The organism is Cedecea davisae DSM 4568 (assembly GCF_000412335.2).
In the GTDB taxonomy this organism is placed as follows: domain Bacteria; phylum Pseudomonadota; class Gammaproteobacteria; order Enterobacterales; family Enterobacteriaceae; genus Cedecea; species Cedecea davisae.
The window spans coordinates 4,546,403-4,604,073 of sequence record NZ_KE161030.1; the positions used below are offsets into that span (position 1 = coordinate 4,546,403).

Genomic DNA, 57,671 nt, shown 5'->3' on the forward strand with positions numbered 1-57,671 from the left:
ATGGACCAGGGCGGGCTGCCGAGCGGGCTGCTCGCCTTCGATGGCTCACAAATTTATGACGACACGGCGGTGCTACATCGTTGGTTGCAGGGCGAACAGAACGACGGCGCTAACCCGCGTACCGCCACCTTCTATAATCTGGTGCCGCTGCACGATGGCAACCATTATCCGGGCAATAGCAAAACCGCCGACTATAAAGCCAGGGCGCAAAAGCTGTTTGACGAGCTGGACTCGTTCCTGACCGAGCTTGAAAAGTCGGACCGCAAAGTGATGGTAGTGATTGTGCCAGAGCACGGCGCGGCGCTGAAAGGCGATAAAATGCAGGTCTCCGGCCTGCGTGACATCCCGAGCCCGGACATCACCCACGTTCCGGCAGGCGTAAAATTTGTTGGGATGAAGGCTCCGCATCAGGGAGAGGCTATCGAAATCAGCCAGCCGAGCAGTTATCTGGCCATTTCGGAGCTGGTTTCCCGTTCGGTTGACGGCAAAAATTTCGTGGCAGACCAGGTGGACTGGAATGCGTTAACCGGCAACCTGCCGCAAACCGCGCCGGTCTCTGAAAACGCCACGGCGGTGGTGCTGAAATACCAGGATAAGCCGTATGTTCGGCTCAGCGGCGGCGACTGGGTGCCTTATCCGCAGTAATTTTTACGCGACGTTATCATCAACAAAACCGGCACTCTGTTGCCGGTTTTTTTATCAGCTTATATCTGCATCTCCAGAAAATAAATGCGATTTAGCACAATAGTTTGCGAGCCTGGTTCCTGAATTAAAAACAAAGACTGTGATCGGAAGTCGAGAAGGAATAGAGTGTTTACGGCGGCGCATTGTACTCAAAGCTGTACAATATCTGTATAGATTATATACTGGTGGAAATATTGTACATCCCGGGGGTTTCCGTGCGCACAATCACCTACAGTAAAGCTCGGCAGGAGCTGGCAGATACCATGCAAAATGCAATAGACGATCGGGCACCAGTCCTGATCACCCGACAGAATGGAGGCAACTGCGTGCTACTTAGTGAAGAGCAATATAACTCTCTGGAGGAGACGGCTTATCTGATGCGTTCTCCGGCCAACGCCGCGCGTCTGAATCAGGCCATAGAAGATATCAATAACGATCGGTATACAGAACGAGACCTTATCGAATGATCCTCTGCTGGCACCGTCAGGCCTGGGAGGACTATCTCTGGTTTCAGGCCAGCGATAAAAGAAGGGTGAAGCGCATTAACGATCTCATTAAAGATATCAAACGAACGCCGTTTCAGGGCCTGGGCAAACCTGAGCCGCTGAAATTTAACTGGGCAGGTTTCTGGTCACGCCGCGTAGATGAAGAGCATCGGCTGGTTTATACCGTTAAAGAAGATCGCCTGATTATCGTAGCCTGCCGCTACCACTACTAAAAATACCAGCAGGGTAGCGGCTCCCGGCGGCGGGTTTGCTGTTGCCAGGCCCACCGCCGGATTCAATTTAACCCAAAGGGCTAAGAGTGATTTCTACCCGGCGGTTCTGCGCTTTGCCTTCGGCAGTGCTGTTGCTGGCGATAGGGTTCGCCGGGCCAGCGCCGGAAGTGCGAACGCGGCTGGCGTCCACGCCCTGGGTAATCAACGCGCTGCCTACGCCGTCAGCACGCTGCTGAGAAAGACGCATGTTCAGCTCGTTGCTGCCGGTGCTGTCGGTATAGCCCACGACGTTTACCGCCGTTTTCGGATATTCTTTCAGCACCATCGCAACGCCGGTCAGGGTATTCGCGCCTGCGGGCTTCAGCGTCGCGCTGCTGCTGTCGAAGGTAACGTTGTTCGGCATATTCAGCACGATATTGTCGCCGTTACGGGTCACGCTGACGCCGGTTCCGCGCATTTTGTCGCGCAGTTTCGCCTCCTGCACATCCATGTAATAACCCACGCCGCCGCCCAGTGCCGCACCGGCCGCCGCGCCAATAAGAGCGCCTTTGCCGCGATCTTTTTTCGACGAAGAGAGCACGCCGACTCCCGCACCCACCAGCGAACCAATCCCTGCTCCGATGCCGGATTTGCCCGCCTGGCTTTCGCCGGTGTAAGGGTTAGTGGTGCAGCCTGAAACCGCTAAGGTGCCGCAAACCACGGCAGCCATAATCATGACGCGTTTTTTCATCTTCTTTCCTTCAATCCTTATGAATCCTTGGCCGTATACGATATCGGCGATTGATTATGACGGCGGATCGTGTAGAAAATTCCGGGAAGTATTCTGATAGTTGTAAATAATATGCGTGGGCGCAGCCCACCACCTGCAAACGCGGAGCCCAAATTGGCAAACTCATCTTCTTCACGCAAACAGATTCTCACCGCCGCGCACTGGGGGCCGATGCTGGTTGAAACCGACGGCAAGCGGGTTTATAGCTCGCGCGGAGCGCTGGAAACCGGCCACCTCAACTCGTTACAAACGGCTGTTCCGGACCAGGTACACAGCAAAGCGCGAGTGGCGTTTCCGATGGCGCGAAAAGGATTTTTGGTCTCCCCGGATAGCCCACAGGGCATTCGAGGAAAGGACGAGTATGTGCGCATCAGCTGGGATGAGGCCCTTGAACTTATCCACCGGCAGCATAAACGCATCAGGGAGAGCTACGGCCCGGCGGCGATTTTTGCCGGTTCCTATGGCTGGCGCTCTAACGGCGTGTTGCATAAAGCCTCCACCCTGCTTCAGCGCTACATGAGCCTGGCGGGCGGCTACACCGGGCACTCAGGCGACTACTCTACCGGCGCCGCGCAGGTGATCATGCCCTATGTCGTCGGCTCCAGTGAGGTTTATCAGCAGCAGACCAGCTGGCCGCTGCTGCTTGAGAACAGCGAAGTTGTGGTGCTGTGGAGCGCTAATCCGCTAAATACATTAAAAATTGCATGGAACGCCAGCGACGAGCAGGGCGTGAAGTTTTTTGAGCAGCTCAAAAACAGCGGAAAAACCATTATTGCCATCGACCCGATGCGCTCCGAAACCGTGGATTTTTTTGGCGAGCATGCAGACTGGATTGCGCCGCATATGGGCACCGACGTGGCGCTGATGCTTGGCATCGCCCATACGCTCGTCGCGCTTAATAAGCACGATACTGAGTTCCTGCAACGCTGCACCACCGGCTACGACAAGTTTGAAGCCTATCTGCTTGGCACCCGCGACGGCACGCCGAAAAGCGCGGCCTGGGCGGCAGAAATATGCGGCATTCCGGCAGAGAAAATCGAGAAGCTGGCGACGCTGTTCAGCGGCCAGCGCACCATGCTGATGGCGGGCTGGGGCATGCAGCGCCAGCAGTACGGCGAGCAGAAACACTGGATGCTGGTGACGCTGGCGGCAATGCTGGGCCAGATAGGCACGCCGGGCGGCGGGTTCGGCCTCTCCTACCACTTTGCTAACGGCGGCAACCCAACCCGCAGCGCGGCGGTTCTCGGTTCGCTGCAAGGCTCTCTGCCCGGGGGAACCGACGCGGTAGATAAAATACCGGTGGCGCGCATTGTCGAGGCGCTGGAGAATCCGGGTGGCGTTTATCAGCACAACGGTCGGCAGTACACCTTCCCGGATATTCGCATGCTGTGGTGGGCGGGCGGCAGCAACTTTACCCATCATCAGGACACTAATCGCCTGGCTGCCTCATGGCAAAAGCCTGAGTTTATCGTCATCTCCGAATGCTTCTGGACGGCGGCAGCTAAGCACGCCGACATCGTGCTGCCGGTAACCACCTCGTTTGAACGCAACGACATGACGATGACCGGAGATTACAGCAACCAGCATCTGGTGCCGATGAAGCAGGTTGTTGCGGCCCAGGGCGAAGCACGTAACGATTTCGATATTTTCGCCGAACTGAGCGAAATATGGGAAGCGGGCGGAAAACTGCGCTTTAACGAAGGTAAAAGTGAACTTGAATGGCTGGAAAGCTTTTATGAGATAGCTCGCCAGCGGGGAGCCGCACAGCACATTACGCTGCCAGCGTTCAGTGAATTCTGGGAAGCTAACCAGCTGATAGAAATGCCGGAAAATGCGAAAAATGCAGAATTTATTCGCTTCGCCGCCTTCCGGGAAGATCCTCAGGCGAACCCGCTGAAAACGCCGAGCGGTAAAATTGAGATCTATTCCGAGCGCATAGCAAGCTTTGGCTATGAGGATTGTCCTCCGCATCCGAGCTGGCTGGCCCCTGATGAGTGGCAGGGCAACGCCGAGTCCGGCCAGCTTCAGCTGCTCTCCTCGCATCCGGCTCACCGCCTGCACAGCCAGCTCAACTATGCCGCGCTGCGCGACCAATACACTGTTGCCGGGCGAGAACCCATCACGCTACACCCGGATGACGCAAAAGCGCGCGGCATCGCAGATGGTGATTTAGTTCGCGTCTGGAACGCTCGTGGGCAGGTATTGGTTGGTGCTCAGGTTACGGACGGCATCAGGCCAGGCGTGGTTTGCATTCATCAGGGCGCGTGGCCCGATCTCGACGAAAATCAGCTGTGTAAAAACGGGGCCGTTAACGTGCTGACGATGGATATCCCGTCTTCGCGCCTCGCAAACGGCTGTGCGGCAAATAATTCGCTGGTCTGGGCAGAGAAGTTTACCGGCCAGCCGCCGGTTGTTACGGCTTTTGATGGATATCCTGGATAAAACCGAATAATACAAGTACAACACTTAAAAAATAGTAATTTAAAATCAGTAGCCATTGTTGCCCGACGAACTGCCGGGCAACAATGATTAAGCCGCCTATGAATATATAATATTTTATTTATCATGGTTTTTTATCAGAAAAATCATCCACGCTTTTAACATCAAAATAAAATCAAAAAACCTTTTTTTAATAGCAACATCAATTACATTCATAATAAAAATGTTTCTTCACAAAACGAAAGGAAAGAAACATGCCACATATCAACTCAGCAACCCTCCCTTCCCCTATCTATAAGGCAGCATCGTTATTTGATAAACCCCTGCCAAAAGAACAACCAGAAAAAGATATTTGGTTTGATGCTCAAGACCAGATTGAAATAGACGAAACATGGTTTGATACCAGTGATATATATTACGAAGAAACTGCAAATCTTCGTGTTCCATTCACTGAAGACTGTAGGCGAAGTATTCAGCGACTTCTCCATACCATGGGTGAATATAGCGAAAGTAGAATAATTTCGGAGTGCCTTTCAAAAATTCTTCCAGAAGCCCCTACAAATATTATTATGGCGGCTAAAAGTATTTATACCGCTGTTACTCAGAGAACGAATATTGATACCGCCTCCTTGCAAACGCTGCTTGTTGCTTCATCGCATCTTCCTGACAATATCAACGTCTTTTCTCATCTGGCCGCGGTTGTGCGGGACACCATTAAAGACTGGGCTGAGGATACTTGCCTGCGCCCATATCTGGAAGGTGAAGCAGATAATACCTATGCCAACCTGTGGACAGCCCTGGCGGTTACTGCCATTGCTGCAAGATACTGGATGGCAGACAGAGGCGGGCCAGAACGTGCAATTCTGAAGGTTCCGACTTTTATCGCGAATCTTTTCATTCGCGCCAACTATTACTGGAATGCTCTCGGGAGAATGGCAGGCAATCACTCCTCGCCCCCCCTGGAACCACAAAGAAATACTGAACAACGGCAACAGGAATCAGCTTTTGAAGTGGATACTCAAGTGGAGATGACTCAAAACACAAGCGACAAACGTGGTTTTCTCAGCACGCTGTCTAAACCACAAATGACCGCTTTTATGTCGAACTCAACCATTACCCCAGAACTTTTGACACGGGCAACGGTACAAAATAGAGCAACACCATACTCAGGAGACAACCAACTCTTTTCCGTACCTGAAAAAGCACATACGCTGGTGGTAGAACAACTCAGGCACAAAAATGGACTATCAGACCTGCAATACTGTGCGACTCGCCATACTGAAAGCCGCCAGCAGGGAAATGAGAAAATCATTACCAACACCCATCTCAATACACAATGCGATGCTACACCCTATCCTGCCCACTTTGAGCAGGGTAAAAACTCTTTGCCGCCCCCCCGTCCCGCCGACGGCCAGCTTTCAACATACGGCCACTCATTTGCAACAGAGAAAACATTAATTTCTTCCTCCTCTGAAAAGACAGGTCTCTCTGATGAGATTAATCATAGCGCCAGCACCTCACTATTAACGTCACTTGCAAATGCACTACATGAAACCGGTAATTTTTTATCTCATTATGATCCGTTGATATTCCCAGGAGCAACCGCCCTACCCATGGAAAGTATGAGCGGATCCAGAACTGATGATGAAATAAAGATAAAAAACAGACATCATCCTCTTTCTCCTGACACAAAAAATGCAAATAGAAAAATTATTCATTTACTGAAAGCAGAGGGATTTCTTGCCCCAAAAAAATTAACAAAAGAAAAACTTCTTACTGCTGCTACTGAATATTTATTTTCTCAACACGAAGCTACATATGACTACAATAAAAAGATTGAGTTATTTGCTAAAAAAATCCTGACGGCTGGTGGGATGTGGGGCGGGGATAAAGAAGAGAAAATCTCCACGGCACAGGCCGAAAAAGTCATTCGCCACTGGGTATTCAATAATGTTCTGGGTATGTCACCGGAGGAATATATTGAGGGCAAGATGAAAACGGCAGATTATCATTACTCCGTTAGAGATGTTAATCATTTATTATCCATGGACTACCTGGTTGAGAAAAAATATTTTCATTTCAAACATCCGCTTTCACATAGACGATATTTATTGGATATTATGTGGAAGCATTTTCTGGCACAAGAAATACCATTTCTTAGCTTTCGAAAAAAATCGGTGCTTGATTTAAACCTACGAGATAAAAATTTCGCCAATCTCTATACGGGGTCATCTTTTTTGCAATCTGTGGGTGTTGAAAAATACTCATCAGAAGAGGCAATGACTATAGGAGAAAACATATGGAACTCTGCTATTAATGAGGAAATTACAGAAAACTTTCCGCTCTATAAAACACCCGCCAGATTTTTTGCATTATCAAATGCAGTTGAACATTCAAAAGAAGAAGAGAGTGATATTGCTACAGATATAAGCAACTATATTCAATACAGAAAAGGGACCGATGAATTACTACAGGATATAAATAAAAAATACAACACTTATATGTCAGAAACCCACGCATGGCTCAGTAAAGGGAAACTAGCAGATAAGATAATAGACCAATGCGCTCCTTTTATTGCCCCCATACCTGACCAGTTTATGCCTATCAACGTCCCCGGTTATAACAATATACGCGTATCATACGACGCGAAAAAAATTGCTAAAGAACGCTATTTAGATGACCGAGGAAAACCCTGTGACATCGCACCAGAAAACCTGAGTGATGAATATAAAAGACAAACTGCCAGAGTAGCTGATAGTTTTCGTGAATTAGATAAATACATTATCCTTTCTGCAATTAGTTCATTATCTAATGATGAAGTTGAATTTATAAACTCACCCGATTCAATAATACGACCAGCAGATTCTTATGTGCAACTTATGCAACCCGGATCATTCATTGCCACAAAAAAAATATTTATAGAAAACACAGATCTTTTTTCCGTAAAGCTCGCCAATCAGGAGCGAATTTATGCCTTAAAAGCAGAAGTTAATGATGGAAATGGCTATACAATTTCCAGGGTTGATCGCGATCTTAGACTGTATTTCACTAGCAAAATTCTGGGTGATGGTTTGAATGACTACAACCCCACCTGGCAAAAAATAGAAGATAGTAAAGATATTTATAATTTTGATGTATATACAACTGGCCCTGCATTAAAAGGGAGTGGCAGCAATTTAGATATACTTGTAAATTTACTGAGCCAAAAACATAGAGAACATTTATATAATTCACTCTATGAAATTGGACATACATTATCTAACAAACAGACATTATGGAATACTATTAAGCATTTAATCCCTTTTTATGACTGCATTGAAGGGATTATAAATAATGACCCGGAAAAAGCCGTTCCTGCCTGCCTCCTTGATGCGGTTGCATTTATCCCTTCCCTGGGAGCAGCAGCGAGCCTGAGCGGAAGATTCGGCACCGGGCTGGCGCGGGGCCTGCTCGGTAGAAAAACGCTGTCCCGTCTTCCCTGGGGGGCTTATCTGCCTTCACAAGGTGAAATACGTCATATTGCGGTCAGTGCTCTCTATGCTCTTGACCCGGGTTTTGGGGTGATAACATCTATTAGTAATAAATTTGCCAGTAAGATTGTCAGCAGGCTGGCTGCTAATAAAAAAACGGCTAACCTGGCAGAAAACATCCTTTCATCGAATGCACTCGATAGGCTTCCACAGGGATCATCTGCCGAATCATTAGTGGCAACATTACCGGAGAGAAAAGTATCTGTACCTGTAACTGCTGTAGGAATACAAGACAGTAACACGGTATATGTACGCCACAACCCGGCAACCGGAGAGCTTTTCGGGAAGAGGTATATAATTAATAGTGCTGGTGAACTTATCCCCGCGGTAATCAATGCAGATCATATTAGATACTTTAAAAAAGAAATCACAGGCATTACAAACTGGCATGTTTTTGATTCCAAAAATATATTAAAAGAGAAAATAATTCCCCATGAATCTGGTTTCCATACCAGTCTTGATGCACAAGGAAAAAAAACAGGCAAACTATTTTTAATTCAAGAGCAGGGCTGGGTTCCTGTCACTGAGATTAGCAAGGGAAGGTACTATATTGCAGGCGAAGGTAATAGCCGTGTCATTATTGAGAAAAAAAATAATACATTTGAGGTAGCTGAACACTTACCGGTGAACAAGCCGATAGCGAATGAGTATTTGGACAGTACATGGTGCCCGTTACCATCAGCAGGCAGAAGAAGGCTCATGATGAATGATTGGCTGGAATGTGTTCAACCTCCGGAACTGGCAGAAAATACTGTATCTTATAGATACAACGTATTATTACCAACTGACACCAAAAACAGAGATTTTGACGTTATATTCCGTGGTGTTTACAATACGGACATGTTGACAAGATTAAATGCAATAAATACCATCACGGATACTTTATTTTTTGAAAATCGCAATATTTATTTGATTCAAGATCCGGTTGACGCAACGAAATATGAAAAAGCATTTTCAGATAAAAATATAGAAATGAATCCTGATGAAACACATTTCACCGATACATCTGACGCTAATTTAGCCAATACACCCATTCTGACTAAGAACGAAAAACTCGCGGTAAGGCGCTGGACAGCTGTAGATGAGGAGTTACCTGATTTATTTAGTGATGGTATGGCAGACACAACAAAACTCGGCCTGAAACCGTTGAATTACGATCTCAATCACAAACTAGCTTATTATCAAAAGCTTACAGATGACGAACGGAATATGGTCAGGCTCTTTGATTCCGCCCTAAACAAAATCCCATCTCAGAAGGGGGAGTTTATCAGGATAGCAGAATATCCCAACCGGAATACTCCCTGGGATAGTCAAATAAAGCCAGGCGATACAGTCACTAACTATCCTTGTTATATGAGCACATCGGCTGACCAAAACTATATCCTGGGATCGGTCCCTGATGAAAATACCAATGCGATAATAATATATAGGTTCGAAAACACATTCTCTTCAAAACCTTTACTCAGGGGTGCGGCATCGTTGGTTGATGAGCAAGAATCATTATTCAGGAGAAACTCATTTTTTAAAGTAAAGCAAATTGCAATTTCTGAGGAAGTCCCAGGGGGGGGCGACACAGCAGGCGTTACTAAAAGAATAGTTGTAACCCTTGATGAAATCGCCGCTCCACAATCCGGGTTAGCTAAAAATATACACACCGGAGAAACAGTAAATACTCATCAGTAATCACCGCTTTTGACCCGCCTGCCAGCCCATAATCCAGGTCGGGTGCTGCGTTTCTTCCTGCCACGCGCTTTCCTCGATGTGAAAGCCGTGGCGGTGGTAGAAATGCACCGCCTTCCGGTTTTTCTGGTACACCTCAAGGCTTAAAGCCGGATATTCGGCTTTAGCCTGCTCAAGCAGCGCGCCGCCAATCCCTTGCCCGCAGCAGGACGGGGCCACAAACAGCGCGCCGATAAACTGCTTCTCCATAACGCTGATAAACCCCACCAGCCTTTCCTGTTGTAGGTAAACCCAGGTTTTTGACTGCGGAATATAAACATTGCGTACCAGGCTTTCGCTCTCACGCCAGTAACTTTCGGCGATAAAGGGGTGCCCGGCGATTGTGCTCTCGAGCCACAGCGCCATCAGAACATCCATTTCCGATAACTCAAAACGGCGGATCATCAGCCGTGGTCCGGATGACAGAAGCAGCCGGTAACGTGATCGTTTACCAGCCCACAGGCCTGCATAAAGGAGTAGCAGATAGTCGAGCCTACGAATTTAAAGCCGCGTTTTTTTAGCGCTTTAGATAAAGCATCCGACGCTGGGGTAAAGGCCGGGATTTCGCTCAGCGTGGCGGCATGCCTCACCTGAGGAGTATTGTCGACAAACGACCAGACGAATTCGGGGAATTTTTCGCCGTTTGCTTCCATCGCCAGAAACGCTTTGGCGTTATTAATGATGGCTTCAATTTTCCCCCGATGCCGGATAATGCCCGCATCCTGCATCAGCTCTTCAATCTCTTCCGGCTGAATAAGCGCAACGGCATAGGGATCAAAGTCTCTAAAACGGCGGCGATAATTCTCGCGTTTTTTCAGCACGGTAATCCAGGAAAGCCCGGCCTGCTGGCCTTCGAGACAGATCATCTCGAACAGCTTTTGCCCGTCGGTTACCGGCACGCCCCACTCTTTGTCGTGATACTCAAGATACAGCGGATCCTGAGTCACCCAGCCACAACGTTCCATATTCTGCTCCCTGATTATTATTCCGCATCGGCGAACAAATCTAGTACCAGGACAATAGCGAATCCCGCAAGATTCACAACCTTGATCGAATCAAAGTAAGGCTCTTTCCCGGCGACATTTTTGCAAACTGTTAACCACATCTCATTTATGATTTAACATTTAATATACAGCAAATACGCACCATACAACGATAGTAGGCACTAACAAACGAAAAGTAAAAACCGCTTTCAAGGTCATTCATACCCTCAGGGATGCATTTCATTCCGTTCTCCACGCATTTCATGCCGTTTTCTCCTGGAATAAACTGCACTTCGCTATCGTAGGCGGCAGATAACTTCCCTTAGATTCGCAGGACATCTGCTATGAATACTGCCACCTACAACCGTACACGCTGGTTAACTCTTATCGGCACCATCATTACCCAGTTCGCTCTGGGTTCCGTTTATACCTGGAGCCTGTTCAACAGCGCGCTGTCCGACAAGCTCAACGCCCCTATCAGCCAGGTCGCTTTCTCCTTCGGCCTGCTGAGCCTTGGTCTTGCCATCTCTTCCTCCGTAGCGGGCAAGCTGCAGGACCGCTTCGGGGTTCGCAAAGTGACGATGGCGGCGGGCGTGCTGCTTGGCGCGGGGCTGTTCTTCACCGCTCACGCAAACAACCTGATGATGCTGTGGCTAACCGCTGGCGTGCTGGTCGGTCTGGCGGACGGCGCGGGTTACCTGTTAACGCTTTCCAACTGCGTGAAGTGGTTCCCCGAGCGTAAAGGCCTGATTTCTGCCTTCTCCATCGGCGCTTACGGCCTCGGTAGCCTGGGCTTCAAATATATTGATACTCACCTGATGGCGGCCTACGGCCTGGAAAACACCTTCATGATTTGGGGTGGCCTGGCAATGGTGATGGTGCTGTTCGGCGCCACCATGATGAAAGATGCTCCGCTCCAGGAAACCAAAACCGCTGGCGGCGTGGCAAAAGCAGACTTCACCCTCGCCGAATCTATGCGTCAACCACAATACTGGATGCTGGCGCTGATGTTCCTGACCGCCTGCATGAGCGGCCTGTACGTTATCGGCGTAGCAAAAGATATCGCTCAGGGAATGGTACACCTGGATGCCCTGTCCGCTGCCAACGCGGTAACGGTTATCTCTATCGCGAACCTCAGCGGTCGCCTGGTGCTCGGTATCCTGTCAGACAAAATCGCCCGCATTCGCGTTATTACTATCGGCCAGGTAATTTCTCTGGTGGGTATGGCAGCCCTGCTGTTCGCCCCGCTCAACGAAGCAACCTTCTTCGCGGCCATCGCCTGCGTTGCCTTTAACTTCGGCGGCACCATCACCGTATACCCTTCTCTGGTGAGCGAATTCTTCGGTCTGAACAACCTGACTAAAAACTACGGTGTGATTTACCTGGGCTTCGGTATCGGCAGCATCTGCGGCTCTATTATCGCTTCGCTGTTCGGCGGCTTCTATGTGACCTTCTGCGTCATCTTCGCCCTGCTGATTTTGTCCCTGGCTATCTCCACCACAATTCGCCAGCCGGTTCGCGCCATGATGAAACATCGCCATGCACATGCCTGATACCCTCTAAGTATTCAGACTGCCCAAAACCGCCGCCAGGCGGTTTTTTTATTGCGGCTTTCCCGGTCACATGCATACGGCACAAAGTAGTCCTTTCACAAACAGAAGCACAACCAGCCTCATTCAATAGCAGTATTCAATACGATTTTTCTGGTTGAAGTTGTAGTATGCCGGACTGCGTTTGTTACCCAGAAAAATAATACATCCCACAGGATAATATGAGCATGATGAAACCAGGCTCCGGCCGAAAAGCTCGTTGGACATACCTTTATGTCGCGCTGCTGCTCATTGCGGCCCTTATCATTGTCGCAGGTAATTCACCGCGTGATGTCTACCCGCTGGTTATTGCGGCATGTGCCTTTATTTTCTGCGGCGGGCTGCTTTATTTAGTCTCTGCCAGAGCCGCATTCGCCATCGCCACCAGCAGCCTGCTGGTCATCCTGCTGCAATTTTTAAACCAGCTTAAGGTTCACTATTACAAAGATCAGCTGCTGTTCCCTGACATCTTTATGATGGCCGACCCTTCCAACGCCGGCACGCTGCTGCACTATCCGTCCGCCGGTGTAGCCGTGGTGGCCATGCTAGCGCTGCTTATATTAACGCTCGTCGTCAGCTGGCGCGTTACGCCGCGCCGCGCCGGTTTGGCCGCACCGCTGGTCGCCGTTGGCATCATGCTGGGCAGCGCTGCGCTTTTAAGCCACAGCGTGCTGCGCAATCAGCATGACTGGTCAACCAAGCTACCGGGCGGCACCGGCGTACTGTCCAACCTGGCGATGTCGGGAATACAGACGATTTATGACTCCCCAACCTTCCCTGAAGAACCAGCTCAGGAATTTATCACCCGTGCCGCAGCGCTCAATAAAGCTCAGCCAACGCCAAACGGCGTGCGCCCCGACATCGTTCTGCTATTGCAGGAGTCCACGGTTGACCCACGTCTTTATAAGGTGCCGACCCCGGGTGTGCTGCCGCATCTCGCTATGTTCGACCAGGACAGCAAGGTAAAAGCCCATTCTCTGATGCGCGTACAAACTTTCGGCGGCGGTACCTGGCTGTCTGAATTTGCGGCGCTCACCGGCCTACGTAGCGATGATTTTGGCGCGATGAAAAACGCGGTGTTTTATTCCGTCATCGACCACGTCAACGACAGTCTGTTTAAACAGATGAAAGATAACGGTTATTACACCGTAGTCCTGACTCCATTCAATAAATCGGCCTACAACGCTGGCCACGCCTATAGCATGATGGGCGTGGATAAAATTATTCAGCCTCAGGAGCTGGGCTACCCTGGTGATATTTCGGAAAACCTTTGGCACATCAGCACTGGCGATGTTCTGAGCTACGTCAAAAAGCTCCTCGGCAGCCAGACCGACAAACCAATTTTTGTCTACGCCCTGACTATGTATGAGCACGGCCCTTACGATGCCTCTCATCACGATGATTACCAGCTGGCATCGGTGGTGAAAAATGAAGGTTCGGCGGGTAAATTCAGCCACTACGTGGAAAAAATCAAAAACTCCGATATCGCGCTCAAGGACTTCTTCCAGTTCGTTGACCAGCGTAAGCGGCCTACGATGTTCATGTATTTTGGTGACCACCAGCCCGCTATCGACTGGGCTAACGGCTATACCTCACCGCTGCCGGACGCCATGCACCTGTCGCAGTTCAGCCTGCGGGACAACTTCAATCTTCCGCCGGTTTCGGACCTGGGCCAGGTCACCGACATCGCATTCCTGGGTGGGATATTGCTCGAGCAGGCGCAGCTGAAAGTGTCTCCGTTCTACCAGGCCAATATCGACATGCGCCACTTATGCAAGGGCGAACTCAATGATTGCCAGGATACCGCGCTGTTTAACAGCTACAGAAACTACATTTACGACAAGCTGCATGCCGCCTCGAAAGAGTGAGTCATTCCGGCCACTTGGCTGAATAAAAACCTCGCCCGAAAGGCGGGGTTTTTCACTTTTCGCACCAAAGAGACTTTATCCGGGTGACCGCCAGGCAATCGGGCATTACAATCCCCCACCGTTCTAATTTGAGCCAGCGCCAGGAATTATCCCCTAATCGCAACTAATTCGGCTTCATTGAGAACTCCCCACCCGCCCTACGGTCTGAATAGCGCTTATATGTCTATATCGCCAGGATACCCTGCATGAATTACTTTAAAACAATGTCCCACCAGAAGTTGTGTTTGCTGCTGGCGGTATACATTGGTTGGTTTTTGAATATCTCTGTTTTCTACCAGCGCTTTGATAGCCGCGCACAAGTTTTCATTGCCTGGAAAGGAATAGCCGCGGCGGCAGAAGTGCTGGCCTGCCTGCTGGTCACCTTTTTCCTGTTCCGCCTCCTTTCGCTGTTCGGACGTTCCGCGTGGCGGATTCTGGCTTCGTTTGTGGTGCTGTGCTCGGTGGCCGCCGGCTATTACATGACGTTCTTTAACGTGGTGGTGGGCTACGGCATTATCGCCTCGGTGATGACCACCGATATCGATCTTTCTAAAGAAGTCGTAGGCTATCACTTCGCCATCTGGATGGTGCTGGTCAGCGCCATACCGCTGCTCCTTATCTGGATGAATCAATCCCGCGATACGCTAATTCAGCAGCTATTAACCCCCGGCCAGCGGATAAAAAATATCGCCATCGTGCTGCTTTCCGCCCTGCTGGTCTGGGCGCCTCTGCGTTTTTTAGGCGAGGTACAGTCCGACGATGAACAAGGCTCGACCACCGATATGGCCAGCTATGGCGGTGTGGTAGCAAGCTCCTATTTACCCTCTAACTGGGTCTCGGCCCTCGGTTTGTTCGCCTGGGCGCGCGCGGACGAGTCCAGCGGCAATACCTCGTTGCTGAATCCGGCAAAGAAGTTTACCTATGTTGCTCCGCAGGGCATCGATGATACCTACATGGTGTTTATTATCGGGGAAACCACGCGCTGGGATCACATGGGGATACTCGGCTACGAACGTGACACGACGCCGAAACTTTCAAAAGAGAAAAACCTTGTTGCGTTCCGCGGCGAGTCCTGCGACACCGCCACCAAACTTTCGCTGCGCTGCATGTTTGTGCGTGAGGGCGGTACGGCGGATAACCCACAGCGAACCCTGAAAGAGCAAAACGTCTTTGCGGTTCTCAAGCAGCTTGGTTTCAGCTCGGAGCTGTTCGCGATGCAGAGTGAAATCTGGTTCTACAAAAATGCCATGCCGGACAGCTTCTCCTTCCGCGAGCAAATTGCCGCCGAACCGCTTAACCGTGGCAAAACCGTTGATGACATGCTGCTGGTTGAGGAGATGAAGCAGTCAGTCGACGAGAACCCGGAAGGTAAACACCTGGTGATTCTTCACACCAAAGGCTCCCACTTCTCCTACGCGCAGCGCTACCCGCGCAGCTTCGCCAAATGGACGCCGGAGTGCATCAGTCTTGATAAAGGCTGCTCAAAAGAGATGCTGATTAACGCTTTCGATAACTCGGTGCTCTACACCGACACGGTTATCGACAGCGTGATTGATAAGCTGCGTGATAAGAAAGCCATCGTCTTCTATGCGGCAGACCACGGCGAGTCGATTAGCGAGTCCAAACACCTGCACGGCACCCCACGCGAAATGGCGCCGCCGGAGCAGTTCCGCGTGCCGCTGCTGGTCTGGGCGTCGGATAAATATCTGGAAAACCCTGCCTCTGCCGAGTCGTTCAGGCATATGCAGGAACAGGCGAAAATGAAGGTACCGCATCGCCATGTTGAACTGTATGACACCATCCTGGGCTGCCTGGGCTATACCTCGCCGAACGGCGGGATCAACCAGAATAACAACTGGTGTCACGTACCGGAAAAAACTGCGCAATAGGGTTTAAAAAAACCGTGGGCGGCGGGAGTCACAACCTGCCGCCATGGCGAATCTGGCAGAATATAAGCCATCGAATTTAGTTATGAAAAAGCGTGGTTTTTTGCGCCATTACTTATGATGGCGGACAGCATTTTTCGCTGTGAGCGATGCAGATCACAAAATAAATCGTGCAACAATTCATCATTTAACACAAAATTTTGCCCATTGTAAGCAATCGATTACCACTAGCGTACGCAAAAGAAGCAGTTTAATATTCTGGTAACAAGCGCGTAGCATAATTTTCTCTGCTGGAAACTGCCCCCGAAGGTTTTTTTAATCTTTGCCCACCGAATCCCACCTTGCTTGTAAATCCCCGTGACCTGTATTGACGTTTCCTTAATCTGTTGACAGATTGTAGGACGAGAGGGGCTATTTACGGACCGTCTGTGCTACCTCCACGCATGACTCGCGAAAGGAACTGCTGACCTCACCATCGCCTCCGGGCACACCGTACCGACCTCACACAAATAACAATGGTCAGACGGTTACAAAACACAACACGACACATAATTGGAGCAGAATAATGAGTATTTCCTTGAAGAAGTCAGGGATGCTGAAATTTGGTCTGAGCCTGGTTGCCATGACCGTTGCAGCAAGCGTACAAGCCAAAACCCTGGTTTATTGTTCAGAAGGTTCCCCGGAAGGGTTTAACCCGCAGCTGTTCACCTCCGGCACCACTTACGATGCCAGCTCCGTACCGATCTATAACCGTCTGGTCGAGTTCAAAACCGGCACCACCGAAATCATTCCGGGCCTTGCTGAAAAGTGGGACGTTAGCGCGGACGGCAAAACCTATACCTTCCACCTGCGCAAAGGCGTGAAGTGGCAGGATAATAAAGACTTCAAACCGACTCGTGATTTCAACGCCGACGACGTAGTGTTCTCTTTCGATCGTCAGAAAAACAAAGACAACCCGTACCACAAAGTTTCTGGCGGCAGCTATGAATACTTCGAAGGCATGGGCCTGCCTGACCTGATTACTGAAATCAAGAAGGTGGACGACAACACCGTTCAGTTCGTTCTGGCTCGCCCGGAAGCGCCATTCCTTGCGGATATGGCCATGGACTTCGCCTCTATTCTTTCTAAAGAATACGCGGACAACATGATGAAAGCCGGCACCCCGGAAAAAACCGACCTGAACCCAATCGGCACCGGTCCATTCCAGCTGCTGCAATACCAGAAAGACTCCCGCATTCTGTATAAAGCGTTCCCTGGCTTCTGGGGCACCAAACCACAGATCGATCGCCTGGTGTTCTCCATCACCCCGGATGCTTCCGTACGTTACGCCAAGCTGCAGAAAAACGAATGTCAGGTAATGCCGTTCCCTAACCCGGCCGACATCGCCCGCATGAAAGAAGACAAAAATATCAATCTGATGGAACAGGCCGGCCTGAACGTGGGTTACCTCTCCTTCAACACCGAGAAGAAGCCGTTTGACGACGTAAAAGTTCGCCAGGCGCTGACTTACGCGGTGAACAAAGAAGCCATCATCAAAGCGGTTTACCAGGGCGCGGGCACCGCGGCTAAAAACCTGATCCCACCAACCATGTGGGGCTACAACGATGACGTGAAAGACTACACCTATGATCCTGAGAAAGCGAAAGCGCTGCTGAAAGAAGCGGGCCAGGATAAAGGCTTCACCGTTGAGCTGTGGGCAATGCCGGTACAGCGTCCTTACAACCCGAACGCTCGCCGTATGGCCGAGATGATTCAGGCTGACTGGGCGAAAATCGGCGTTCAGGCCAAGATTGTGACCTACGAGTGGGGCGAATATCTGAAGCGTGCTAAAGCCGGTGAACACCAGGCCGTAATGATGGGCTGGACCGGCGATAATGGGGACCCGGATAACTTCTTCGCGACCCTGTTCAGCTGCGCGGCAGCCAAAGATGGCTCTAACTACTCCCGCTGGTGCTACAAGCCGTTTGAAGACCTGATTCAGCCGGCTCGCGCAACCGACGACCACAACAAGCGTATTGAACTGTACAAACAGGCTCAGGTTGTGATGCATGACCAGGCTCCGGCGCTGATCATCGCTCACTCCACCGTGTTCGAGCCGGTGCGTAAAGAAGTTAAAGGCTACGTGGTCGATCCGTTGGGCAAACACCACTTCGAGAACGTGTCCGTCGAATAATAAGTAGAGATCCCCCCTCTCCCTTGAGGGAGAGGGCCGGGGTGAGGGTGTTTTAATTTCCCCCTCACCCTAACCCTCTCCCCTCAGGGGAGAGGGCATTTATATTCATTATTTGTGAGCAATACAGACGAAGCGTCACCAGGCGCGCCGTCACTACAGAGAATCCGGGATATGCTGCAGTTCATCCTCCGAAGACTGGGGTTAGTCATCCCCACGTTTATAGGTATTACCCTACTCACCTTCGCTTTCGTTCATATGATCCCCGGTGACCCGGTGATGATCATGGCCGGAGAGCGCGGTATTTCTCCTGAGCGCCATGCCCAGCTGCTGGCTGAGCTTGGCCTCGACAAACCTATGTGGCAGCAATACCTCCATTACATATGGGGCGTAATGCATGGCGACCTGGGGATTTCATTAAAGAGCCGCCTTCCGGTATGGGACGAATTTGTTCCGCGCTTTAAAGCGACGCTGGAACTCGGCATCTGCGCGATGATGTTCGCCGTTGCGGTAGGCATTCCGGTGGGCGTACTCGCCGCCGTGAAGCGGGGTTCTATCTTCGACCATACCGCCGTTGGCATCGCGCTGACCGGCTACTCAATGCCGATTTTCTGGTGGGGCATGATGCTTATCATGCTGGTCTCCGTTCACTGGAACCTGACGCCGGTTTCCGGGCGAGTCAGCGACACGGTGTTCCTCGACGACTCCCTGCCTCTGACCGGTTTTGCGCTGATAGACACCGCAATCTGGGGCCAGCAGGGCGACTTTATTGACGCCGTTGCCCATATGATCCTGCCCGCTGTCGTGCTTGGCACTATCCCGCTGGCGGTTATCGTGCGTATGACCCGTTCTTCGATGCTGGAAGTGCTGGGCGAAGACTATATCCGTACCGCTCGCGCCAAGGGCTTAACCCGCATGCGCGTCATTGTGGTTCACGCTCTGCGCAACGCCATGCTGCCGGTTGTTACCGTTATCGGCCTGCAGGTCGGTACGCTACTGGCGGGCGCAATCCTGACCGAAACCATCTTCTCCTGGCCGGGTCTGGGTCGCTGGCTGATTGATGCCTTGCAGCGCCGTGACTATCCGGTGGTTCAGGGCGGCGTGCTGCTGGTAGCGACGATGATTATCCTCGTCAACCTGCTGGTAGACCTGCTGTACGGCGTGGTGAACCCGCGTATACGCCATAAGAAATAAGGGGCCATCATGACGCCATCTACTGAAAATATAAGCACTGAAAACAAAGTGCAGGCAGCACCCAAGCCGATGACCCCTTTCCAGGAGTTCTGGCACTACTTTAAACGCAATAAAGGCGCGGTGATCGGCCTGGTGTACGTCGCCGTAATGATCTTCATCGCCGTGTTCGCCAACTTTATCGCTCCCCACGCGCCTGCCGAGCAGTTCCGCGACGCGCTGCTGCATCCGCCGGTCTGGCAGGAAGGCGGCAGCTGGAGCTACATCCTCGGCACCGATGACGTAGGCCGCGATGTGCTTTCCCGCCTGATGTACGGCGCACGCCTGTCGCTGCTGGTTGGCTGCCTGGTGGTGGTGCTCTCGCTGGTGATGGGCATCGTACTTGGCCTGGTCGCCGGTTACTTTGGCGGCGTAGTTGATAACATCATCATGCGCGTTGTCGACATCATGCTGGCCCTGCCAAGCCTGCTGCTGGCGCTGGTACTGGTAGCTATCTTTGGCCCGTCTATCGGTAACGCCGCGCTGGCGCTGACCTTTGTTGCGCTGCCGCACTATGTTCGCCTGACTCGCGCCGCCGTACTGGTAGAAGTAAACCGTGACTACGTGACCGCATCCCGCGTGGCGGGTGCAGGCGCAATGCGCCAGATGTTTGTGAATATATTCCCGAACACCCTTGCGCCGCTGATTGTTCAGGCGTCGCTTGGTTTCTCGAACGCCATTCTCGATATGGCCGCCCTTGGCTTCCTCGGCATGGGTGCGCAGCCGCCAACACCGGAGTGGGGCACCATGCTCGCCGACGTGTTGCAGTTCGCGCAGAGTGCCTGGTGGGTTGTGACCTTCCCTGGGGTTGCGATTCTGCTGACGGTACTGGCATTTAACCTGATGGGTGACGGTCTGCGTGACGCGCTCGATCCCAAACTGAAGCAGTAAGAGGTTCGAGATGGCGTTATTAAATGTAGATAAATTATCGGTGCATTTCGGCGACGAAAGCGCACCGTTCCGTGCCGTTGACCGCATAAGTTATAGCGTGGATCAGGGGCAGGTCGTCGGGATTGTCGGCGAGTCCGGCTCCGGCAAATCGGTCAGCTCGCTGGCAATTATGGGGCTTATTGACTTCCCGGGCCGCGTGATGCCTGAGAAGCTGGAGTTTAACGGCCGGGATCTGAAGCGCATTTCTGAGAAAGAGCGCCGCAACCTGGTCGGTGCCGAAGTGGCGATGATTTTCCAGGACCCGATGACCAGCCTGAACCCTTGTTACACCGTCGGCTTCCAGATTATGGAAGCGATTAAGGTGCATCAGGGCGGCAACAAGAAAACCCGTCGCCAGCGGGCAATCGACCTGCTGACCCAGGTAGGCATTCCCGATCCGGCTTCGCGCCTGGACGTTTACCCGCACCAGCTTTCCGGCGGTATGAGCCAGCGCGTAATGATTGCGATGGCGATTGCCTGTCGCCCTAAACTGCTGATTGCCGATGAGCCGACCACCGCGCTCGACGTCACCATCCAGGCGCAAATCATCGAGCTGCTGCTGGAACTTCAGCAGAAAGAGAACATGGCGCTGATCCTCATCACCCATGACCTCGCGCTGGTTGCCGAAGCGGCGCATAAAATCATTGTTATGTACGCAGGCCAGGTCGTAGAGGCCGGTTCGTCCCACGATATCTTCCGTGCGCCGCGCCATCCTTATACTCAGGCGCTGCTGCGTGCGCTGCCGGAGTTTGCTCAGGACAAAGCGCGCCTTGCGTCGCTGCCGGGCGTAGTACCGGGCAAATACGACCGTCCGAACGGCTGCCTGCTTAACCCGCGCTGCCCGTACGCCACCGACAAATGTCGCAGCGAAGAGCCGGAGCTCACCATGCTGGCCGACGGGCGTCAGTCCAAATGCCACTACCCACTCGATGATGCCGGGAGGCCAACCCTATGAGTACCGAACAGGCCACCGCGCAACCGCTGTTGCAGGCCATCGACCTGAAAAAACACTACCCGGTGAAGAAGGGATTTTTTGCACCTGAACGCCTGGTCAAAGCGCTGGACGGCGTAACCTTTACCCTCGAGCGCGGCAAAACGCTGGCGGTCGTGGGCGAGTCCGGCTGCGGGAAATCCACCCTTGGCCGCCTGCTGACCATGATTGAAGTCCCGACCGGCGGTGAGCTGTACTACCAGGGGCAGGATCTGCTGAAACCAGACGCCTCGGCGGAAAAACTGCGCCGCCAGAAAATCCAGATAGTTTTCCAGAACCCTTATGGCTCGCTGAACCCACGTAAAAAAGTGGGCCAGATTCTGGAAGAGCCGCTGCAAATCAACACCAGCCTGAGCAAAGCCCAGCGCCGTGAAAAAGCGCTGGAGATGATGGCAAAAGTCGGCCTGAAAACCGAACACTACGACCGCTATCCGCATATGTTCTCCGGCGGCCAGCGCCAGCGTATCGCCATCGCCCGCGGCCTGATGCTGGACCCGGACGTGGTGATTGCCGACGAACCGGTCTCCGCGCTGGACGTATCCGTGCGCGCTCAGGTTCTGAACCTGATGATGGATTTGCAGCAGGATTTGGGGCTGTCTTACGTGTTTATCTCTCACGACCTGTCGGTAGTGGAGCACATTGCCGATGAAGTGATGGTGATGTACCTCGGCCGCTGCGTGGAGAAAGGCAGTAAAGAGCAGATTTTCTCCAACCCGCTGCACCCGTACACTCAGGCACTGCTGTCCGCCACGCCGCGTCTGAACCCGGACGAACGCCGCGAGCGCATCAAATTGACCGGCGAGTTGCCAAGCCCGCTGAACCCGCCGCCAGGCTGCGCCTTTAATGCCCGCTGCAGCCGTCGTTTTGGGCCATGCACCCAGCTCCAGCCGCAGCTTAAGGATTACGGCAACGGCCAGCTGGTCGCCTGTTTTGCCGTCGATCAGGACGTCAACGGGGAAATTCGCTAACCGTTTTTACCCTCTCCTGCAAAGGAGAGGGTATCTGCCCCTCCTCCCACGCCTCTCCCACTTGCGCCTTCGGCGTGTACATTCCAGGTTGAGAAGTGGCTTCGCATGACTACCCTTTTTGCCTCAAAACACTGGCATTAAACCCAACCCCAATTTGCAGACAGCAGCATATTGCTACCGCGGCAATCTATAGGGGTTACGAAACACCCACTGTTGACACGCGCTCACACCCTGGTTATTCTTTGCGCAAATGGAGGCTGATGAAGAAGCATCCAAACAAAGAAATCCAAAGGCGGCGCCACTACCGCCTTTGTCAAGAAGGAGTCCATATGGAACTCTACAATTTCACGCTCACGGTATCCGGCATCACCCTCAATACACCGGGCCATGAAGATGCGCTTTTTGAGGCCGGTTGTGATGACGCTATGATTAGCTATTACGGCAACGCTATCTATCTTGAGTTCGACCGTGAAGCCCCCTCCCTCAAGAATGCAATTGCTACGGCTATCCGGGATATCGAAAGTGCAGGTATTGGGGCGAGAGTCGAGTCTGTTGATTCCACACTGGTCGGGCTAAGCGACATAGCTGAGCTTTCTGCTTTATCTCGCCAGGCTATCACCATGCTGAAAGATGGCATCCGTGGGAAAGGTGATTTTCCAAACCCAATCCAACGGATTACCGGCCAGTCACCGCTCTGGGATTGGGCTGAGGTAGCCGAATGGCTTGAGAATTGCGGCAGAATCGCTAAAGACTCAGGCCTGGCCGCTAATGCAAAGGAACTCAATACCTGGAACCTTGCACTTCGCATACGTGCCTCGCGAGCAGAAGTTAAGGTTGCAGAGCACCTGCATATGCTTGAGCATGCTGAAGCCCAGTCATACCGTCAGGCCTAACCAGCAAAGCAAACCTCTCCGGAGCCATTAAGTATTGTTCCGCTGGCTCCGGGCGCAACGTACCTATTCTTTCGTTTTTCACGAACGATAATTGCCACGTGCCCCCAAAAGAAAGTATTACCTGCCGACGAATCGAGCGCCGTAACTACCATTATTAATGCTAATAAAGAAATAAAAACCAGCATTTAAACCTGGGTAAACACTCCGAATTGAGGGGTGGATTTGATATTAATTAATGCTCTTTCACGCCAGATATGAATTTCTTCAAAAAAAGAAACAGAGTGCTCGTCAACAGCCGATATTTTGGCTTAATATCCGCGCTAATGGAGCCATCAATAATTATTCATAACAGAAGGCATCCACTCTCGATTAAACCCCAGCAAAAGGGTGAAAACGTTATAGGCTGTAATATAGACGGCGAATAATACCTCTCGCTAAGCGCCGCCCTGTAGCCGTGCGTGAGTTCATAAATAATTGTAAATCATGGATATATTTATGAAAAACTATGATGATTTGCAGCGTTTCAAGGAAAAGACACGCACAGGCGCCATTAATTTTAAGGACATGTCGGCGCAGACCCAGACCGCAGATAGCGGGCGCTGGGCGATTATTAAACAATTAAACCAGGTTCCGGGAGAGGAAAATGCCCTTTCCCACGCGGGCAGCGTGTCCGTTCCCGTTCCACAATCAGTTGCGGCGGATGCCTTCGATATTAGTCTGGCAAAACCTGCACCGGCCTCGCCGCAGATCCCTGCCGCCGGGCAAACCTCAATTCTCAATAGCGTAGCTTCCGCGGTTTCCTCCGCACAGGTACAACCTGCCCCTCAGCCGGTTCCTGAAGCGCCGGTTATCAAACCGCAACCAGCAGCGTCTTCTCTGTTTGATCAGTTAACGCCTGCCCCGGTTGCCAGCCCTCAGGCTCCCGCTGTGCCGCCCGCTGCGCGCCAGCAGGCCGAAGCCATTCCGTTTAATAAACTGTTTACCGCCAAAACCGCGCCAGCCGCGACTCAGGCCGGTAAAGACCTGCCGCTACAACCCTTGCTGGAGATGATTGCCTCATGCCGTTAGTTTGTGTTTGCTCGCCAAAAGGCGGCGTGGGGAAAACCACCGTTACCGCAAACCTGGCCTGGGCGCTCGCGCGCGCTGGCAGCAAAGTGTTAGCCATTGATTTCGACGTGCAGAACGCGCTGCGCCTGCATTTTGGCGTCCCGCTTTCGGACGGACGTGGCTATGTGGCAAAAGCGGGAGAGTCCTCCGACTGGAGCCAGTCGGTGCTGACCGCGGGCGGTAATATCTTTGTGCTGCCGTATGGCGACGCCACCGAAGCCCAGCGTCTCGACTTCGAGCAGCGCCTGGCCAACGATAGCCACTTTCTGCAACGCGGCCTCGGCACTCTGCTTAATTACCCGGGCCTGGTTATCATCGCAGATTTCCCTCCGGGGCCAAATCCGGCGCTGAAGGCGGTCTCCCGGCTTGCGGATTTACACCTCATCACCCTGCTCGCGGACACCGCCTCGCTGTCTCTGCTGCCGCAAATTGAAAACCACCGCCTGACCGGCGAGCCGCTGAATAACCGGCTGGGCCATTATTTCGTGGTTAACCAAAGCGACAGCCGCCGCCATATCAGCCGCGACGTCACGGCATTTATGCAGCAGCGGCTCGGCGACAGCCTGCTCGGGGTTATTAATCGGGATGAAAGCGTGGCGGAAGCCAATGCTTCGCAGCAATCGATATTCGATTTCAGCCCGGTTTCTGCGGCCGCATTCGATATTGAATTAATCAGTAAACGGGTTGCGGGCCTGCTGGGGATCCACGTTGGCGACGGCGCAGTTCATTCCGGTTTGAGAACATCAAACTTCTGAAATATTCAGGAAGTCCTATGAAAAAGGCTTTGTTTTATTTACTGCTGCTGGTGCTGGCACCGGTGGCGGTGTTGGTCATCATTACGCCTATGGACAGCCAGAAGCAGTATATTTTTGGCTTAATCAGCATCGGAGTATTGCTGTTATTAGGCCTGAGCAAAAAGCGCAGCGTTTCCATCATATTGATTATCGTGTCGGGCTTAATGTCCACGCGCTATATCTGGTTTCGCACCACCCAGACGCTACATTTTAATTCCGAAATCGAGGCAATTCTCGGCATCGGGCTTTATCTGGCGGAACTGTATATTTGGCTACTGCTGCTGCTAAGCCACCTCCAGACATTATTCCCGCTGAAGCGTGAAATTGTTCCCCTGCCGGACGACACTTCGCTTTGGCCAACCGTCGATGTCTATATTCCGACATATAATGAAAGCCTCGACGTAGTACGGGACACCGTGCTGGCCGCACAGTGTATTGATTATCCTCAGGATAAAATGAAGATTTACCTGCTGGATGACGGCAAGCGCAGCGAGTTTGCGGTATTCGCCGCCAACGTAGGCGTAGGTTACATTACGCGTAACGATAACTCGCACGCCAAGGCGGGCAACCTTAACCACGCCATGAAGCTGACCAGCGGCGAGTTAATTACCGTCTTCGACTGCGACCACGTCGCCACGCGTATCTTCCTGCAGGCAACCGTGGGTGCATTCCTGCAAGATCCTAAGCTTGCGCTGATCCAGACGCCGCACTACTTCTACTCGCCCGATCCGTTCGAGCGTAATCTCTCCGTAGGGCGCGATATCCCGAACGAAGGGGCGCTGTTCTATGGCCCAATCCAGCGCGGCAACGACTTCTGGAACGCGACCTTCTTCTGCGGCTCCTGCGCGGTTATCCGCCGCAGCGCGCTGGAAGAAATTGGCGGTTTTGCGGTTGAAACGGTGACCGAAGATGCTCACACCGCGCTGAAAATGCAGCGCCGGGGCTGGAAATCCGCATTCCTCGATATCCCGCTGGCGGCCGGGCTGGCAACCGAACGCCTGGTGCTGCACGTTATTCAGCGTACCCGCTGGGCGCGCGGAATGACGCAAATATTTCGCACCGATAACCCTCTGTTTGGCCGCGGGCTGGCCTGGCAACAGCGGCTGTGCTACCTGAGCGCGATGCTTTACTACCAGTTTGCCCTGCCGCGTGTCGCCTTCCTTACCGCACCGCTGGCTTACCTGCTGTTTAACCTGAATATTATTCACTCCTCGGCCAGCATGCTGTTTGCCTATGCGCTGCCGCACCTGTTCCTCGCCATCTGGCTGAACTCGCGGCTCAACGGCCGCTATCGCTACAGCTTCTGGGGGGAAATCTACGACCTGGTGATGGCCTTCCACCTGATCCTGCCGACGGCGATAACCATGCTGTTCCCGAAGCGCGGCAAGTTCAACGTTACCGATAAGGGAGACCTGCTGGATGTCGGCTATTTCGACTTCCGCGTTGTGCGCCCTCATGTGATTGTCGCCGTTCTGCTTACGATGGCGGTGATTGCCGGGATTGTGCGCGCCTGCGCCCACGACTACTTCGGCGTTGACCCCAAAGTTATCGCCCTCAACGTAGGCTGGGGTTTGTATAGCCTGATCTTCCTGCTGGCGGCCATCGCCGTCGCCAGAGAAACGCGGCAGACCCGCAAAACGATTCGCATCGAGGTCGATGTCCCGGTGGTTATCCACTACGCCAGCGGCATCTCTTCCCGCAGCCATACGCTCGACCTGTCGATGGGCGGCTGCCGCATCAAAGTACCGGATGAGCGCCACCTGACAGACGAAATTGAAGAGGTAGAGTTACAGCTTCATTCCGGTGCCATCAGCATTCCGGTGAAAGTAATTGCCTCGGACGAGTCCACTATCCGCTTGATGTTTGAAGAGATCCCTCTGGCCCGCCGCCGCGAGCTGGTACGCGTGGTGCTTGCCCGCGCCGACGCCTGGATCCAGCCGCCAAAACCACAGGACAACCCGTTCCGCTCGCTGCTGACCATTATCCGCTGCGTGTTCGAGCTGTTCTGGCTGACCTGGAAAGATCGCCGCGCCGCTCGCCGGGCAAAGCATGAGCAACCCAACCGACTGGACGGTTCCGGTGAGGACAGCGCCCTATGAAAAGGATGACTAAAGTAGCAGCCGGGATCGTTCTGGCTCTGAGCGTGCTGGCGCTCCCCGCAGCGGCAGAAGAACCGGGCATGACTGAACAGCCAACCACGGTGGAGTCGATGCTGCCCGTCAGCCTGCCGCCGCCGGTTGAACAGACGCCGCAGCCGGTCCAGACGGCGATTAACCCCGGCACCGCGAGCAGCATTACCGTGGCGCAAATGGGCCAGCCGCGCGGCATCGTGCTTAGCGGCGGCCAGCTGCAAACGGGTATCGACTTTACGCTGCCTGCCGACCAGGTGATTACCAGCGCCCAGCTGACGCTGAACCTCAAAGTCTCCCCGGCGATGGCGGCGCGTAACACGACCATGCAGCTGATGATGAACGGCCAGCCGCTCGGCAGCGTGCCGCTCGGTTCAGCCGACAGCAACGTCACCAGCTATCAGCTGGATATTCCGGCCGCGCTGGTGGTGTCCAGCAACAACATTAACCTCAAAATCAACGATGCCGACGCCCTGCTTTGCCAGCGCGACCTGAACGATAATTACCAGGTCACCATCATGCCGGACACGCGTCTCACTCTTGAAGGCCAGCAGTTGAATATCGGCTCCGATCTGAGCCACTTCCCGCGCCCGTTCTTTGACTCGATGCAGATGACGCCGACCACGCTGAGCTTCGCTTTCCCGGCGCAAACTCAGCCGGAGCAGGTAAGCGCCGCGGCGCTGGTGGCTTCGTGGCTTGGCATTGCCGCTGACTACCGCGGGATCTCTTTTGAAGCCCTCAACGACCGTCTGCCGGAGAAAAATGGCATTCTGTTCGGTAAACCCGGCGACACTATCGGTGGAATTACGTTACCGGCCAGCAGCGGGCCGCTGCTGAAGATGATCGATAACCCTGGGAACCCGGTTTACAAACTGCTGCTGGTGGTGGGTAACAACGAATCCCAGCTTCGCAGCGCGGCCTGGCGCCTGACTCGTGGGCAGTTTGAGCCGCAAACCGCCAGCCTGCCGGTAGAACCTCAGACTATCCCGCTCAGCGCCCCATACGACGCCCCGCGCTGGATACGAACCGATCGCCCGGTGCGCCTGAGCGAACTGCTGCGTAAAGATCAAAGCCTCACGGCTCCGGGCATCTGGCATGATGCGGTAAACCTCGCGTTCCGCGCGGCGCCGGATCTGTTCCTCTGGGACGGCGAAGCCATCCCGCTGAAGATTGGCTACCGCTTCCCGTCAGAAAGCTGGATCGACGAACAGCGCTCTCTGCTGTCGATGACCCTGAACGGTACTTTCCTGCACAACCTGCCGGTTAACAAACAGGGCGCGCTGGAAACGCTGTGGCATAAGATTGGCGGCGATGCACGCCAGGAAAACTACGATATGGCTCTGGAGCCGTATCTCATCTACGGCGATAACCAGCTGGCGCTCTATTTTAAAATCGTACCAAAGGAAGATGCGCCGTGCAGCGTGCTGCTGAATAACAACATCAAGAGCCGCATCGATGAAAACTCGTGGATTGACCTGAGCAAAACTCGCCACTTCACGCTGCTGCCAAACCTCTCTTACTTCGTCGGCGCTTCGTTCCCGTTCACCCGCTTTGCCGACTATTCGCAGACCGTTCTTCTGCTGCCGGAGCATCCGGGCGAAACCGAGATATCCACCCTGCTTGACCTGGCGGCACGCTCGGGTAACGCCACCGGCACAGCGCTGAACAATAACCGCGTGATGTTCGGCCTGCCGGAGGGCGGCGCTAACCTGCTGCATTTGTCTCAGAGCGACGTGCTGGCGGTTTCAACGATGGAGCAGAGCGCTTTTAACCGCACCCTGCTCGCCGGGTCGCCGTTCGTCACCAATGAGCACTTATTTGGAGTCCGCCAGCCCACCAGTTGGGAAAAGGTGCAGCGCCTGTTGGCAGGCGACTGGAACTCCACGGGCGTTGAGGCAGACCGCTACTTCTCCTCTAATGAGGCCTGGCGCGGGTTTGTCAGCTTCCGCTCACGCTGGAACGCCTCGCGGGTTGTGGTGCTGGCTATCGGCAGCAATAACGACCAGCTTGCCCACCTGCACAGCGATTTGTCCTCTGCAAAAATTAACGCCAGCGTGCGCGGCGATGCCGCCATCATTACCGACGAGAACGGCGTTCGCAGCTTCCGGGTTGGGCCGCAGTTCCCGAGCGGAGAGCTGCCGTGGTACATGTTGATAGTTTGGTACGCCAACCAGCATTCTGCGCTGCTGGCGATTCTGGGCCTGCTGTTCGCCGCTATTGTCGGCGGCACCCTCTACCCGCTGCTGAAACGCCGGGCAAGAAGCCGCATTAACCCGCAGGCTGAAGAGAGTGAGCAAAGGGATAACAATAATGAAAAATAAAAAGACCCCCCGCCGCTGGCCAAGGATCTGCCTGTCCGGCGCGCTCGCGCTGGCGGCGGTAAATGCCCAGGCCGCGGACAATAATCCCGCCCTCAAGGCGCTTTTCGACCAGGCAAACTACTGGCATGAAAAATCCCATGATGAGCTGGCGATGGAAGCCCTGAAAAAAGTGCTGATGGTGGATGCCAACAACGCGCAGGCCTTATATCTGATGTCGCTCTGGGCGCAGCAGAGCGGCGATTTGAAATCTGCCGCGCAGTGGCGCAGCCGCCTCTCGGCAGTATCGCCGCAGGACCCGAACCTTCAGGCGCTGGATAACGCGAAGCAGGTTCAGCAGATCCCACGCGGTCAGCTTGAGCTGGCTCGCCAGCAGGCCCGAAGCGGGAATATCAGCGCGGCGCTCGCCACCTGGCAAACGCTGTTCACCGGCGACCAGCCGCCGTCCGGGCTGGCACCTGAATATTATCTGACGATGGCCGGGGATAAATCACTTTATCCCCAGGCGGTTAGCGGGCTACAGCAGTTTATTGCTCAGCATCCGCAGGATAACGGCGCGCGCATTGCGCTCGGCAAGATCCTGACCTTCCGGGAGCCGACCCGCCGGGACGGCATCGGCATGCTCCAGGATATGGCGAGCGGCAACCCGGACGCGGATAAATCATTGCGTCAGGCGCTGCTGTGGCTGGGGCCGACCGCCGGAGACGAACAGTATTATCAGACCTGGATCCAGCGCCATCCGGATGATAAAGAAGTGCAAAATCATTACCGGAACGCCATCGGCGGCGTGGCTAAAGGTGCGGGTTTTGCCGATCTTAATAGCGGCAATACCGACGCGGCGCGCGGCCAGTTTGAACAGGTACTTCAGGCCAATCCTCAGGATGCCGATGCGCTGGCGGGGATGGGCTACATCGCGCAGCAGCGCGGCGACTATGCGGCGGCCGCGCAATATCTTAATCGAGCAGCAAGCCTCGGTGGCGACCAGTCTGCCGAGCGTAAACAGCAGGCGGATGACGCGGCATTTTACGGCCAGCTGGCGGGTGCTCAGGCGGCCTACAAACAGGGCAACGTTAGCCAGGCTCTGGCGCTCAGCGCCCCTTTGGCGGACGCCAGCGGCGAGCGCGGCACGGCGGTAAAACTGTTCCGCGCCGACGTTTTACGCCACAACAAAGACTACCCGCAGGCGGAGCAGACGCTGCGCAGCCTGCTAGAAGCACAGCCGAACAACGGCCCGGCTCGGGAAAACCTCTACTACGTGCTGCGTGATGCAGGCAAAACTACCGAGGCTCAGGCGGTGCTGCAAACGCTGCCCGCTTCGCTCCAGGCCAAACTCCAGCCGCGCACGGGCGGAGGCAACCCGGCCGATCCGATTCGCCGCCAGGCCCAGCAGGCGGCAGCCGGAGGCAACATCCAGCAGGCGATAGCGATTCTGCGCCAGGGGATGAGCCGCCTGCCGTCCGACCCGTGGCTACGCCTCGACCTTGCCCGGCTGCTGCAAAAACAGGGCAACAGCGCCGAAGCGGCAGACCTGATGCAGCCCGCTTTCCGCCCCGGAGCCAGCAACACTGAAATCTACGCGGCGGCGCTGTTCGCCAGCGAAAGCAATGCGTGGCCGCAGGCGCAAAACCTGCTGTCACGTATACCGGCCTCTGCCCGCAACGGCGAAATGCGCGAACTCGGCCAACGCGTGAACTACAACCTGCAAATGGGCGTAGCAGAGCGCTATCTGGCTCAGGGGGATAACGTTGCGGCAGCTAACACCTTAAAAGCGCTCAGCGTTAATCCTCCGCAAAGCCCGGCGGACGCCGGTAAGCTGGCACGTATGCTGGCGCAGAGCGGCGATATGAGCGGTGCTGTTGCGCTGGTGCGTAACAACATGCGCCGTGGCGTGCAGGGCAATGCCGGTGATTATGCCGACCAGATAACCGTCCTGAACCAGGCGGGACTGGACAGCGAAGCGCAGGCGTTCCTTGCGAACCCGGAGCTGCAATCCCACAGCACCACCGCCCAGCTGGCAGGTATTCGCAACGGCTATGTGATAAACGAAGCCGATCGGCTGCGAGCCCAGGGCAATTATGCTGCCGCCTACGACAAGCTCATCCGCGCCCTGCAAAGCGACCCGCAGAATACCGACCTGATGTTCGCGATGGCGAGGCTTTACCAGTCCGGCAAAATGAACAAAGAAGCGGGCGTAGTTTATGACTATCTGATGACCCGCGACACGCCGGACCAGGATGCCCGTGCGGGTGCTATCGACATCGCGCTGGCGGGCAATGACGTAGACAAAGCCCAACAGCTTACCACCGGGTTGCACAACACCAATACGCCTGAGCGCCTGATACTGCTGGCACGAGTAGCCGAAGCGCAGGGCAACCACCAGCAGGCCATGAGCTACCTGCGCACCGCGCGCGGCAGGTTAACGGGTATTCAGGGCAGCGACAGCGGCGTGACTCCAACCATCGGCGGGCTGGCTCTGGCGGACAACCCGTTCATCAGTACCAGCTCCGGCGGCAGCCAAAGCGGCAACGTTTATGGCCAGGCTTCGATGCCGTGGCAGGTTAACCAGCTGGCGCGCAACCCGCAGGCCGCGCCGCCGGGAACCACACGCCAGGACTTACCGGTAGAAAACGCCAATGCGGGCATGCTGCGCCAGGTCAACAGCATGATGGAGCAGCTAACCGATAAAACCGCCACCTGGGCGCTGGGTTCGGTAGCGATGCGAAGCCGAGACGGCGAAAACGGTCTTAGCAAGATGACCGAGATAAAAGCCCCGCTCCAGTGGTCCACGGTGCCGTTTGGCGATTCGCGCTTCGACATCAACATTACGCCAATTACCTTAAATGCAGGCAGCTCTTCGGACCAGGCAAGCACGCGCTTTGGCACCGGGGCGCTGATTCAGGGCCAGGTGTCCGAAACGCTGCCCGAACAGCCGCCGGCGGTGCTGCCAATTGTGCCCTCCCAGGGCGCACAGAGCGCTTCTGGCGTAGAGCTCGGTATGGCGCTCACCGGGAATCAGTACAAACTCGACGTTGGCTCAACGCCGCTTGGGCAGGATCTGAATACCCTTGTCGGCGGCGTACAGTGGTCGCCGCAGCTCACCGACTACCTCAAACTTATCCTCACCGGCGAAAGGCGTGCGGTAGTGGACAGCCTGCTCTCTTATGTCGGCGCGAAGGATAAATACAGCGGTGAAAAATGGGGGCAGGTAACCAAAAACGGCGGCAACGCGCAGCTGAGCTACGACAACGGCGATGCCGGTTTCTACGCGGGCGTTGGGCTATATAGCTATATCGGCACCAATGTCCCGAGCAACCAAAGCGTTAATGGGTCGGCCGGGGTTTATCTGCGTCCGTATCACTTTGACGACCGGGAGCTGAAAACCGGCGTCAGCATGAGCTATATGGACTTCTCCAAAAACCTTAGCTACTTCAGCTATGGCCAGGGCGGCTACTTCAGCCCGCAGAACTACATTAGCGTGTCGTTCCCGGTGGATTACACCCAGAAATACGACAACTGGAAAATGTCCGTTGGCGCGTCAATCGGCTACCAGGCCTACAGCCAGGATCCGAGCGCATACTTCCCTAACAACCCGGGCCTACAGGGCCAGTTGGAGGACTATGTTGCGCGCGGCATGGCAAAAGAAGCGTTCTATAGCGGCGGCAGCGAAAACGGCCTCGGCTATACTTTGCGCGCCTCAGCCGACTATAACGTGAATAAAGACATGACCATTGGTGGCCGGGTTGGCTACGACACCTTTGGCAACTATAACGAAAGTACCGCTCAGCTTTACCTGCGCTACCTGCTTGGGGATCATTAATCATGCAAGAAAAGCAGCTTTTACACTATTTTCAGACCCAGCAAACGCCGCCGGGCTGGTTCGATCTGCTGAATATTATGCTTGAAGGGATGGTCAGCAATGCGGGCTACCACGACAGCCGCCCGTTCCTGAATCAAATGGGCGAAACTCTGGCCGAGCGCTACCCGCTGCCGCTCGCGGCAACCGTAGGTGAACTTGAGCAGCAAATTAATGCCCAGCTGGCTCGCTTTAACTGGGGCTATATCGAGATTGAAGCCAACGAAAAAATGCTGATTATCCACCACCAGGCGCTGCCCGTGACCAACGAACAGCACCGGCAGCAAAGCTGGAGCCAGGCGTTTAGCGCGGTGCTGGAAGGGCTATACGCCCGCTGGCTTATCGCTCAGGGCGGCCAGCCGCATGTTTCGCTGTGGCAGGAGCCGTCTCATAACGCTTCGGCGGTCACCTTCAGATATCAAACCAGGGCATAAACGGAGAGACGTAATGGTTAACCGCCTGATAACGCTGTTATTGACCGGAATGGTATGGCTGATGGCGAGCCTGCCGGCTAAAGCCGCCGCCGAGTGGGACAGCTATAAATCCCGCTTTCTGATGGCCGACGGCAGAATTATTGATACCGGCAATAACAATGTCAGCCACACCGAAGGCCAGGGATTCGCCATGATGATGGCGGTGTCGAACGACGACCGCGCCAGTTTCGACAAAATCTGGAACTGGACCAACGCCACGCTGCGTAACCCAAAGAACGGCCTGTTTTACTGGCGCTATAACCCGGTAGAGGCTGACCCAATAGCGGATAAAAACAACGCGACCGACGGGGATACTTTTATCGCCTGGGCTCTGCTGAAGGCCGGGCAAAAGTGGCACGATAGCGGTTACCTGAAAGAGTCCGATGCCATCGCGAAAGCGCTGGTCACCCATAACGTCATTCAGTTTGCCGACAAGCGCGTGATGCTGCCGGGCGTAAACGGGTTTAACCTCAATAGTTCCGTCACGCTCAATCCGTCCTATTTTATCTTCCCGGCCTGGCAGGACTTCGCCCAACGCAGCCATTTAGTGGTGTGGAAAGAACTGATTACCGACGGCAAAACGCTGCTCGACAAAATGCGCTGGGGCAACAGCCAGCTGCCAACAGACTGGGTTTCGCTGGCCGCCGACGGCAAGCTAACGCCGGATGCCAACCACCCACCGCGCTTTAGCTACGACGCAATACGCGTTCCGCTCTATCTCGCCTGGCAGGATCCTGCAAGCCCGGAACTGGCTCCTTTTAAAAGCTTCTGGAGCCGCTACCCGCGCGCGCAAACGCCGGCCTGGATAAACGTCGCCAATAACCAGACAGCGCCTTATATGATGACCGGAGGCCTGCTGGCAGTCAGAGATTTGGCGCTTGGCGACACCAGCCAGCCGCCTCATATCATCCCGCAGGATGACTATTACTCGGCCAGCCTGAAAATGCTGGTATTGCTGGCAAAACAGTAGGTTTTTCATGGCACGGGCCGCGCACTGCGTGGAACGTTTTGCCCTAAGCCCCGGGCGAAACTAACACCAGCCGGTGAAGACGGGAGGTATCAACGGTTTTTTCTGCCTGTGCCAGGCTAAAAGCGTTCTGAATTTTCATCCAGACATCGGGCGAACTGCCGATCACGATGGAAAGCTTGAATGCCATTTCAGGCGTTAATGCCGCCTTTCCGGTAAGCAGGCGGCTGGCGGTTGAAGGGGCGATATCCATTGCCCGGGAGAAATCTCGCAGGCTCACGTTAAGCGCTTCAAGCGACTCCTGAATAATCAGCCCAGGGTGCGGCGGGTTTGCCATTTTCATCAGTGATAGTCCTCATAATCCAGTATCCAGGCATCGCCTTTCCAAAACTCAAAGGTTAACCGTCAGTTACCTGAAACATTAACTGCCCAAATGGACTCCCGCTCCCCCTGCAGGGCGTGCAAACGATAGCCCGGTAAGTCGATGTCGCTAATGTGGCTTGCAGCATCGATAATAGCCAACCTCGCCCGGAGCCTGTTGATATGCTCAAAACGGACGCCGCGGGCCTGGCTTTTCATAAATAAATCCCGCAGTCCTTTATGCCTGAAGCTTCTTATCATCCTGATAGTGTTCCGTTAGGAGGAACGTTACGGCATTGTTCCCTTATGCGCAACAATAAAGTCGCGCATCTGTGAATAGTGAGCAGAAAGAATATGAGGATATAAAGCAGCCGGAAAGTGGCCGTGGTCAAAGCAGGAATCCGTCTCGCAGAAACCCGTTTTTATTATTTTAAGCGCTCAATATGCTCAGCATAATCCTCTGGCGTAGCCTTACCCTTCGAAAAAAATATGTTACTCTCCGCTGAGTTACCTCTCTGGAGACGGACATGAACGGCAAGGCTGCACGCCCCACGATAAGCGACGTCGCAAAAGCGGCGAAGACCGGTAAAACCAGCGTTTCGCGCTATCTTAACGGCGAGCAGAACGTGCTGTCCGACGACCTGCGCGGGCGCATTGAACGCGCCATTGCTGACCTCGATTACCGCCCAAACCAGATGGCACGGGGCCTGAAGCGGGGCAGAACCCGCCTGATTGGCCTGATCATCGCCGACATCACCAACCCTTATTCCGTTGACGTCCTCAGCGGTATAGAAGCCGCCTGCCGCGAGAAAGGCTTTACCCCGCTGGTCTGTAACACCAACAATGAAGTGGACCAGGAACTGCATTACCTCGATTTACTGCGCAGTTACCAGGTTGAGGGCATCGTGGTTAACGCCGTTGGCATGCGTGAAGAGGGGCTAAACCGGCTCCAGCAGTCCGCGCTGCCGATGGTGCTTATCGACCGTAAGATCCCGGATTTTGCCTGCGATGTGGTCGGGCTGGATAATATTCAGGCCGCCACCACCGCCACCGAGCATCTCGTCGAGCAGGGCTTCGAAGCGATTCTGTTTCTCAGCGAACCGCTGGGCATGGTTAATACTCGCCGCGAGCGTTTGCGCGCATTTCGCAGCACGATTGAGCGTTATCCCGGCATTGTTGCTGAAAATGCCGAAACACCGCTTCATGAAACCGACCTGCTGGATAACACGCTGCGCCAGTTCCATACCCGCCATCGCGGCATGCGCAAAGCGGTTATCTCCGCCAACGGCGCGCTGACGCTGCAAGTTGCCCGCTCCCTGCGCCGCGTTGGCCTGCACTGGGGCAGCGATATCGGCCTGCTGGGGTTTGACGAACTGGAGTGGGCCGAGCTTGCGGGCGTGGGCATTACCACCCTGAAGCAGCCAACCTGGCAAATTGGCTATGCCGCGCTGGAGCAGGTGGTAAGGCGTATTGAAGGCGCGGACGAAACGGTGCGTGAACAGCTTTTCTCCGGCGAGCTTATCGTGCGCGGCTCCACCTCCCGCTAAATTTTATCTTCGTGATGTCGCTCAAAAATTAGCAGCAGTCCGCTTCTCTTTGGAACCGGTTCCATCTAGCGTAATAACTATATTATTTAGCCGTTATCGCTATGGGGCCTTCCATGCCGCGCAAAATTATCGTTGTTACCGCCGCCTACGGCCACGACCGCATTTCCGCCCTCGGCGGCCAGCAGGCTTTATTGCCGATTATCGCGGAAGCCGGTGCGGACGGCGTCGAAATCCGCCGTGAACTGTTTACGCCCTCCCAGCTGGATTTCCTCTCCGGGATAGCCGGAGAGATGACCCAGTTAGGCCTGGAGGCCTGTTATTCCGCACCTGAACCGCTGTTTGTCGGCGACGGCAGCCTCAACCCACTGATCCCCTCTCTGCTACAGGAAGCCCACCAGCTTAACGCGGTCTGGCTAAAGCTCTCTCTAGGCCAGTTCAACAACGCGAGCTCGTTTGACACCCTGAAACAGTGGTTAAGCGACAGCCCGGTCGCCCTGGTGGTCGAAAACGACCAGACCACCTGCGGAAAACTGGCGCCAATGCAGCGCTTCCAGGCCGCCATCAAGGTGCACAACCTGCCGGTTACGCTCACTTTTGATATGGCGAACTGGCTGTGGGTGGATGACTCCCCGCAGCAGGCCGCCCGCGCCCTTGCGCCTTCGGTGAGCTATATCCACGTCAAAACGGCTGTTGCCCACCACAACCATTATCGCGCCGTGCCGCCGGACGAGTCCGGCTCAGACTGGAAAGGAATGCTGAATATGCTGCCGGCGGATGCGCCACGCGGGATCGAGTTTCCGCTGGAAGGGCGAGATTTGGTCGCCGTTACCCGCCGCTACATCAACCTGTTACGCGAGGAATAGAGATGAAACAGCTGGATGTCGTCACCATTGGCGAAGCCATGGCGATGTTTGTCGCAACCGAAACCGGAGATCTTGCCGCGGCGGAGCACTTTGTAAAACGTGCCGCCGGTGCCGAACTTAACGTTGCAACCGGCCTGGCGCGCCTCGGCCTGAACGTGGGCTGGGTAAGCCGCGTAGGTAACGACTCATTTGGCCGCTACGTGTTACGGCAGCTGGCAAAAGAGAACATCGACGGCCAGGGTGTCAGCGTTGATGAGCGCTATCGCACCGGCTTTCAGCTCAAATCTAAAGTCGAAGATGGAACCGATCCCATCGTGGAATATTTCCGCAAAGACTCGGCGGCAAGCCACCTGTCGATAGCCGATTTTGACGAAAAGTATTTTTTCTCCGCGCGCCATCTGCATCTCAGCGGCGTAGCGGCTGCGCTGTCACCAACGTCGCTGGAATTATTGAATCATGCCGCCAAATGCATGAAACAGCAGGGAAAAACAATTTCCTTTGACCCAAACCTGCGCCCGGTGCTGTGGAGCAGCGAGGCCGAAATGGTGAAACAGCTTAATCACCTGGCATTCCAGGCCGACTGGGTGCTGCCGGGGCTGAAAGAAGGCGTCATTCTCACCGGCCAGACGACGCCGGAAGGGATTGCCGATTTTTATCTGCATCATGGGGTAAAAATCGTGGTGCTGAAAACCGGCGCGGACGGCGCCTGGTATAAAACCGCCAGCGGCGAGCAAGGTGCCGTGGCGGCGGTAAAAGTGGACAACGTAGTGGACACCGTGGGCGCCGGAGACGGCTTTGCGGTCGGGGTAATTAGCGCCCTGCTGGAAGGGAAACCTTTGCATCAGGCCGTAAGCCGGGGCAATAAAATCGGCTCGCTGGCGATACAGGTCATCGGTGATAGCGAAGGGTTACCTACCCGTAGCGCACTGGGCGAATAAATCATCCGACCTCGCCTGTACCCTACAAACAAGGCGATGCGGCTAACCTCAACATAGAGGCCTTATTATGAAAAACCAGACAATCGCGCCAAGGCGCTGGTGGTACATCATGCCTATCGTGTTTATCACGTATAGCCTGGCATACCTCGACCGCGCTAATTTCAGCTTCGCTTCCGCCGCCGGAATCAACGACGACCTCGGTATCACCAAAGGGATCTCTTCCCTGCTGGGTGCCCTGTTCTTCCTCGGCTATTTCTTCTTCCAGATCCCCGGCGCGATGTACGCCGAGCGCCGCAGCGTGCGCAAACTTATCTTCGTTTGCCTGATTTTATGGGGCGGCTGCGCGTCGTTAACCGGCATGGTCAGCAACATCCCGATGCTGGCGGCCATTCGCTTCGTTCTTGGCGTCGTTGAGGCGGCGGTCATGCCAGCGATGCTGATTTATATCAGCAACTGGTTTACTAAATCCGAACGCTCCCGCGCGAATACCTTCCTGATCCTCGGTAATCCGGTCACCGTGCTGTGGATGTCGGTGGTTTCCGGTTATCTGATTCAGGCCTTCGGCTGGCGCGAAATGTTTATCTTCGAAGGTATTCCGGCTGTCATCTGGGCGTTTGCCTGGTGGGTGCTGGTAAAAGATAAACCGGCCCAGGTGGGCTGGCTGTCCGAAGATGAAAAATCCGCATTGCAGGCGCAGTTGCTGAAAGAGCAAGAAGGCATCAAGGCGGTGCGTAACTACGGTGAAGCATTCCGTTCACGTAACGTTGTTATCCTGTGCATGCAGTATTTTGCCTGGAGTATTGGCGTGTACGGCTTTGTGCTGTGGTTGCCGTCAATCATCCGCAGCGGCAGCGCAGGAATGGGGATGGTGGAAGTAGGCTGGCTCTCTTCCGTGCCTTATCTGGCGGCCACTATCGCGATGATTGCCGTCTCATGGGCGTCCGACAAAATGCAAAACCGCAAGCTGTTCGTCTGGCCGCTACTGCTGATTGGCGCCCTGGCGTTCCTCGGTTCCTGGCTCGTCGGCGCTAACCATTTCTGGGCCTCCTACACGCTGCTGGTGATTGCCGGTGCTGCAATGTACGCCCCTTATGGCCCGTTCTTCGCCATTATCCCGGAGATGCTGCCGAGAAATGTCGCAGGGGGCGCGATGGCGCTGATTAACAGCATGGGCGCATTGGGCTCCTTCGTCGGATCCTGGTTTGTCGGCTACCTGAACGGCGCAACCGGCAGCCCGGCGGCATCCTATGTCTTTATGGGGCTGGCGCTGCTGGCCTCGGTATGGCTTACTTTGATTGTTAAGCCTGCTAAGCAACAACAAATCCCGGCGGGCGCTCACCGCGCCTGACCCCGCACCGGGTGGCGTTTGCCGCCCGGTTTGCGTTTACCCGAAAAACGGAGAATCTCATGAAGCCGTCCGTCATCCTCTACAAGACGCTGCCTGATAACCTGCTGTCCCGTCTTGAAAGTCACTTTACCGTCACCCAGTTTGACGATATCAGCCCGGAAACCGTAAAGGCGAATGCCGACGTGTTCGCCAATGCCGAAGGTATCCTGGGTTCCGGCGGCAAAGTCGACGGCGCGTTTCTGGCGAGTACGCCAAAGCTACGGGTGGCTTCCACCGTTTCCGTCGGCTATGACAACTTCAATGTTGATGCCCTGAACGAACGCGGCGTAGTGCTGATGCACACCCCAACCGTACTGACGGAAACCGTTGCCGACACGGCAATGGCGCTCATTCTCTCCAGCGCCCGCCGCGTAGTCGAAGTGGCCGAACGCGTGAAGAACGGCGAGTGGCAAAGCAGCATCGGCGCTGACTGGTTCGGTATCGACGTGCACCATAAAACGCTCGGCATTTTGGGTATGGGACGCATTGGGCTGGCGCTGGCGCAGCGCGCTCACTTCGGCTTCAGCATGCCGATTCTGTATAACGCCCGCCGCCATCACAAAGAAGCCGAGGAGCGTTTTAATGCCCGCTACTGCGACCTCGATACCCTGCTGGCGGAGTCTGATTTTGTCTGTATTCTGCTGCCGCTAAGCGACGAAACCCGTCACCTGATCGGCGCGGAGCAAATTGCAAAAATGAAATCTTCGGCAGTGCTGATAAACGTCGGGCGCGGCCCGGTAGTGGATGAGAAGGCGCTGATTCAGGCACTACAGGAAGGTAAAATTCACGCCGCCGGGCTGGACGTATTCGAGCAGGAACCGCTGGCCGTGGACTCGCCGCTGCTGAGCCTGCCGAACGTGGTCGCCCTGCCGCACATCGGCTCCGCAACCCATGAAACCCGCTACGGCATGGCGGAGTGCGCGGTAGAGAACCTGATTACCGCGTTAACCGGCAAGGTTGAGGTGAACTGCGTGAATCCTCAGGTACTGAAGTAATCTGGTTAATAGAGTGGGTTACGCACAAGCTAACCCACCACTAATAAATCACACTGTGTCTATATAATGCGGCCTCGAAGTCTTCCTTCATGCTGGCATAAAGCAAGATATTGACTGATGCAGGATCGCCGTCATCATAGAAACAGCGATAATCATTTTCAGTATCCAGCCATTCCCGAATTCTTATCCCTTTATCAGCCAGAATGCCATTAAAGCGATATCGGGTAGGATCTTGCGATATTGCCGCTACTGAACGCATAAGCAGAGAGTCGATTAGCTTTGCGGCCTCGGCATGGACGATAAACTGCGCCTTGAAAAACTCCAGATCCTGAAGGCTGATAACCGCAGTCCCCGCAAACTCGACTGGCTTATTCATCCCTGATTGCCCTTATTTTCTGGCTGACCGCAGTTTTGCTAATGCGTCTTCAGGAGAAAAGGTCTCGCCCGCCACAACATCCTGTTTTGCTTTCATAATAAGCTTCAGCAAAGCATTACTCTGACGCTCCCTGGCCCGCTCTGCTTCTTCAAGCTGGCGCTCGGCAACTGTTTGCACAAATAACTCTGCAACACCATTTTTGGTCACGTAGACGCCCCCCTCAAACAGCTCTGGGTTGCTCAATCCTTCGCGGGCGGTTTTTTGCGACATGGTATTTGGCATGATTGTACCCTCAGCTTAAATAGACATGGTGATTTTATGAGCAATCAGGGGCGGGATCCAATTTATACTAAATTTACTCACGGATGCAGATATTAACGCCATAAAAAAGGTGGAGCAGCCGCGAGGCTCTCCACCTTTTTTTACTGCAAAATCAGCTTACTGCATTGCGCTCTGCGCGGCAGTCCAGGCCTGAGTAAATGCCTGATGCTGCGCGGCCAGCGGGGCAATCAGCGAGTTGTACTGGCTGGCCTGCTGAGAGGTCGGGAACTGGATACCGCCGTTGGCAAAGCCCACCTGATTATTCTGCTGAGCGATAAAATCGCCCACCTGCACCAGCTGCTGGGTCAGGGTCTGGGCCGCCGGGATCAGCGGAGCCATCGCGTTAGCCGGACCGGTTACCACTTTCTGGTACACCTGATAGTAAACGGTTTTCAGGTCATCCGGCTGTTTCAGCGCCGCAAGCGCGCCATCGGCCTGCATTTTTGCATTCTGAACCTGCTGGCCTAATACGTTCAGCGAGCCGTTAGCCTGGCGCAGCGCATCGCGCTGGGTCATATAATCCTGCGGAGCTCGGATGCTGTTGACGCTGTCCACAACCGGCTTCATGCCTTCGTCCATTGCCTGGCTTACCTGCTGAGAGAAGCCGTACAGAATGGCGTAATCTGATACCAGCGGGCCAAACTGTTTTTTCTGATCGGACGTCAGCGTCGGCAGGCGATCGCCGCTACGCATAGCCGTGTTTTGCAGAAAATCGATGAACGCCTTGCGCTGGTCGCCTTCTTTATCGAAGCAACCGCTGAGGCTCACCACCATTAACAACGCCGCCAGCGGCGCAAACCAGCGAGACCAGGACTTACCTGTCGCCATCATTTCTACTCCTATTACCAATGCACTACCTGGCAAATTGCCACCCAATAACGATGCTAAGAATAGTCCAAGCGCCCCTCGCAAGATACCCTTTCACGATAATCTCTTATGCCTGCCGCGTTCATCAGCCGGACCGCTAAAAAGGCCGCAGCCGTTGGCAGCTACATCCGCTGGTATTAGTTTGCTAACTATTTGCATAACTATTTACAGTTTTATACTAACCGAGCGCTCTGAGAGCGTTTTCAAGCGCTTACTTCGCCTGAGCATTCAGCTGAAACGCATAAGCTTTTTCTAAAGCACGATTGGTTCAGGGCAGGACGATACGCGGGCGTCAAAGCAGACTACAGTTAATAAGCTTCTTAGCGTTCACGTTCTCGCTGTGTGATTTATGAGGAGTTCTCAATGGAATATAAAGATCCAATGATTGAGCTGCTTAGTAGCCTTGAGCAGATTGTTTTTAAAGATAAACAGGCCCTTAGCCTGAGTCAGAAATCCAACGCCTTCTCCGAATTTGAGCAACTGCGCAAAAGCACCGGACTAAAAATTGATGATTTTGCTCAGGCGATGGGCGTTAGCGTTTCCATGGTGCAGGAATGGGAGTCGCGACGACTAAAACCGTCAAGCACCGAGCTGAAACTGATGCGCCTGATTCAGGCGAATCCGGCACTCAGCAAGCAGTTAATGAGTTAGAAAAAACCCCGCTGCGATGCGGGGTTTGTCATTTCTGAGTCTAAGCCTTAGAAAGTTTCCCAGTTTGCATCCGCACCCGCAGTTTGCGGTTTTAAGGCTGCCGGTTGAGGCCGTAGTTTTTCGCCAACCGGCTCGGCCCGGCGTCCCCCGCCCTGTAGCTGGAACACCGCCACCGCCAGACGCAGCTCGCTGGCCTGATCTTCAAGCGCCGCCGCCGCCGAAGCGGACTCTTCCACCAGGGAGGCATTTTGCTGGGTCACGCTGTCCATCTCGGAAACCGCCTGCGCCACCTGCTCAATGCCTTTGCTTTGCTCATCGGAAGCCGAAGCAATTTCACCCATGATGTCGGTTACGCGGGTCACCGCGGCGACTATCTCTTTCATGGTCGCCCCTGCCTCCCGCACCTGGCTTGAACCGGTATCAATTCGTGAAACCGAGTTCTCAATCAGCACTTTAATCTCTTTTGCCGCCTGGGCGCTGCGGCTCGCCAGGGTTCTCACCTCGCCTGCTACTACGGCAAAACCACGCCCCTGCTCGCCCGCCCGCGCGGCTTCTACCGCGGCGTTTAGCGCCAGGATATTGGTCTGGAAGGCGATGCTGTCGATGACGCTGGTGATATCAACAATCTTGCCGGAGCTTTCGGCAATCTCGTTCATGGTGCTGACCACGCTTTCCACCACGCGCCCGCCTTTCTGCGCGGTTTCCGAGGCATTTTTCGCAAGGCCCGTTGCCTGGCGGGCGTTGTCGGTGTTTTGCTTCACGGTGGCGGTGAGCTGTTCCATGCTGGCCGCCGTCTCTTCAAGCGCCGCAGCCTGCTGCTCGGTACGGGAGGAGAGATCGCTACTGCCCGCTGAGATTTCGCTCGCGCCTGTGTAGATGGAGTCGGCATTGTCGCGCACCGAGCTTACGGTCTTAATCAGCGACTGCTGCATCGTCTTCAGCCCGGCCGAGAGGCGGCTCATTTCGCTGCGCCCTTCGGCTTCGATATTGCGCGTTAAATCCCCTTCTGAAATAGCCTGTATATGCCCCATAACGGTTTTTAAAGGCCACAGCAGCACGCGCTGCAACCCCAGCCAGATTATCACCAGCGCCGCAATCACGATCAGCAGAATAGCGCCAAGCGTCCACAGCATGCTGGTAAAACTACTTTGGTTCTGCTCGCTGGCCGCCTTCAACAGATGGGTATTTTGCGTCAGCCACTGGCCGTAAACCGCCTTGAAGTCGTCCTGAGCCTGCTGCGCATCCAGGTTACCGTAGGCCTGGTAGTTATCGGCCTTCAGGAACTCAATGGACTGCAACAACACGTCATGCATCTGCTTAAAGCTGGCAGCGGCTTTATCGTCGATGGCTTTTTCCTGGTCGGGAACATCGTCCGAGTCCATGTAATTGGAAAACTGCTTCTGCGACTCGCCCAGCAAAACTCCGGCATTCGCCAGCAGCTTATTCATCGCCTCCAGCGCGGCGGGATCGCGCTGATTTTTTAGTACCCGAATGGCCACGCGGTTGATAGTAACGCGAGCCTCAACCAGCGTCAGGAAGCTGCCGCCCAGCTGTTCCTGCTGGTAATTCAGCAGCCCGGTTTTTTGGAAGTTAAGACGATCGCCGCTGACCGAGGAGTAAAAGAGCGCTCCGGTCAGCAGCAGCAGCGCGCTGAAGATCCCAAGCGTGGTAACGATTCCGGTGATGACTTTGACATTTTTCATGGGGCCGAACATTCCTGAGGTGGTAGGCGATATTAGATATATCGGTTCGGCGCGGATTAACCTTATCGCTGCTGGCAGAGTTTTTTGTTAATCCATTGATATTTGAAAGTAAAAAAATCGACAAAAAAACCCGCCGAAGCGGGTTTATGACAGAGTGTAGCTTTTAAGCGATTATTGCAGCAGGGAAATGTCCGCTACCTGCAAGAACAGCTCGCGCAGCTTGGTCAGCAAAGTCAGGCGGTTAATGCGCAGCTCTTTGTCTTCCGCGTTAACCATCACCTTATCGAAGAACTCATCCACCGGCTCACGCAGGTTAGCCAGCTCTTCCAGCGCTTCCTGGTAGCGGCCTTCCGCGAAGTACGGCTGCAACTTATCGCGCAGAACCACTACATTGGTCGCCAGGCGAATTTCTTCGGCTTCTTTCAGCACGGAGGCACGAACGGTCTCGTTCAGCGCTTCGGCGGACTTGGCAAGAATGTTGGATACACGCTTGTTAGCCGCCGCCAGAGAGGCCGCCGCTTCCAGAGTACGGAAGTGGGAAACCGCCTTCATACGGGCATCAAAGTCGGCCGGTTTGGTCGGACGACGAGCCAGTACCGCCTGGATGGTGTCAACCGCGTGACCTTCTTCCTGATACCAGGCGCGGAAGCGGCCCAGCATGAAGTCGATAACGTCATCAACCACGTTGGCATTGGTCAGCTTGCTGCCGTAGAGGCGCACGGCTTCTTCGGCCAGGGTTTGCAGATCCAGCGGCAGATTTTTCTCAACGATAATACGCAGCACGCCCAGCGCAGCACGGCGCAGCGCAAACGGGTCTTTATCGCCTTTAGGGTGCTGGCCGATGCCGAAGATACCCGCAAGGGTGTCCATCTTGTCGGCAATAGCTACCGCACAGGCAACCAGGTTAGACGGCAGAGCGTCACCGGCAAAGCGCGGCTGGTACTGCTCGTTCAACGCAACAGCTACATCTTCCGCTTCGCCGTCGTGGCGCGCGTAGTGCATGCCCATCACGCCCTGAGTGTCGGTAAATTCGAACACCATGTTGGTCATCAGGTCGCACTTGGAGAGCAGGCCTGCGCGGGTCGCGTGGTTCACGTCGGCACCAATCTGCCCGGCAATCCAGCCAGAAAGCGCTTCGATGCGGTTGGTTTTGTCGCGCAGGGTGCCCAGCTCTTTCTGGAACAGAACGGTCTCCAGACGCGGCAGGTTGTCTTCCAGGCGCTTTTTACGGTCGGTATTGAAGAAGAACTCCGCATCCGCAAGGCGCGGGCGCACAACTTTCTCGTTACCGGAGATAATCTGTATCGGGTCTTTAGACTCGATGTTGGCCACGAAGATGAAGTTCGGCAACAGCTTGCCGTCGTCGGCGTAAACCGGGAAATACTTCTGGTCGCCCTTCATGGTGTAAACCAGCGCTTCGGCAGGCACCGCGAGGAATTTCTCTTCGAATTTTGCGGTCAGCACGACCGGCCATTCCACCAGCGAGGTGACCTCTTCCAGCAGGCTTTCGCTCAGGTCAGCGTTGCCGCCAATCTTACGCGCAGCTTCTTCGGCGTCGCGCTTGATAACTGCTTTACGCTGTTCGTAATCGGCGATCACTTTGCCGCGTTCCAGCAGGATTTGCGGATACTGTTCGGCGTTGTCGATGGTGAATTCCGGCTCGCCCATAAAGCGGTGGCCGCGAATCACGCGATCGGACTGAATGCCGAGAATGGTGGCGGGGATAAGCTCGTCACCCAGCAGCAGCGTGAGGGTATGAACCGGACGCACGAAGTGGATGTCGGACGCGCCCCAGCGCATCAGCTTAGGAATTGGCAGCTTAGCCAGCGACGTTGCAATCATGTTCGGCAGCAGCGCCTGAACGCTTTCGCCCTTCACATGAGCGCGGTACAACAGCCACTCACCTTTGTCGGTCGCCAGACGCTCGGCCTGGTCAACGGTAATACCGCAGCCGCGCGCCCAGCCTTCTGCCGCTTTGCTCGGCTTGCCTTCGGCGTCAAACGCGGCGGTTACCGCAGGGCCGCGTTTTTCAACTTCGCGATCCGGCTGAGAGGCAGCCAGGTTAGCGATTTTCAGCGCCAGACGGCGCGGGGCCGCAAACCATTTTACTTCACCGTGGGCGATGTTTGCCGCATCCAGCTCGGCGGTGACGTTGGCAGCGAAGGACTCAGCCAGGCTGCGCAGGGCTTTTGGTGGCAGCTCTTCAGTGCCAAGCTCCACCAGGAAAGTTTTTTCAGACATGCCAGCCTCTCTAGTTTTTCTTATTGCACATCGGGAAGCCAAGCGCTTCACGAGAAGCGTAGTAGGCTTCGGCCACGGCTTTGGTCAGGGTGCGAATGCGCAGAATGTAGCGCTGACGCTCGGTCACCGAAATGGCCTTGCGCGCATCCAGCAGGTTAAAGCTGTGAGCGGCTTTCAGAATACGTTCGTAGGCCGGCAGCGGCAGCGGAGTTTCCAGCGCCAGCAACTGCTGGGCTTCTTTCTCATACTGCTCGAAGCAGGTGAACAGGAAGTCCACATCGGCGTATTCGAAGTTATAGGTGGACTGCTCCACTTCGTTCTGGTGGAACACGTCGCCGTAGGTGGTTTTACCCAGCGGGCCGTCGCTCCACACCAGGTCGTAAACGCTGTCTACGCCCTGAATGTACATAGCAAGACGCTCTAAACCGTAGGTGATTTCACCGGTTACCGGCTTGCACTCCAGGCCGCCAACCTGCTGGAAGTAGGTAAACTGGGTAACTTCCATACCGTTCAGCCACACTTCCCAGCCCAGGCCCCACGCGCCAAGCGTTGGGTTTTCCCAGTTATCTTCCACGAAGCGAATGTCATGAATCGTCGGATCCATTCCCAGCTCTTTCAGCGACCCGAGGTACAGCTCCTGAATATTGTCCGGGGAAGGCTTAATCACCACCTGGAACTGATAGTAGTGCTGTAAACGGTTCGGGTTTTCGCCGTAACGGCCATCGGTAGGACGGCGGGACGGCTGCACATAAGCGGTGGCCATTGGCTCCGGGCCTAAGGCACGCAGGCTGGTCATCGGGTGAGAGGTGCCTGCGCCTACTTCCATGTCCAAAGGTTGAACAATGGTGCAGCCCTGGCGAGCCCAGTAGTCCTGTAAGGTCAGGATCAGGCCTTGAAAGGTCTTGGTATCAAACTTTTGCATGTTGAATTCGCACGCGTTCGGTGGATTTAAGAGAAGCGGCCAGTATATACGCAAAAGCGGTTGAGTTGTATCAACACGGCAACGGAACGGCCCGGAGGCGAAAAGCCGTTAAGTTGTTGCGCGTTGGTTGAGGTTTTCGCGACTGGAAAGGTGTGAAAACTGACCACTTTGGTCAAAAGAACAGGTAAAGCCCTCTTTGCGGGCAGTATTGCCTGCCAGTTCATAGCTTGCCTGATACTGCTTAAAATCGGACACATTAATACGCTGCGGCTGGGTGTTGTAGCGTAATGCGGCTTCGTTTTTACACGCCAGCTCCATAGCACCGGCATTGACCCGCGGGCGAGCCTGCTGCGCATATTGGCTTTCCTGCTGTGGGGCGCTGCACGCGCTCAGGAAAAACGCAAAAAATACCGTTAAGAGGAGTCGATTTCTTTTTTCTTCCATCATCATTCGCTGCCAGTACGTTAAACTCGGTTTCTTATTCATACTCCCCGTGAACCACGCATTCTGCGAAGCGACGGCGGGGATGACAAGATGCGCGGCACAAACTCAGAAATATCCAGGCTCAGGGGAACGAATGCAGCAGAAGATAAACTGGATCGATAACCTTCGTGGCATCGCTTGCCTGATGGTCGTCATGATCCACACCACGACCTGGTACATTACCAATCCACACAGCGTGACCGCTTTTAGTTGGGATCTGTCGAACGTACTTAATTCAGCCTCACGCGTCAGCGTGCCGCTCTTTTTTATGATTTCAGGTTATCTGTTCTTCGGCGAGCGCAGCGCTCAGCAGCGCCACTTCCTGCGGATTTCCAGCTGCCTGCTGTTCTATAGCGCCATCGCCCTGCTTTACATCTGGCTGTTTACGCCAATAAGCGTCGGCCTGGCGCTGCGCTACATCCTGCAAAAACCGGTGTTTTATCACCTGTGGTTTTTCTTCGCGATTATGGTGATTTACCTGCTTTCGCCGCTGATACAGGTCAAAAAGGTCAGCGCCGTCACCGTTCTGGGTCTGATGGTGCTGCTGGGCGTAGTGGCGAACCCCAATACCGTGCCGCAGACTCTGGGCAATATGAAGTGGATGCCGGTTAATCTTTATATCAACGGCGATACTTTCTATTACGTGCTGTACGGGCTGTTAGGGCGGGCAATTGGCATGCTGGAGACGAGGAAAAACTGGGTTAGCGTGCTGGCGGGTGGCCTGTTCCTGCTGTGCGTGATGTCTATCTCTCTGGGCACCCGCAGGCAGCTGGAAATTAACCAAAACTTCGCCGAAACCTTTTACGTTTACTGCGGCCCGCTGGTGTTTATCGCCGCCATCAGCCTGCTGGTCTTCGCCAAAAACTGTCTTAACCAGCGCCCGCTGCCCGGGCTGGCGTTTATTTCACGTTATTCACTGGGGATTTACGGTTTTCACGCGCTGATTATTCATTATCTTCGCACGCACGATATCGAGATAACCGCCTGGCCGGTGCTGGATATCCTCTGGATATTTGGCGCAACCCTTGCTGGCAGCCTGCTGCTGGCGTTGGCGGTTGGCAAACTCGACCGCTGGAAGCTGGTCAGCTAGCCCCGCTTGCTCTGGAGCGGGCCCGATGCAGCTGTCGGGGTGAAGAAAACCCGGCGGCGCTGGCCGCCTGCTCCATGCGCTGCCCCTGCAATAGCCGCTGTTCGGCAACCGCAAGCCTTAGCTGCTCCAGATAGTCGCGTACGGAAATGCCAAGATGTTGCTGGAAAAGACGGGAAAGATGCCGCGGGCTGACGTGAACCCGGCTGGCGATTTCCGGCACCGGCCAGGGTAGCTCGGGAGCCCCGGACAGCAAATCCTGGGCGCGGTGTACCGCCGGATGAATATGGTTGCGGTAGCGCAGCCAGGGAGAAAGCTGCGGATCGTCGCCGGAACGACGGAACCAGACCACCATTTCTCTCGCCACCTCCAGCGCCACGCGCGGGCCGCAGTAGCGATTAATCAAATGCAGGGAAAGATCGATGCCGGAAGTGATCCCCGCGCTGGTCCAGATGCCCCGGTCCTCAACAAAAATTCGGTTGTCCTTTACCTGCGCGCCCGGTGCCGCCGCTTTTAAACGCTCGAGCACATCATGATGGGTGGTGCACTGCACGCCGTTCATCAGGCCCGCCCGAGCCGCCAGCAGCGAGCCGGAGCAGACGCACATCAGATTAAGCTGCTGGCTGTGGATCTGCGGCTGAAGCCGGGTCAGCCAGCGCCGTACCTCTTCGGCCTGAGCCGTGGCAAAAAAACGGTTTGAATCGCACACCCCGGGCAGCACCAACAGACTGCCCGGAGGAAGCCGCTCCGGCAGCGGCTGAATGCCGCTGAAGGTCAGGCCGATGGAGGTTTCTACCTGCGGGTCCGGGCCGATGTAGTGCAGCTCAAAAGCCTTCCGCGCCAGCACCAGCGTTTCCGCAGGGCCGCTCAGGTCGAGGGATAACACCCCCGGCAGCACCACAAACCAGACCCCAATACTCATTCCAGCGACTCCAGACACTCGGCTACGGTTTGTATCTCTGCGAAGCGCCCTGCCAGTACCGTTTCAGTGCGATGGCGCAGGGTCGCGGCGTCCAGCGTAACGCCTTTCCAGCTCATCGGGAAGGTCAGCATCGCTTCGCTGACGAAAGTAACGCGATAGCCCAGATCGGAGGCGACGCGAGTCGTTGTTTCGCAACACTGCTCGGTACGAATACCGCAAATAATCAGGTGGTTAATGTCCCGGTCGCGTAGCCAGCGATCCAGCCCGGTATCGGTAAAGGCGTTATGAACGTGCTTCTGGAAGCTGACGGCAGGTTGATGCCGTAAGAACGGCATCGGCTTCACAAAACCGGAATCCAGCGAAAACGCGCCGTCGCCGTCAACGTGGAAGATATCCACCACCGGCACGCCTTTGACCTGACAGCCGGCAATCAGCGCCAGTATGGCCTGCTGAAACGCCGGAACATCGTCCTCCTGCCAGTAGTCACGGTGGAAGAAGGATTGTTGAGTATCGATATTAATAAGCGCGGTGCGTGACATTTTCGGACTCCTCATCTGTTGGCCTGAAGCCATTCTGACAAGGCTTAATTGCAATGCTAATACCAAAAACGGACAGGATGAGGGTGGTTTGGGACGATCCGTTATCACTTGGTTACCGGTGTTTATGCTAATCCGGAGATAATTCCGTTCACGCAATATCCCGTTGCCACGCCATCGTCCCCGGCTTTGACCCAATTCAGGCGGGGTGGAGCTGCCGGGAGACAGGGGAAGTGCTATCACGACATCAGCGGCAAAAGCTGCTGATAAATCTGATTAAACACCTGACGTCGCCCGGCGTAGCGCTGGTGGCGATTGAAATCAGGTTGATGCCTTTGCTCCAGCGGCAGCTGCGGGAGCAGAGATTGCAGCGACTGGCCGGGCGAAAGCGCGATTTGTGCCAGCCGCGCCGCGCCAAGCGCTGGCCCAACGTCGCCGCCGGTGCGGTAGTCCAGCACCTGGCCGCTGATATCCGCCAGCATTTGCCTCCAGTACGGGCTGCGCGCGCCGCCGCCTATCAGCGTTACGCTATCCGGCGTAATACCGCAAAGGTGTACCACATCCATGCCGTCCGCCAGGGCATAGCCCACGCCTTCAAGCACCGCGCGGGCAAGCTCTGCCGGGCCGTGTTGATGGGTCAGGCCGAAGAAGGTGCCTTTTGCCTGCGGGTTATTATGCGGCGTTCGCTCCCCGGAGAGGTACGGCAAGAACCAAACTACGCCAGCGTCCTGGTTAGCCTGCTCGGCGGCGGCCAGCAGGGCGGGAACCGAGCCAAGCCCGGTCAACTTAGCCGCCCAGTCAAGGCAGGAAGCCGCACTCAGCATTACCGACATCAAATGCCAGCGGTTCGGCAAAGCGTGGCAAAAACTGTGCACCGCGCTTTCGGGGTTGCTGCGAAAACCGTCACTCACCGCAAAATAAACGCCGGATGTCCCGAGGGAAAGCATTGCCTGCCCGGCATCCACCATTCCCACACCAATCGCGCCCGCTGCGTTATCGCCACCACCGGCTACCACGGGAACCGCAGCCATATTCCAGGCCGAAGCCACTTCAGGTTTCAGCACGCCGGTGACTTCGCTGCCTTCAAACAGCTCCGGCATATGCTGGCGGGAAAGACGGCAGGCATCCAGCATGGTGTCGCTCCAGTCGCGCTTAGCAACATCCAGCCACATCGTTCCCGCCGCGTCTGACATGTCGCTGGCGAACTCGCCGGTCATTCTCAGGCGCAGGTAATCTTTTGGCAGCAGCACTTTGTTAATCTGGGCGAAGACTGCAGGCTCGTGGCGCTCCACCCACAACAGTTTTGGCGCGGTAAAGCCCGGCATCATCAGGTTGCCGGTAATCGCCCGCGCTTCCTCAACATTGCTTTCAAGCAGCGCGCACTCTTCACCGCTGCGGCCATCGTTCCATAAAATCGCCGGGCGCAGCACCCGTTGTTTACTGTCCAGCAGCGTGGCACCGTGCATCTGCCCGGCAAGCCCGATAGCCTTCACGCCCTTCAGCGGATGCTCAGCGCCCAGGGCGCGCATTGCCCGATCGGTTGCGAGCCACCAGCTTTCGGGATCTTGCTCGGACCAGAGCGAATGAGGCCGGGACACGATAAGCGGTTCGCTATGCGCGGCCAGCACCTCGCCTGCTTCACCCAGCAGGATTGCCTTCACGCCCGAAGTGCCAAGATCGATGCCGATATACATGGTAGCTCCTTAATATCGCGCCGCGTTATCGGCGGCGCAGGAAGGTTTATTTATCAAATAGATAGTGATTCACCAGGTTTTCCAGCAGCTCCTGATGCCCGCTCTGATGCTGCGGTGCCAGGTTATGCTGCTCAGCGTACTGTGCCAGCTGCGTGAGCGATATCTGCCCTTTAAGAATTTGCTGGCCCAGCTCACTATTCCACCCGGCGTAACGTTTGGCTACTCGCTTATCAAGCTCGCCGTCCTCGACCATGCGTGCGGCAATTTTCAGCGCCAGCGCCATGGTGTCCATCGCGCCGATATGGCCGTAGAACAGGTCATATTTATCGGTGCTCTGGCGCCGTACTTTGGCGTCGAAGTTCAGGCCGCCGGTGGTTAACCCACCTGCCTTGAGGATTTCGTACATGACCAGGGCGTTTTCTTCCACGCTGTTCGGGAACTGGTCGGTATCCCAGCCCAGCTGCGGGTCACCCCGGTTGGCATCCACCGAACCAAAGATCCCCAAAGCAATAGCGCTGGCGATTTCGTGGTGGAAGGAGTGGCCCGCAAGCGTGGCATGGTTGGCCTCAATATTCACTTTGATCTCTTTTTCCAGACCAAACTGCTTCAGGAAGCCGTAGACCGTCGCGACATCGTAATCATACTGGTGCTTGGTCGGCTCCTGCGGCTTAGGCTCGATAAGCAGCGTGCCGCGGAAGCCGATTTTATGTTTATGCTCAACCACCATCTGCATAAAGCGGCCGATCTGCTCGCGTTCCTGCCGCAGGTCGGTATTCAGCAGGGTTTCATAACCTTCTCGCCCGCCCCAGAGCACATAGTTTTCGCCGCCCAGCTGATGAGTCGCGTTCATCGCCGTTACAACCTGCGTGGCGGCCCAGGAGAATACGTCCGGATCGGGGTTAGTCGCCGCCCCGGCGCCATAACGTGGATGGGTGAAACAGTTAGCCGTGCCCCACAGCAGCTTCACGCCGCTTTCCTGCTGTTTTTGCGCCAGCACTTCTGTCATCTGCGCAAAATTGTTCAGGTACTCTTTCAGGGAAGCGCCTTCGGGCGAGACGTCGACATCGTGGAAACAGTAATACGGCACGTTCAGCTTGTGGAAAAATTCAAATGCCACGTCGGCCTTGCGTTTCGCCAGCGCCATTGCGTCACCGGCCTGCTGCCACGGGCGCTCAAACGCCCCCACGCCGAACATATCCGCGCCGGTCCAGCAGAATGTATGCCAGTAGCAGGCGGCGAAGCGCAGGTGCTCTTCCATACGTTTGCCGAGAATCAGCTCGTCCGGGTTGTAGTGGCGAAACGCCAGCGGGTTGGTGGTTTTCGGCCCTTCAAAGCGAACGCGATCAAGTTGGTCAAAATAGGCTTGCATAATTAACTCCGTCATCAGGAAAACAGCTGCCAGGATAGAAAGTTATTTCATCCTGGTGTCTCCCGAACGGTTGCTCAATTACGTTATTTCACACCGGGATTAAGAGAATACTCAAACGTGCGCTGGCTCTCAAAAAAGAGGCTAAAAATAATTAGCAACAGCCTGAACCAGGGCAATAAATTATCTCCACAGGTTATTCACTCGATATAAAACCCGATCGCCATCATAAATTGACAATTAAACCAAAAAACATAATGCCAGGATAAAAATCTGTAATTGAAGGTTGCGCCCGCAGCGATAACAATCCGAAGGTCTACTGATGTGAACCATTCTTTACTCCGATAAGCCCTCTCTCCCTACAGGTAAAATAAAATGAAGATAAAGAACATCTTACTGACGTTATGTGCCGCACTTGTCCTCACCAGCGTGAGCGGCATGGCAAAAGAAGTCAAAATCGGTATGGCGATTGATGACCTGCGCCTCGAGCGCTGGCAAAAAGACCGCGATATCTTTGTTAAAAAAGCCGAATCTTTAGGGGCGAAAGTATTTGTGCAGTCCGCCAACGGCAATGAAGAAACGCAGATGTCGCAGATTGAAAACATGATAAACCGCGGCGTTGACGTGTTGGTTATTATTCCTTACAACGGCCAGGTATTAAGCAACGTGATCGCAGAGGCCAAACGTGAAGGCATAAAAGTATTAGCCTATGACCGTATGATAAATAATGCCGATATTGATTTTTATATTTCCTTCGACAATGAAAAAGTCGGTGAATTACAGGCTAAAAGCATTGTTAACAAAGCACCCCAGGGAAATTATTTTTTAATGGGCGGCTCGCCGGTGGATAATAATGCCAAATTATTCCGTGCCGGGCAGATGAAAGTATTAAAACCTTATATTGATGAGGGGAAAATTAAAGTCGTCGGCGATCAGTGGGTTGACGGCTGGCTGCCGGAAAACGCGCTGAAAATAATGGAAAACGCACTGACGGCGAATAATAACAAGATTGACGCGGTAGTGGCTTCTAACGATGCCACGGCGGGCGGCGCTATTCAGGCGCTTAGCGCCCAGGGGCTGGCGGGTAAAGTCGCTATTTCCGGCCAGGATGCGGACCTTGCGGGCATCAAGCGCATTATTGCCGGGACCCAGACCATGACCGTGTATAAACCCATTACCAAACTGGCAAATACCGCCGCCGAAATTGCCGTCGAATTGGGCGAAGGTAAGCAGCCAGCCTCCGATGCCAAACTGAATAACGGCCTGAAAGAGGTCCCTTCCCGCCTGTTGACGCCAATCGAAGTGGATAAAACCAATATCGACAGCACCGTCATCGCCGATGGTTTCCACAAAAAAGCCGAGCTATAGGCCGCAGGCCCGCCATAACGCGGGCCATCTCTGACCCGGAGGAGAGGTTATGCCTCATTTGCTGGAAATGAAAAATATCACCAAAGCCTTTGGCGCGGTGAAAGCGGTGGACAACGTAAGCCTGGCGCTCGAGGCCGGAGAGGTCATGTCGCTGTGCGGCGAAAATGGTTCGGGCAAATCAACGTTGATGAAAGTTCTGTGCGGGATCTACCCTCACGGCAGCTATGAAGGCGAAATCTGGTTTGCGGGCGAGCTGTTACAGGCCAGCCACATCCGCGATACCGAGCGTAAGGGCATCGCCATTATTCACCAGGAGCTGGCGCTGGTTAAGCACCTCACCGTGATGGAAAACATCTTCCTCGGCACGGAGATAACCCACCGCGGGGTGTTGGACTACGACACCATGACGCTGCGCTGCCAGAAGCTGCTGGCTCAGGTGAACTTGCCTCTCTCCCCGGATACCCGGGTGGGCGATTTAGGCCTCGGGCAGCAACAATTGGTGGAGATAGCGAAAGCGCTGAACAAGCAGGTTCGCCTGCTGATTCTGGATGAGCCGACCGCCTCGCTCACCGGGCAGGAAACCGACACGCTGCTGGGGATTATTCGCAGCCTTCAGGCCCACGGCATTGCCTGTATTTATATCTCCCACAAGCTCAATGAAGTGAAAGCCATCTCAGACAGCATCTGCGTTATCCGGGACGGGCAGCCCATCGGCACCCGCCAGGCCGCACAGATGAGCGAGGACGATATCATCACTATGATGGTAGGCCGCGAGCTTACCGCGCTCTATCCGAGCGAGCCGCACCAGGCCGGGGATGAAATCCTGCGCGTGGAACACCTCACCGCCTGGCACCCGATTAACCGGCACATTAAGCGGGTTAACGATGCTTCTTTTTCCCTGCGCAAAGGCGAAATTCTCGGTATTGCCGGGCTGGTCGGCGCAGGGCGAACCGAGGCGGTGCAGTGCCTGTTTGGCGTCTGGCCGGGGCGCTGGGAAGGCGAAGTGTACATTGACGGCCAGCGCGTCCATATCAACAACTGCCAGCAGGCGATTGCCCACGGTATCGCGATGGTGCCGGAAGACCGCAAAAAAGACGGCATCGTGCCGGTGATGGCGGTTGGGCAAAACATTACCCTGGCCGCGCTGGACAGGTTTTCCGGCCCTCTAAGCAGCCTGGACGAGGCGGCGGAGCAGGACTGTATGCTGCAATCGCTCAGGCGCCTGAAGGTAAAAACCTCATCGCCGGAGCTTGCCATTGGCCGCCTCAGCGGCGGGAACCAGCAAAAAGCGATTCTCGCCCGCTGCCTGCTGCTCAACCCACGCATCCTGATACTCGACGAGCCAACGCGCGGGATCGATATCGGCGCGAAGTACGAAATTTATAAATTAATCAATCAATTGGTGCAGCAGGGGATTGCTGTGATTGTCATCTCTTCGGAACTGCCAGAGGTGCTCGGTCTCAGCGACCGGGTGCTGGTAATGCACGAAGGGCGCATAAAAGCCGATTTGATTAACCGCAACCTGACCCAGGAAAGGGTGATGGAAGCCGCCCTGAGGAGTGACCCCCATGTCGAAAAGCAACTCGCCTGAACTGAAACTTGCGGCACCGGGCCGCCCGGCATTTGGCGGCCTCAGGGCGCTTAATTTGCAGGTCTTCGTGATGATAGCCGCCATCGTCGTCATCATGCTGTTCTTCACCTGGCAAACCGAGGGGGCTTATCTCAGCGCCCGCAACGTCTCCAACCTGCTGCGCCAGACGGCTATCACCGGCATCCTGGCCGTGGGCATGGTGTTTGTGATTATTTCCGCTGAAATCGATCTCTCAGTGGGGTCGATGATGGGGCTGCTCGGCGGCGTCGCGGCGATTTTTGACGTCTGGCTCGGCTGGCCGCTGCCGCTGACGATTGTCGTCACCCTCGCGCTTGGCCTGCTGCTCGGGGCCTGGAACGGCTGGTGGGTCGCCTACCGCAAAGTGCCATCGTTCATCGTCACCCTC

The 57,671-nt window shown here is 54.8% G+C and carries 46 protein-coding genes and 1 pseudogene (2 of these 47 running past the window's edge); 31 read left to right on the top strand and 16 right to left on the bottom strand.

The genetic code is table 11. The annotated features are described in order from the left end of the window. From bcsG to HMPREF0201_RS20760, 3 genes are all read left to right on the top strand, one after another. On the top strand, positions 1–645 hold the final stretch of the coding sequence (bcsG, locus tag HMPREF0201_RS20750) for a cellulose biosynthesis protein BcsG (RefSeq protein ID WP_016538734.1). It extends 1,029 nt beyond the left edge of the window; the window shows 645 of its 1,674 coding nt (coding positions 1,030–1,674); its start codon lies off the left edge, out of view; its stop codon occupies positions 643–645. 254 nt (positions 646–899) lie between these two features. Next, the gene (gene yefM / locus HMPREF0201_RS20755) at positions 900–1,151 is read left to right on the top strand and encodes a YoeB-YefM toxin-antitoxin system antitoxin YefM (RefSeq protein ID WP_039899469.1); all 252 of its coding nucleotides are present in this window, start codon (positions 900–902) and stop codon (positions 1,149–1,151) included. Further along, the gene (locus HMPREF0201_RS20760) at positions 1,148–1,402 is read left to right on the top strand and encodes a Txe/YoeB family addiction module toxin (RefSeq protein ID WP_016538736.1); all 255 of its coding nucleotides are present in this window, start codon (positions 1,148–1,150) and stop codon (positions 1,400–1,402) included. The genes yefM and HMPREF0201_RS20760 overlap by 4 nt, the downstream gene beginning before the upstream one ends. Positions 1,403–1,469: 67 nt before the next feature. Here the strand turns inward: HMPREF0201_RS20760 and HMPREF0201_RS20765 are convergent, their stop codons facing one another. Further along, positions 1,470–2,132 carry an OmpA family lipoprotein gene (locus tag HMPREF0201_RS20765; RefSeq protein WP_016538737.1) on the bottom strand — a complete coding sequence of 221 codons (663 nt, stop codon included), beginning with the start codon at positions 2,130–2,132 and terminating at the stop codon, positions 1,470–1,472. A gap of 111 nt (positions 2,133–2,243) precedes the next feature. Here HMPREF0201_RS20765 and HMPREF0201_RS20770 point away from each other — a divergent pair, with 111 nt between their 5' ends. Together HMPREF0201_RS20770 and HMPREF0201_RS20775 are read left to right on the top strand one after the other, a co-directional pair. Then, positions 2,244–4,613: a molybdopterin guanine dinucleotide-containing S/N-oxide reductase gene (locus HMPREF0201_RS20770; RefSeq protein WP_209420415.1), complete on the top strand. Its 2,370-nt coding sequence runs from the start codon at positions 2,244–2,246 to the stop codon at positions 4,611–4,613. A gap of 251 nt (positions 4,614–4,864) precedes the next feature. Beyond that, positions 4,865–9,823, top strand: a complete 4,959-nt coding sequence (locus tag HMPREF0201_RS20775) for a hypothetical protein (RefSeq protein ID WP_016538739.1) — start codon at positions 4,865–4,867, stop codon at positions 9,821–9,823. On the opposite strand, the gene HMPREF0201_RS20780 is transcribed toward HMPREF0201_RS20775, so the two are convergent. Beyond that, entirely contained in the window at positions 9,824–10,264 is a 441-nt protein-coding gene (locus HMPREF0201_RS20780) for an N-acetyltransferase (protein ID WP_016538740.1), read from the bottom strand. It lies immediately after the preceding gene. After that, a complete protein-coding gene (gene tag, locus HMPREF0201_RS20785) occupies positions 10,264–10,824 on the bottom strand; it encodes a DNA-3-methyladenine glycosylase I (RefSeq protein WP_016538741.1) in 561 nt (186 codons plus the stop codon). Before tag ends, HMPREF0201_RS20780 begins: the two co-directional genes overlap by 1 nt. Positions 10,825–11,186: 362 nt before the next feature. On the opposite strand from tag, the gene HMPREF0201_RS20790 reads away from it, so the two are divergent. The 16 genes from HMPREF0201_RS20790 (at position 11,187) to HMPREF0201_RS20865 (ending at position 35,050) form a co-directional block, all read left to right on the top strand. Further along, positions 11,187–12,395 carry an L-lactate MFS transporter gene (locus tag HMPREF0201_RS20790; RefSeq protein WP_016538744.1) on the top strand — a complete coding sequence of 403 codons (1,209 nt, stop codon included), beginning with the start codon at positions 11,187–11,189 and terminating at the stop codon, positions 12,393–12,395. Positions 12,396–12,613: 218 nt separating this feature from the next. After that, the gene (locus HMPREF0201_RS20795) at positions 12,614–14,299 is read left to right on the top strand and encodes an LTA synthase family protein (protein WP_016538745.1); all 1,686 of its coding nucleotides are present in this window, start codon (positions 12,614–12,616) and stop codon (positions 14,297–14,299) included. Positions 14,300–14,544: 245 nt separating this feature from the next. Then, the gene (gene eptB, locus HMPREF0201_RS20800; protein WP_016538746.1) at positions 14,545–16,227 is read left to right on the top strand and encodes a kdo(2)-lipid A phosphoethanolamine 7''-transferase; all 1,683 of its coding nucleotides are present in this window, start codon (positions 14,545–14,547) and stop codon (positions 16,225–16,227) included. A gap of 562 nt (positions 16,228–16,789) precedes the next feature. After that, entirely contained in the window at positions 16,790–18,397 is a 1,608-nt protein-coding gene (gene dppA, locus HMPREF0201_RS20805) for a dipeptide ABC transporter periplasmic-binding protein DppA (protein WP_016538747.1), read from the top strand. A gap of 171 nt (positions 18,398–18,568) precedes the next feature. Next, complete coding sequence (dppB, locus tag HMPREF0201_RS20810; RefSeq protein ID WP_016538748.1) at positions 18,569–19,588, top strand: dipeptide ABC transporter permease DppB; 1,020 nt, start codon at positions 18,569–18,571, stop codon at positions 19,586–19,588. A 9-nt stretch (positions 19,589–19,597) separates the two neighbouring features. Next, entirely contained in the window at positions 19,598–20,515 is a 918-nt protein-coding gene (gene dppC, locus HMPREF0201_RS20815) for a dipeptide ABC transporter permease DppC (protein ID WP_016538749.1), read from the top strand. 10 nt (positions 20,516–20,525) lie between these two features. After that, on the top strand, positions 20,526–21,509 hold the full coding sequence (gene dppD / locus HMPREF0201_RS20820; protein WP_016538750.1) for a dipeptide ABC transporter ATP-binding protein: 984 nt from the start codon (positions 20,526–20,528) through the stop codon (positions 21,507–21,509). Then, a complete protein-coding gene (dppF, locus tag HMPREF0201_RS20825) occupies positions 21,506–22,513 on the top strand; it encodes a dipeptide ABC transporter ATP-binding subunit DppF (RefSeq protein WP_016538751.1) in 1,008 nt (335 codons plus the stop codon). Before dppD ends, dppF begins: the two co-directional genes overlap by 4 nt. A gap of 329 nt (positions 22,514–22,842) precedes the next feature. Next, complete coding sequence (locus tag HMPREF0201_RS20830; RefSeq protein ID WP_039898956.1) at positions 22,843–23,406, top strand: helix-turn-helix transcriptional regulator; 564 nt, start codon at positions 22,843–22,845, stop codon at positions 23,404–23,406. 495 nt (positions 23,407–23,901) lie between these two features. Continuing rightward, positions 23,902–24,474: a cellulose biosynthesis protein BcsO gene (gene bcsO / locus HMPREF0201_RS20835; protein WP_039898957.1), complete on the top strand. Its 573-nt coding sequence runs from the start codon at positions 23,902–23,904 to the stop codon at positions 24,472–24,474. Further along, positions 24,465–25,268 carry a cellulose biosynthesis protein BcsQ gene (gene bcsQ, locus HMPREF0201_RS20840; protein ID WP_016538754.1) on the top strand — a complete coding sequence of 268 codons (804 nt, stop codon included), beginning with the start codon at positions 24,465–24,467 and terminating at the stop codon, positions 25,266–25,268. Before bcsO ends, bcsQ begins: the two co-directional genes overlap by 10 nt. Before the next feature lie 17 nt (positions 25,269–25,285). Next, positions 25,286–27,406 carry a UDP-forming cellulose synthase catalytic subunit gene (gene bcsA / locus HMPREF0201_RS20845; protein ID WP_016538755.1) on the top strand — a complete coding sequence of 707 codons (2,121 nt, stop codon included), beginning with the start codon at positions 25,286–25,288 and terminating at the stop codon, positions 27,404–27,406. Beyond that, positions 27,403–29,757, top strand: a complete 2,355-nt coding sequence (gene bcsB / locus HMPREF0201_RS20850; protein WP_016538756.1) for a cellulose biosynthesis cyclic di-GMP-binding regulatory protein BcsB — start codon at positions 27,403–27,405, stop codon at positions 29,755–29,757. Before bcsA ends, bcsB begins: the two co-directional genes overlap by 4 nt. Further along, positions 29,747–33,571, top strand: coding sequence for a cellulose biosynthesis protein BcsC (locus HMPREF0201_RS20855; RefSeq protein ID WP_016538757.1), 3,825 nt, complete (start codon positions 29,747–29,749; stop codon positions 33,569–33,571). The genes bcsB and HMPREF0201_RS20855 overlap by 11 nt, the downstream gene beginning before the upstream one ends. 2 nt (positions 33,572–33,573) lie before the next feature. Continuing rightward, positions 33,574–34,041 carry a cellulose biosynthesis protein BcsD gene (gene bcsD / locus HMPREF0201_RS20860; RefSeq protein ID WP_016538758.1) on the top strand — a complete coding sequence of 156 codons (468 nt, stop codon included), beginning with the start codon at positions 33,574–33,576 and terminating at the stop codon, positions 34,039–34,041. A 13-nt stretch (positions 34,042–34,054) separates the two neighbouring features. Next, a complete protein-coding gene (locus tag HMPREF0201_RS20865; protein ID WP_016538759.1) occupies positions 34,055–35,050 on the top strand; it encodes a family 8 glycosyl hydrolase in 996 nt (331 codons plus the stop codon). A gap of 43 nt (positions 35,051–35,093) precedes the next feature. On the opposite strand, the gene HMPREF0201_RS20870 is transcribed toward HMPREF0201_RS20865, so the two are convergent. Further along, entirely contained in the window at positions 35,094–35,390 is a 297-nt protein-coding gene (locus HMPREF0201_RS20870; protein WP_016538760.1) for a HigA family addiction module antitoxin, read from the bottom strand. Continuing rightward, positions 35,390–35,668: pseudogene (locus tag HMPREF0201_RS20875) on the bottom strand (type II toxin-antitoxin system RelE/ParE family toxin). The gene HMPREF0201_RS20870 and the pseudogene HMPREF0201_RS20875 overlap by 1 nt, the downstream one beginning before the upstream one ends. A 266-nt stretch (positions 35,669–35,934) precedes the next feature. Here HMPREF0201_RS20875 and HMPREF0201_RS20880 point away from each other — a divergent pair. The 5 genes from HMPREF0201_RS20880 (at position 35,935) to ghrB (ending at position 41,137) form a co-directional block, all read left to right on the top strand. Then, on the top strand, positions 35,935–36,954 hold the full coding sequence (locus HMPREF0201_RS20880; protein WP_016538762.1) for a LacI family DNA-binding transcriptional regulator: 1,020 nt from the start codon (positions 35,935–35,937) through the stop codon (positions 36,952–36,954). Between the two features lie 113 nt (positions 36,955–37,067). Continuing rightward, positions 37,068–37,817 (top strand): sugar phosphate isomerase/epimerase family protein, encoded by a 750-nt coding sequence (locus tag HMPREF0201_RS20885; protein ID WP_039898958.1) that lies wholly within the window; start codon positions 37,068–37,070, stop codon positions 37,815–37,817. Positions 37,818–37,819: 2 nt separating this feature from the next. Next, the gene (locus HMPREF0201_RS20890; protein WP_016538764.1) at positions 37,820–38,755 is read left to right on the top strand and encodes a sugar kinase; all 936 of its coding nucleotides are present in this window, start codon (positions 37,820–37,822) and stop codon (positions 38,753–38,755) included. A 67-nt stretch (positions 38,756–38,822) separates the two neighbouring features. Next, positions 38,823–40,103, top strand: coding sequence for an MFS transporter (locus HMPREF0201_RS20895; protein WP_016538765.1), 1,281 nt, complete (start codon positions 38,823–38,825; stop codon positions 40,101–40,103). A 59-nt stretch (positions 40,104–40,162) separates the two neighbouring features. After that, the gene (ghrB, locus tag HMPREF0201_RS20900; RefSeq protein ID WP_039898960.1) at positions 40,163–41,137 is read left to right on the top strand and encodes a glyoxylate/hydroxypyruvate reductase GhrB; all 975 of its coding nucleotides are present in this window, start codon (positions 40,163–40,165) and stop codon (positions 41,135–41,137) included. Positions 41,138–41,177: 40 nt separating this feature from the next. On the opposite strand, the gene HMPREF0201_RS20905 is transcribed toward ghrB, so the two are convergent. From HMPREF0201_RS20905 to HMPREF0201_RS20915, 3 genes are all read right to left on the bottom strand, one after another. Further along, positions 41,178–41,513, bottom strand: a complete 336-nt coding sequence (locus HMPREF0201_RS20905) for a hypothetical protein (RefSeq protein ID WP_016538767.1) — start codon at positions 41,511–41,513, stop codon at positions 41,178–41,180. A gap of 12 nt (positions 41,514–41,525) precedes the next feature. Then, positions 41,526–41,795, bottom strand: coding sequence for a hypothetical protein (locus tag HMPREF0201_RS20910; protein WP_039898961.1), 270 nt, complete (start codon positions 41,793–41,795; stop codon positions 41,526–41,528). 156 nt (positions 41,796–41,951) lie between these two features. Beyond that, the gene (locus HMPREF0201_RS20915) at positions 41,952–42,662 is read right to left on the bottom strand and encodes a DUF3053 domain-containing protein (RefSeq protein ID WP_039899476.1); all 711 of its coding nucleotides are present in this window, start codon (positions 42,660–42,662) and stop codon (positions 41,952–41,954) included. A gap of 402 nt (positions 42,663–43,064) precedes the next feature. On the opposite strand from HMPREF0201_RS20915, the gene HMPREF0201_RS20920 reads away from it, so the two are divergent. Further along, positions 43,065–43,352 carry an HTH-type transcriptional regulator gene (locus tag HMPREF0201_RS20920; protein WP_016538770.1) on the top strand — a complete coding sequence of 96 codons (288 nt, stop codon included), beginning with the start codon at positions 43,065–43,067 and terminating at the stop codon, positions 43,350–43,352. A gap of 47 nt (positions 43,353–43,399) precedes the next feature. Here the strand turns inward: HMPREF0201_RS20920 and tcp are convergent, their stop codons facing one another. From tcp to HMPREF0201_RS20940, 4 genes are all read right to left on the bottom strand, one after another. After that, positions 43,400–45,055 carry a methyl-accepting chemotaxis citrate transducer gene (tcp, locus tag HMPREF0201_RS20925; RefSeq protein ID WP_039898963.1) on the bottom strand — a complete coding sequence of 552 codons (1,656 nt, stop codon included), beginning with the start codon at positions 45,053–45,055 and terminating at the stop codon, positions 43,400–43,402. A 171-nt stretch (positions 45,056–45,226) separates the two neighbouring features. Next, positions 45,227–47,296: a glycine--tRNA ligase subunit beta gene (gene glyS, locus HMPREF0201_RS20930; protein WP_016538772.1), complete on the bottom strand. Its 2,070-nt coding sequence runs from the start codon at positions 47,294–47,296 to the stop codon at positions 45,227–45,229. Between the two features lie 10 nt (positions 47,297–47,306). After that, positions 47,307–48,218, bottom strand: a complete 912-nt coding sequence (glyQ, locus tag HMPREF0201_RS20935) for a glycine--tRNA ligase subunit alpha (RefSeq protein WP_016538773.1) — start codon at positions 48,216–48,218, stop codon at positions 47,307–47,309. Between the two features lie 108 nt (positions 48,219–48,326). Then, the gene (locus HMPREF0201_RS20940; RefSeq protein ID WP_055696380.1) at positions 48,327–48,668 is read right to left on the bottom strand and encodes a YsaB family lipoprotein; all 342 of its coding nucleotides are present in this window, start codon (positions 48,666–48,668) and stop codon (positions 48,327–48,329) included. 127 nt (positions 48,669–48,795) lie between these two features. Here HMPREF0201_RS20940 and HMPREF0201_RS20945 point away from each other — a divergent pair, with 127 nt between their 5' ends. Further along, positions 48,796–49,791 (top strand): acyltransferase, encoded by a 996-nt coding sequence (locus HMPREF0201_RS20945; RefSeq protein WP_016538775.1) that lies wholly within the window; start codon positions 48,796–48,798, stop codon positions 49,789–49,791. Here HMPREF0201_RS20945 and HMPREF0201_RS20950 read toward each other — a convergent pair. From HMPREF0201_RS20950 to xylA, 4 genes are all read right to left on the bottom strand, one after another. Then, entirely contained in the window at positions 49,784–50,710 is a 927-nt protein-coding gene (locus HMPREF0201_RS20950; protein WP_016538776.1) for a GlxA family transcriptional regulator, read from the bottom strand. The two genes, HMPREF0201_RS20945 and HMPREF0201_RS20950, sit on opposite strands and share 8 nt — an antisense overlap. Continuing rightward, positions 50,707–51,249 carry an isochorismatase family protein gene (locus HMPREF0201_RS20955; RefSeq protein WP_039898965.1) on the bottom strand — a complete coding sequence of 181 codons (543 nt, stop codon included), beginning with the start codon at positions 51,247–51,249 and terminating at the stop codon, positions 50,707–50,709. Before HMPREF0201_RS20955 ends, HMPREF0201_RS20950 begins: the two co-directional genes overlap by 4 nt. A gap of 236 nt (positions 51,250–51,485) precedes the next feature. Then, on the bottom strand, positions 51,486–52,940 hold the full coding sequence (gene xylB, locus HMPREF0201_RS20960) for a xylulokinase (protein ID WP_016538778.1): 1,455 nt from the start codon (positions 52,938–52,940) through the stop codon (positions 51,486–51,488). A 46-nt stretch (positions 52,941–52,986) separates the two neighbouring features. Next, a complete protein-coding gene (gene xylA, locus HMPREF0201_RS20965) occupies positions 52,987–54,309 on the bottom strand; it encodes a xylose isomerase (RefSeq protein WP_039899478.1) in 1,323 nt (440 codons plus the stop codon). Between the two features lie 372 nt (positions 54,310–54,681). Between xylA and xylF the strand changes: the two genes are divergently transcribed. The 3 genes in view from xylF to xylH are tightly spaced (at most 49 nt apart) and all read left to right on the top strand, a layout consistent with a single transcriptional unit that may run on beyond the window. Continuing rightward, on the top strand, positions 54,682–55,674 hold the full coding sequence (gene xylF / locus HMPREF0201_RS20970) for a D-xylose ABC transporter substrate-binding protein (RefSeq protein ID WP_016538780.1): 993 nt from the start codon (positions 54,682–54,684) through the stop codon (positions 55,672–55,674). 49 nt (positions 55,675–55,723) lie between these two features. After that, a complete protein-coding gene (locus HMPREF0201_RS20975; RefSeq protein ID WP_016538781.1) occupies positions 55,724–57,265 on the top strand; it encodes a xylose ABC transporter ATP-binding protein in 1,542 nt (513 codons plus the stop codon). After that, positions 57,243–57,671, top strand: partial view of a xylose ABC transporter permease XylH gene (gene xylH, locus HMPREF0201_RS20980; protein WP_016538782.1) — the start only. The gene runs 753 nt beyond the window's last position; only the first 429 of its 1,182 coding nucleotides appear in the window; the start codon lies at positions 57,243–57,245; its stop codon lies beyond the right edge, outside the window. The genes HMPREF0201_RS20975 and xylH overlap by 23 nt, the downstream gene beginning before the upstream one ends.

Bases quoted from the DNA above. Each gene is read 5' to 3' on its own strand.
- HMPREF0201_RS20760 (WP_016538736.1), top strand. From the start codon at position 1,148: ATGATCCTCTGCTGGCACCGTCAGGCCTGGGAGGACTATCTCTGGTTT.
- HMPREF0201_RS20765 (WP_016538737.1), bottom strand. From the start codon at position 2,132: ATGAAAAAACGCGTCATGATTATGGCTGCCGTGGTTTGCGGCACCTTA.
- HMPREF0201_RS20770 (WP_209420415.1), top strand. From the start codon at position 2,244: ATGCGTGGGCGCAGCCCACCACCTGCAAACGCGGAGCCCAAATTGGCA.
- HMPREF0201_RS20775 (WP_016538739.1), top strand. From the start codon at position 4,865: ATGCCACATATCAACTCAGCAACCCTCCCTTCCCCTATCTATAAGGCA.
- HMPREF0201_RS20780 (WP_016538740.1), bottom strand. From the start codon at position 10,264: ATGATCCGCCGTTTTGAGTTATCGGAAATGGATGTTCTGATGGCGCTG.
- tag (WP_016538741.1), bottom strand. From the start codon at position 10,824: ATGGAACGTTGTGGCTGGGTGACTCAGGATCCGCTGTATCTTGAGTAT.
- HMPREF0201_RS20790 (WP_016538744.1), top strand. From the start codon at position 11,187: ATGAATACTGCCACCTACAACCGTACACGCTGGTTAACTCTTATCGGC.
- HMPREF0201_RS20795 (WP_016538745.1), top strand. From the start codon at position 12,614: ATGAGCATGATGAAACCAGGCTCCGGCCGAAAAGCTCGTTGGACATAC.
- eptB (WP_016538746.1), top strand. From the start codon at position 14,545: ATGAATTACTTTAAAACAATGTCCCACCAGAAGTTGTGTTTGCTGCTG.
- dppA (WP_016538747.1), top strand. From the start codon at position 16,790: ATGAGTATTTCCTTGAAGAAGTCAGGGATGCTGAAATTTGGTCTGAGC.
- dppB (WP_016538748.1), top strand. From the start codon at position 18,569: ATGCTGCAGTTCATCCTCCGAAGACTGGGGTTAGTCATCCCCACGTTT.
- dppC (WP_016538749.1), top strand. From the start codon at position 19,598: ATGACGCCATCTACTGAAAATATAAGCACTGAAAACAAAGTGCAGGCA.
- dppD (WP_016538750.1), top strand. From the start codon at position 20,526: ATGGCGTTATTAAATGTAGATAAATTATCGGTGCATTTCGGCGACGAA.
- dppF (WP_016538751.1), top strand. From the start codon at position 21,506: ATGAGTACCGAACAGGCCACCGCGCAACCGCTGTTGCAGGCCATCGAC.
- HMPREF0201_RS20830 (WP_039898956.1), top strand. From the start codon at position 22,843: ATGGAACTCTACAATTTCACGCTCACGGTATCCGGCATCACCCTCAAT.
- bcsO (WP_039898957.1), top strand. From the start codon at position 23,902: ATGAAAAACTATGATGATTTGCAGCGTTTCAAGGAAAAGACACGCACA.
- bcsQ (WP_016538754.1), top strand. From the start codon at position 24,465: ATGCCGTTAGTTTGTGTTTGCTCGCCAAAAGGCGGCGTGGGGAAAACC.
- bcsA (WP_016538755.1), top strand. From the start codon at position 25,286: ATGAAAAAGGCTTTGTTTTATTTACTGCTGCTGGTGCTGGCACCGGTG.
- bcsB (WP_016538756.1), top strand. From the start codon at position 27,403: ATGAAAAGGATGACTAAAGTAGCAGCCGGGATCGTTCTGGCTCTGAGC.
- HMPREF0201_RS20855 (WP_016538757.1), top strand. From the start codon at position 29,747: ATGAAAAATAAAAAGACCCCCCGCCGCTGGCCAAGGATCTGCCTGTCC.
- bcsD (WP_016538758.1), top strand. From the start codon at position 33,574: ATGCAAGAAAAGCAGCTTTTACACTATTTTCAGACCCAGCAAACGCCG.
- HMPREF0201_RS20865 (WP_016538759.1), top strand. From the start codon at position 34,055: ATGGTTAACCGCCTGATAACGCTGTTATTGACCGGAATGGTATGGCTG.
- HMPREF0201_RS20870 (WP_016538760.1), bottom strand. From the start codon at position 35,390: ATGAAAATGGCAAACCCGCCGCACCCTGGGCTGATTATTCAGGAGTCG.
- HMPREF0201_RS20880 (WP_016538762.1), top strand. From the start codon at position 35,935: ATGAACGGCAAGGCTGCACGCCCCACGATAAGCGACGTCGCAAAAGCG.
- HMPREF0201_RS20885 (WP_039898958.1), top strand. From the start codon at position 37,068: ATGCCGCGCAAAATTATCGTTGTTACCGCCGCCTACGGCCACGACCGC.
- HMPREF0201_RS20890 (WP_016538764.1), top strand. From the start codon at position 37,820: ATGAAACAGCTGGATGTCGTCACCATTGGCGAAGCCATGGCGATGTTT.
- HMPREF0201_RS20895 (WP_016538765.1), top strand. From the start codon at position 38,823: ATGAAAAACCAGACAATCGCGCCAAGGCGCTGGTGGTACATCATGCCT.
- ghrB (WP_039898960.1), top strand. From the start codon at position 40,163: ATGAAGCCGTCCGTCATCCTCTACAAGACGCTGCCTGATAACCTGCTG.
- HMPREF0201_RS20905 (WP_016538767.1), bottom strand. From the start codon at position 41,513: ATGAATAAGCCAGTCGAGTTTGCGGGGACTGCGGTTATCAGCCTTCAG.
- HMPREF0201_RS20910 (WP_039898961.1), bottom strand. From the start codon at position 41,795: ATGCCAAATACCATGTCGCAAAAAACCGCCCGCGAAGGATTGAGCAAC.
- HMPREF0201_RS20915 (WP_039899476.1), bottom strand. From the start codon at position 42,662: ATGGCGACAGGTAAGTCCTGGTCTCGCTGGTTTGCGCCGCTGGCGGCG.
- HMPREF0201_RS20920 (WP_016538770.1), top strand. From the start codon at position 43,065: ATGGAATATAAAGATCCAATGATTGAGCTGCTTAGTAGCCTTGAGCAG.
- tcp (WP_039898963.1), bottom strand. From the start codon at position 45,055: ATGAAAAATGTCAAAGTCATCACCGGAATCGTTACCACGCTTGGGATC.
- glyS (WP_016538772.1), bottom strand. From the start codon at position 47,296: ATGTCTGAAAAAACTTTCCTGGTGGAGCTTGGCACTGAAGAGCTGCCA.
- glyQ (WP_016538773.1), bottom strand. From the start codon at position 48,218: ATGCAAAAGTTTGATACCAAGACCTTTCAAGGCCTGATCCTGACCTTA.
- HMPREF0201_RS20940 (WP_055696380.1), bottom strand. From the start codon at position 48,668: ATGATGATGGAAGAAAAAAGAAATCGACTCCTCTTAACGGTATTTTTT.
- HMPREF0201_RS20945 (WP_016538775.1), top strand. From the start codon at position 48,796: ATGCAGCAGAAGATAAACTGGATCGATAACCTTCGTGGCATCGCTTGC.
- HMPREF0201_RS20950 (WP_016538776.1), bottom strand. From the start codon at position 50,710: ATGAGTATTGGGGTCTGGTTTGTGGTGCTGCCGGGGGTGTTATCCCTC.
- HMPREF0201_RS20955 (WP_039898965.1), bottom strand. From the start codon at position 51,249: ATGTCACGCACCGCGCTTATTAATATCGATACTCAACAATCCTTCTTC.
- xylB (WP_016538778.1), bottom strand. From the start codon at position 52,940: ATGTATATCGGCATCGATCTTGGCACTTCGGGCGTGAAGGCAATCCTG.
- xylA (WP_039899478.1), bottom strand. From the start codon at position 54,309: ATGCAAGCCTATTTTGACCAACTTGATCGCGTTCGCTTTGAAGGGCCG.
- xylF (WP_016538780.1), top strand. From the start codon at position 54,682: ATGAAGATAAAGAACATCTTACTGACGTTATGTGCCGCACTTGTCCTC.
- HMPREF0201_RS20975 (WP_016538781.1), top strand. From the start codon at position 55,724: ATGCCTCATTTGCTGGAAATGAAAAATATCACCAAAGCCTTTGGCGCG.